Origin of the sequence: Mycobacterium sp. D16R24, from assembly GCF_002013385.1 — a bacterium.
GTDB lineage: Bacteria > Actinomycetota > Actinomycetes > Mycobacteriales > Mycobacteriaceae > Mycobacterium.
In genome coordinates this window covers 1-56,079 of the sequence record NZ_MAEV01000018.1, presented here as the reverse complement: position 1 = coordinate 56,079, position 56,079 = coordinate 1, and the positions used below count along the sequence as shown (strand labels likewise).

The window sequence follows — 56,079 nt, the reverse complement described above, 5'->3', positions numbered from 1 at the left end:
CGGGGCGCCGCGTCGAGACTCAGTGCACCTGGGCCCAGGCGGTCCGGCGCACCGAATCCGGGTCCTCGATGGTGACATCGGAGCGAGACCGGATGATCCGCGTACGCCGGCCGTCCGCCCCATAGGTCGGCCAGTCGTTCGGCCCTTCGCCCGTGGCGAAGTCCAGCCAGGCCCGCTGCATGCGGCGCCCGACCGAGGGCATCATCCGCGCACCGAGCGGGCTCAGCAGCATCCCCACAAATGACCCATAACTGTGCTGGACATGCACGATCTCACTGCCGTGGGTGGCGCCCAGGCCGAGGAGCTTAAGCCCCCACGCGGTGTGGTCGAACCGGTACATGTAGGTGTCGACGAAGGCGCTATAGGCGTCGGCGAACGCCCACATGGGTGCGGCGAACATGGCATCTGAGCCCACCGCCACCAGCGCCGAACGGCTCGGGTATCGCGGGTACACGGCGATGATCGCGTCTTGGTACTCCGGACCCACCCGATTGAAGTAGCCGTTGACGGTCGGCTCGGTGGTGGGCAGCATCGGCGGTTTCACGCGCGCGAACATCGAGGCCTCGTGGCTGTTGGACCCGATGATGAGCGGCACCTGGTGCACCTCGCCGCGCCGTGCCGCCTCGATGGGGTGATGCGGCAGCAGCTCGGTACCGTGCGTCAGGCCATATCCGAGGATCGGCGTATCGGTGGCGCTTTCGATCTGCAATTTGGCGGCACCGCGGCGCAGTTCCCGCTGCGGCAAGACCTTGAGCCGGCTGGGATCGGTGACGTCGAGCAGCTCCATGTAACGGTGAGCACGCCGATCACGCAGCGCCTTGTCGGCGATCAGCGGCAGCGCGGGGCTCTGTGCGATGGCACGCCCGAATAGTCCTGCCGCCGCCGGGCTCGCCAGCAGTGCCAGCACCGATGTCGCCCCCGCCGACTCACCGAAGATGGTGACGCGGTCGGGATCGCCGCCGAAGGCCGCGATGTTCTCGCGCACCCATTTCAGCGCCGCGATCTGATCCCGCAGCGCCAGGTTGTCGTCGAAACCCTCTCCCAGGGCGCTGAGCTCCAGTCCGCCCAGGGCACCGATCCGGTAGGTCACGTTGACGACGACGACATTGCCGTTGGCGGCGAGGCGCGCTCCGCTGTACAACTCCAGCTGCCCGGCACCGAAGACAAAAGCCCCACCCGGGATCCAGACCATGACAGGCAGGTTGGCGTGGATGTCCGGCGACCAGACGCTGACGGTCAGGCAGTCTTCGCCACGAATCTTGGGGTCATCGCGGCCTGCCCCCACGAACGATTTACCTTGCGGCGGCAACGGCGCGTGGTCGATGGCGTCGCGCACTCCGTCCCAGGGTTCCAGCGGGACGGGCGCCAGGAATCGAAGCTGTTCGAGCGGCTGTCGCGCATAGGGCACCCCGCGCCAGACCGAAACACCGCCTTCGGTGGTTCCACGCAGGTCCCCCAACGGCGTGCGGACGACGGTCGGCAGGGCGACGTCAACGGCCACGTATCGAATCGTAATGCGGATCAGCGCCACAGAGGCGAAGGCCCCGCCGGAAAGTCCTGGGCCGGACATGAACTCTTCGCCATGTAGCGATACGCCCGTTCGTGGAGTATGCAAAGGTATCGGCAGCCGACAGCAGCCGATAGCTGAGTGGCAGAGACACGACATGGGAGTGACGGACCAATGACCTTCAACGAAGGCATGCAGATCGACACCAGCACCACCTCGGGCGGCGGCATGGGCCGCGGCCCCAAGATGGCCATCGGCGGTGGCGTCGGCGGGTTGCTGATCGCGGTGGTGGTCATGCTGCTCGGCGGCGACCCCAGCCAGGTCCTGCAACAACAACCGAGCCAGCAGGGATCCGGCGTGACCCAGCGGCCGACAGAGGACTTCAGCCACTGCAAGACCGGTGCTGACGCGAATAAGTCACTGGACTGCCGCATCATCGCCACCGGGAACTCGGTGGACGCCGTCTGGACGGAGATCCTCGGACCGAAGTACCCGCGGCCGGGAGTCAAACTGTTCAGTGGTCAGGTGAACACCGGATGCGGCGCCGCCTCCACCGAGGTCGGCCCCTTCTACTGCCCCGCCGACCGGACCGCGTACTTCGATACCAGCTTCTTCCAGGTGCTGGTCGACCAGTTCGGATCCAGCGGTGGCCCCTTGGCGCAGGAGTATGTGGTGGCCCATGAATTCGGCCATCACATACAGAACCTGTTCGGCGTACTTGGCAAGAATCACCGCTGCGCCGAGGGCCAGGCGGGCGGCGGCGTGTGCACCGAACTGCAGGCCGACTGCTATGCCGGCGTCTGGGCAAAGCACGCATCGACCACCGTTCAGGAAGGCACCGGCGTCCCGTTCCTGAAACCGTTGACGGACCAGGACATTCGAGACGCATTGTCGGCCGCGTCCTCGGTGGGCGATGACCGAATCCAGAAGCGGGCCACCGGGCGCGTCAACCCCGAGGCGTGGTCACATGGCTCATCCGAGCAGCGCCAGCGATGGTTCACCCAGGGATACAACACCGGCGACTTCCGCACCTGCGACACCTTCAACGCCGACAGCCTGAACTAGATAGAGGCAGCGGCGAGGGCGGACGCTAGAACAGCGTCATCTCTGGCGTGCGCGCCAATTTTGTTGGCCTCGATGGGGTTTCCTCACGGCGGGAGGCCAGCCCATACTTGCTCACCAGCGGTCCCACTCGTTCTCGCAACCAGGCCCGATACTCGGCGGGCGCGTAGGCGCCCTTGCGATACAGCTCCCGGTATCGACCGACGAGCTCGGGGTGCGACTGGGATACCCAGGACATGAACCAGCCACGTGTCGTCCCGCGCAAATGCAACGGAAAGACCGTCACGCCGGCCGCGCCTGCCTCTGCGATCCGGCCCAATAGGTCATCGAGATGCTCCACCGTGTCGGTCAGGAACGGAAGCACCGGCGCCACCATCACCTGCGGTTCAAAACCGGCCTCGCGTGCCGCGGTGATCAGCGATAGTCGCGCCTGGGGCGAAGGCACCGCCGCTTCAACCTCATGGTGTAGCGCCTCATCCCCTATGGCCAGCGAGATCCCCAAGCTCACCGGCACGTGCTGGGCCGCCTCGGCAAGCAGAGGCAGATCCCTGCGCAGCAGAGTGCCTTTGGTGAGGATCGATATCGGAGTACCAGAATCAGCCAGCGCCGCAATGATTCCCGGCATCAGCTGATAGCGTCCCTCGGCCCGTTGATAGGGGTCGGTATTGGTGCCGAGTGCGACCGTCTCCCGGTTCCACGACTTGCGCCCCAGTTCCTTCCGAAGCACCGGCACCAGATTGGTTTTCACCACGATCTGGTTGTCGAAATCCGCACCGCTGTCGAACTCCAGGTATTCATGCGTCGGGCGCGCGAAACAATAACGGCAGGCATGTGCGCAGCCGCGAAACGCGTTGACCGTAAACCGAAACGGCAACATGGACACCGCCGGAACCTTGTTGAGCGCCGACTTGCACAACACTTCGTGAAAGGTGATGCCCTCAAATTCGGGCGTGCGCACACTGCGCACCAGGCCGATCCGCTCCAAACCCGGAAGCGCGCCATCGTCGGCGTCCAACGTCTGACCGTCCCACCGCATAGGTCTATGCGAACATATGTTCGATCGCGTGTCAATCCCCCTCGTGGGTGTCTGAGCGTGAATCTAGGCTTGGCCCCATGAAGCAGCAGCTGCACTTTGTCACTGTCGCCGCAACGGATCTCGATGCCACTCGGCGTTTCTATGGAGCGCTGGGCTGGGCTCCCCTGCTGGACGTCGAAGGCGAGATCATCTTCTACCAGAGCGCACCGGGACAGCTGCTGGGGTTTTTCCTCGCAGACAAGTTCAACGAGGACCTCGCCGCGCTAGGCGATCATTCGCAGGTTTCCGGCATCACCCTGGCGCACAACGTGGATTCTCCCGAGGATGTGACCGCACTCGCCGGCACCATGTCGGCCGCCGGAGGCGCAGTTCTCAAGCCGCCGCAGCCGGGCCAGTTCGGCGGGGTGTTCCACGCCCACATTCAGGACCCCAACGGACTCATCTGGGAAATCGCCTACAACCCCGGTTGGCGGATCGCCTCCGACGGCACCGTCCACCTCGGCGACTGACACACCGCGCGCCCGTACCGGCCGGCCTGATTGACTTACCGCGTGACGAATACCGCGACCGAGCTCCTGTTCTCCTACGGCACCCTGCAACAGGCCGACGTGCAGCGCGCCACCTTCGGACACGAACTAGATGGTCATACCGACGCCATCGTGGGATTCGATCTGGACTACGTGATCATCACCGACCCGCATGTCATCGCGACCAGTGGCAGCGACCGTCATCCCATCCTGCGCCCGTCGGCCGACACCTCCGCGGAAGTACCCGGCACGGTGTTCTCGATCACGCCCGAACAGCTGGCTGCCGCCGATGAGTACGAAGTGGATGACTACCAACGCATTTCGGTGCCGCTGCGCTCAGGCACAACAGCCTGGGTCTATGTGTTCGCGAGCTAGCGGGTTACCACTTGCGCAGTGAACAGGTGACGGCGGTCTCGCCATCAGCCTGGGTGGCGAGGGCACCGTCCACGTACACCTCGCAGTGGAACACAGGCGCACCGGTGACGGCCTTGGCCGCCGCGCTGGCACTCACGTATGCCCACTGAGTGGGATCGTTCAGCGTGGTCTCGACGACGAATGGAGCATCGGGAGCGATACGGGTCGAGTTGCGCACCAAGTACTTGCTCGACTCCGAGTCGTATGCCGCCGCGCTCGGCGGCTCGTTCTGCAGCACGAGGGTCTGCGAAAGGAAGTCACGGTCGGAGCTGATCACGTACTTCACCTGGTGCGGTGCCGCCTCCGCGACGGGCGTCAGCACCATCGTCAAGGTTGCGGCACTGGCCGTGGCGAGCAGAGCTGCTGTGATACGTCCCATACGTGTCATATCCGCGATGCTAGCCGCGCCGTTACTTCATCGACAATCGAACCAATCGGCACGGGCTGCTGGACGCCATCGGCCAGCGTCTTGAGCTCGATGTTTCCCTCACCGATTTCACGATCCCCGGCGACCAGCGCAATCGAGGCTCCCGAGCGGTCGGCGCCGCGCATCGCACCCTTGAGTCCGCGGTCGCCGTAGGCGATATCGGTGCGAATCCCCGCGATCCGCAGCTGCGCCGCCACCTTCACCAGCACTGATTTAGCGTCCTGCCCAAGGGGCACACAGAACACGTCGCAGCGCCCACTGTCCCCCACCGTGACACCCTCGGCCTGCAGCGCGAGCAGGGTTCTATCCACGCCGAGCCCAAACCCGATACCCGACAACGACTGTCCACCGAGCTGCGCCATCAGTCCGTCATAGCGCCCACCGCCACCAATCCCGGATTGCGCGCCGAGACCGTCATGCACGAACTCGAATGTGGTCTTGGTGTAGTAGTCAAGGCCACGCACCAGCCTGGGGTTCACCACGTACTGCACACCCAGCGCGTCCAGATGGCTCAGCACCTGATCGAAATGCGCCTTGGACTCCGCGGAGAGATGGTCGAGCATGAGCGGCGCATCGGCCGTCATCTCTCGCACCTCGGGCCGCTTGTCATCGAGCACTCGAATCGGATTGATACGAGCCCGTTCTCGCGTCGCCTCATCCAGGTCCAACCCGAAGAGGAATTCCTGCAACAACTCTCGATACTGCGGACGGCAGGAGGCATCGCCCAACGAGCTGATCTCCAACCGGAAGCCGGTCAGGCCCAGGGAGCGGTACCCGGTATCGGCGATCGCGATCACCTCGGCGTCTAGAGCCGGGTCGTCGACGCCGATGGCCTCCACACCCACCTGCTGCAGCTGGCGATAGCGGCCGGCCTGCGGTCGCTCATACCGGAAAAAGGGCCCTGCGTAACGAAGTTTCATCGGCAGCTGGCCACGATCTAAGCCGTGCTCGATAACTGCACGCATCACCGATGCCGTGCCCTCCGGGCGCAACGTCACCGACCGATCGCCGCGGTCGGCGAAGGTGTACATCTCCTTGCTGACCACATCGGTGGACTCGCCCACCCCGCGGGCGAACAGTGCCGTGTCCTCGAACACGGGCAGCTCGATGTAGCCGTATCCGGCCAGCCGCGCCTGCTCCAGTAACCCATCGCGAACGGCCAAAAACTGCGCCGAGTCCGGTGGCACATAATCCGGTATGCCCTTGGGCGCGCTAAAAGTCTTCTCGCTCACTGGATTTCCTCGAGGAATGGGTTGGCGCGTCGCTCATCGCCGATGCTTGTGGCATTGCCGTGACCCGGCAGCACCACCGTCGAATCGTCTCGGGTGAGCAGTTTGGCCGCAATCGAATTAAGCAGCTGTTGGTGGTTACCGCCGGGTAGATCGGTGCGCCCGATCGACATCTGGAAGAGCGTGTCGCCGCTGAACACCACATCGATGGGCCCATTATCGCTGTCGACCTCGATGCCGAACACGACAGAACCTCGGGTATGCCCAGGCGTGTGGTCGACGGTAAGTGTGATTCCGGCGAGCTCCAGCTTGTCGCCGTCACCGATCTCCACGAGCTCCTTGGGCTCGGCGAATTCCATGCCCTGGATGAACTGAGCCAGACCCGGCCCGATCCCGGCAAGCGGATCGGCGAGCATCACGCGGTCATCGGGGTGGATGTACACGGGGATCCCGTATTCATCGGCGAGCGGCTGTGCCGTCCAGGTGTGGTCCAGATGCCCGTGTGTGAGCAGCACCGCCTCAGGGGTGAGGTCGCGTTCGGCGAGGATCTCCTTGACGCCGGCGGTCGCCTCCTGTCCGGGGTCGACGATGACGGCGGGGCCGCCCTCGTGGGGCGCCACGATGTAGCAGTTCGTGGCGAACATGCCCGCGGGAAATCCGGTGATCAGCACCCGACCAGCTTAGGCGGCGGGTCCTGCACCATCTCTCAGGTGTGGCTGGCACACTCTCTGGCGACCTAGATTCTTTGATGGACGCCCTAGGAGGAGAACCCGGTGCCGACCAACGAGCAGCGACGTCAGACGGCCAAGCGCAAGCTGGAGCGACAGCTGGAGAACCGTGCTGAGCGCGCCCGTAAGCAGCGGATCTGGGCGATCAGCGGCGTCGCGGTCGTCGCCGTCGTCGTCGCTGTGGCCATCACCGCGTGGCTGGCCATCAGTAAGAGCGACAAGACCGATGCGGCACTGGACACCTCCACCACCCCGGTCTCCACGGTCGACGCGCCGCCAACGTCCTCGTTGCCGACACCCGATGAGCCGCCCGTTCAGGGCGCTCCGTTGCCACCTTTTGTGGCGCCTGCCGGGCTGGGTCACTGCGCCTACGTCGCTGACGGCGATCCCGCCAAGAAGCTCGCCGACGGGCGTCCACAGCTACCCCGATCCGATACCCCTATCCCCTCCAGTCCTGCCACTGTGACGGCCAGCATGAAGACGAGCCAGGGCAATATCGGCCTCGTTCTGGACAACGCGAAGGCACCGTGCACGGTGAACAGCTTCGCCAATCTGGTGCAAGGAACCTTCTTCGACGGCACCGTCTGTCACCGGATGACCGGAGGCGGCGCCTTGTCGGTGCTGCAGTGCGGTGACCCGACCGCTACCGGTACTGGTGGCCCGGGTTACCGGTTCGCCAACGAGTACCCGTCCGGTCAGTACAAACCGGGTGACCCCGCCGAGCAGCAGCCAGTCGTCTATCCCGCAGGCACGCTCGCCATGGCGCACTCCAAGCTGCCGGATTCCAATGGCAGCCAGTTCTTCATGGTCTACAAGGACTCATTGCTGCCGCCGCAGTACACGGTGTTCGGCAAGGTTGACAAGACAGGCATGGAGACCCTCGCCAAGATCGCTAAGAACGGCGTCGCCGGTGGCGCCACGGACGGCAAGCCGGCGCAGGAAGTCAAAATCCTCGACCTGCAGATGGACTGATGTCCTATTTCCCGGGTCCACTGGACCCGATCACGTCGAACTACCCGCCCAAGGATCACGGTCGAGCAGTCGCGCTCATCGTGGTCGCCTGTGCCGTAGGCGCCGCTGTCCTTGCATTGGCGGTGATCCCCGTCGTCAAGGCTCTGCGAACGCCCAACAATGCCGCTTTGAATATCTCTGTCTCACAATCGATTCAGCGTGAGTCCACCTCTACTACGATCCGCCCGACACCGACCCCAGGCCTGACCGACGGGCTGCCGAAATTCACCGCGCCGGCCAACCTCGGTCACTGCCAGTACAGCCCCAAGGGGGAGCCCGCGAAGAAGCTGACAGCGGGGCGGGCACAGCTGCCACGATCCGATCGCCCAGTTCCCATCCGTCCCGCCAAGGTGAGGGCCAGCATGAAAACCAACCAGGGCGATATCGGCCTTGTTCTGGACAACGGCAAGGCGCCGTGCACAGTGAACAGTTTCGCCAGCCTGGCTCAGGGCGGATACTTCGACGACACCCTCTGTCATCGGATCACCAGCGGCGAGCTGTCGGTACTGCAGTGCGGGGATCCGACGGGCACGGGTACGGGCGGTCCGGGATACGAGTTCGACAACGAGTATCCGACCACCCAGTACCCGGCGGGTGACCCGGCCGCACAGCAGGCCGTGGTCTATCCCGCAGGCACCTTGGCAATGGCCAACGCAGGTCCCGGAACGAATGGCAGCCAGTTCTTCATGGTCTACAAGGACTCATTGCTGCCGCCGCAGTACACGGTGTTCGGCACCATCGACAAGACCGGTATGGAGACCCTCGCCAAGATCGCGACCAACGGAATCAGATCCGGTCAGCGCGGCACGAGCGACGGCGCACCCGCGCAAGAGGTCAAGATTATCGACGTTAGGCTCGACTGACATGATCTCGCGTCGCACAGTGCTCGTCGGTGGATTGTCGGCAGTTGCTCTGGCGGCTGTCGGTTGTTCACGAAGCACCGACAGCCAACCCTCGCCGTCCGAAATCGCCTCCCTGGAAAAGGATTTCGGGGGCCGTATCGGGGTGTACGCCTTGGACACCGGATCGGGTGCCACACTGGGCCACCGGCCAAATGAACGCTTCCTCATGTGCTCCACGGTGAAGACCTTCATCGTCTCGGCCATCCTGCACCGGAGCCTGAGTGAACCGGGGCTGCTGGACAAGCGGATTCACTACACGCAGTCCGACATCATGGAATGGGCTCCGGTTGCGTCCCAGCATCTAGCCGAGGGCATGACCGTCTCGGAGCTGTGCGATGCGACGATCCGCTACAGCGACAACACCGGCGCCAACCTGTTGATCGCGCAGCTCGGCGGTCCTAAACAGACGGAGAAATTCGTTCGAAGCCTGGGCGACAATGTCTCTCGCATGGATCGCACCGAAGAAGAGCTGAACGTCCCCGACGGCGATTTGGACACCTCGTCCCCGCTGCAGCTGGTGACCAATCTGCGCAGGCTGGTCCTCGACGAAGGGCTGGATTCGCAGGGGCGCGATCTGCTCACCGACTGGTTGAAGCGCAACACCACCGGCGACCAGTCGATTCGGGCCGGCGTCCCGGCCGGCTGGACGGTGGCGGACAAGACCGGCAGCGGATTCAAGGGCGAAACCAATGACATTGCGGTGATCTGGCCGCCGGGGCGCGCGCCCATTGTGGTGGCGGTGCTCACCGTCCCCGACGACCCGAAGTCCACCCAGGGCAAGCCGACCATCGCCGCGGCCACCCGCATCGCGCTCAAAGCATTCAACGCGTAGTCGCCCGGCGGAGCGGATCAGGCGGCGCTGGTCACCCGGTAGACGTCGTAGACACCCTCGACGTTGCGCACCACGTTGAGAACGTGTCCCAGATGCTTCGGGTCGCCCATCTCAAAGGTGAAGCGGCTGATGGCCACTCGATCATTCGACGTGGTTACCGAGGCAGACAGGATGTTCACCCGCTCATCGGCGAGGGCGCGAGTCACATCGGAGAGCAGGCGGTGCCGGTCCAGCGCCTCGACCTGGATGGCGACCAGGAAAACCGAGGACGCCGACGGCGCCCAATGCACTTCGATGATCCGTTCCGATTGCTGCTGAAGAGATTCGGCGTTGGTGCAGTCGGTGCGGTGCACGCTCACTCCGCCGCCACGGGTGACAAACCCGAGGATCTGATCACCCGGCACCGGCGTACAACATTTCGCAAGCTTGGTCAGCACGCCCGGCGCTCCCGGTACCGCCACGCCGACATCATCGGAGCGTCGCTGCCGGATGGGCATCGTCGATGGGGTGGAGCGCTCGGCCAGTTCTTCCTCGGCGCTGTCCACACCACCAAGTTGGGCAACCAACCGCTGCACCACGTGCCGTGCCGAGACATGCCCCTCGCCCACCGCGGTGTACAGCTGTGAGGTGTCCTGATAGCGCAGCTCGCGGGCCAGGGAGGCCATACCTTCGCCGTTGACCAACCGCTGCAACGGAAGTCCACCACGGCGCACCTCGCGCGCAATGGCGTCTTTACCGGCTTCGAGCGCCTCCTCGCGGCGCTCCTTGGCGAACCACTGCCGGATCTTCGCCTTCGCGCGCGGAGACACAACAAAGGTCTGCCAGTCACGCGAGGGACCCGCGGTGGCCGCCTTGGAGGTGAAAACCTCGACCACTTCGCCGTTTTCGAGCTTGCGCTCCAGGGCCACCAACCGGCCGTTGACGCGCGCGCCGATACAGCGGTGACCTACCTCGGTGTGCACGGCATACGCGAAGTCGACAGGGGTCGACCCGGCGGGCAACGTGATGACGTCGCCCTTGGGTGTGAAAACGAAGATCTCCTGCACCGCAAGGTCGTAGCGCAGCGCCTCCAGGAACTCTCCGGGGTCTGCGGCCTCCCGCTGCCAGTCGAGCAGCTGGCGCATCCACGCCATATCGTCGATTTCGGCAGCGGCATGGTTGGGCGGAACGCTATTGCGGCCCTTGGCTTCCTTGTACCGCCAGTGCGCGGCAATACCGTACTCGGCGGTGCGGTGCATGTCGCGGGTGCGGATCTGCACCTCCAGCGGCTTGCCCTCGGGGCCGACCACGGTGGTGTGCAAGGACTGATAGACACCGAACCGCGGTTGGGCGATGTAGTCCTTGAACCGGCCGGCCATCGGCTGCCAGAGCGAGTGCACCACGCCCACAGCGGCGTAACAGTCACGAATCTCATCACACAGGATCCGGACGCCCACCAGGTCGTGGATGTCGTCAAAGTCGCGGCCTTTGACGATCATCTTCTGATAGATCGACCAGTAGTGCTTGGGGCGACCCTCTACGGTGGCACCGATACGCGAACCGTTCAGGGTGGCAACAATTTCCGCGCGCACCTTGGCCAAGTAGGTATCTCGTGAGGGCGCCCGGTCGGCGACCAGTCGCACGATCTCCTCGTATTTCTTGGGGTGCAAGATCGCGAAGGACAGGTCTTCGAGCTCCCACTTGACCGTGGCCATACCCAGACGGTGTGCCAGCGGCGCAATCACTTCGAGCGTCTCGCGGGCCTTACGCGCCTGCTTCTCCGGCGGCAGGAAGCGCATGGTGCGCATGTTGTGCAGTCGGTCGGCGACCTTGATCACCAGCACCCGAGGGTCGCGCGCCATAGCGATGATCATCTTGCGGATGGTCTCGCCCTCGGCGGCGTTGCCCAACACCACCTTGTCGAGCTTGGTCACGCCGTCGACCAGGTGGGCCACCTCGGTACCGAATTCGGTGGTCAGCTGCTCCAGGCTGTAGCCGGTGTCCTCGACTGTGTCGTGCAGGATCGCGGCCACCAGAGTGGTGGTGTCCATACCGAGCTCGGCCAGAATGTTCGCCACGGCGATCGGATGGGTGATGTAGGGATCACCCGACTTACGAAACTGCTCGGCATGCCGGCTCTCGGCTACCTCGTATGCGCGCTGCAGCACCACGCGGTCGGCCTTGGGATAGAACTCGCGATGGACGGCCATCAGCGGCTCGAGCACGGGGCTGACGGCGCCGCGCTGGGCGGTCATCCGGCGGGCCAGCCGGGCCCGCACGCGGCGCGACGCACTCATGGTGCCGCTGATCCGCAGGGAGTCCACGCTCGGCGCCGTCTGATCGCTCACGGCAGGCAGGGATTCGACCGCGACCTGATTCTCGCTCGGTACCTGCTCGTCAGCCACGGTTCACCTCCTGCCGCCTAGATTATCCCTCAGATCACACGCAGCGCAGTTAATGGCAGTGGCGCCACGGCCGCACGGCCGCCCAGACCCGACAGTTCAAGAACTACACCGGCGCTGATCACGTCCGCACCCGCGGCGCGCAAGAGTTTGATGGTTGCCGCCAGTGTTCCTCCGGTGGCCAGCACATCGTCGATGACCGCCACCCGATGACCGGTCAGATCCACTCCATCGGCAGGAATCTCCAACGCCGCGGTGCCGTACTCGAGTTGATAGGTCTGAGCATGCACGGGTGGTGGCAGCTTTCCCGCCTTGCGCACGGCCAGCACACCTACGCCGAGACGGATCGCCACAGCGGCCCCCAACAGGAAGCCACGCGCATCGATCCCCGCGATCAGCGTGGCCCCTGCTGCCGCCTCCCCCAACGCATCGGTGACCCGTGACAAGCCCTCGGCGTCCGCGAATAGCGGCGTCAAGTCCTTGAACTGCACCCCGGGCTCGGGAAAGTCGGGGACCTTACGAGTCAGCCTGTCGATGAGCGCTGTGACAGCGTCCGCAGATGTCACGCCGGCAACACCCAACGATCCATATTCCAGCCGGCACCCCACCGGGTAACCGTCGGCGTGGCGGCATACATCGACTTCGGTGCGATCAGCACGCGTGGCTGCCGATACAGCGGCAGCGTCGGCAGGTCGTTCCACAGGATTGCTGACGCGTCGCCGAGCAGCCGGCTCTGGTCCCTAGCGTTGGTGGTCACCGCCAGCGCCGCGATAATCCCGTCGATCTGACCGTTGGCGTAGTTCGCCGGATTCTTGCCTTCACGTGATCGCAGGGCGTACGCATCCATGAGCCACGAACCGGTTGACCCGCTTCCGGGGGCTCCGCCGATCGAGCTGAGGAGCGCATCAATCTGATTGTCCCGCAACGAGTGTGGCCCAACCTCGGGCGAACTGACGTCCTGCACGGTGATCCCGGCGGCTTCGCATGCCTGCGCCATGGCGGACACAATGGCCGCACGGCGCGGGTTGGGCGCCTGATACCCCACCCGGACAGTCAGCGGACGGTTAGCGACTGCGGCACGGGCCGCGACGGGATCCGAACGCATGAACCGTCCCGCCTCAGCGGCGGCCTCCACCGAGGCGAACGAGTCTCCGATGCTGGTATCCAGCCGGGCGTTCATCACCGGCACGCCGGCGATTCCCGCAATGGCATCGCGCGGCGTGCACAGGGCGACGGCACGGCGCACATCGGGAGCCCCAACCGAACCTCCGGCACCGAAGATGAGTTGCTCCACCCCCGAACCGGGTTCCTCGGTGCGTGCGAATCCGTCAGGGGCGGTGAGAGTCCCGGCCGATCCGGCGGCGACATCGACAACCTCCAGATCGCCATCGGACAGCCGTTTTTGCACATCAATCCCGCTGGGCCACACCGTGACCCGCTTGGTCACCGGCGGGCTCCCCCACCACTTGTCATTGGCGACCAGCACGACCGATCCGTCGTCGTTGTACCCGTCGAGCTTGTACGGCCCCGAGGACGGGAACTTCGAGAGATCCAGATCGGAGCCGAGGTTCCACTTGTCGTTCCAAAAATCGGCGATCTTCTGCAGCGCCGGAACGTCGTTGGCGGCGATGGCACCGATCAGGTCGATACCGCCACCGACCTTGTCGGCGACCACATGCCACGGCAACATCGTGGTGGCGGCGAACAACTGGGTCCAGTCGGTGAAGGCGCGATCCGGTGCGAAGGTGACCCGCGCGGTCTTCTGCCCCGACTTGCAATCGATGGTGGAGATATCGGCGTATCCCGCCGTGCTGGCTGCGTCAAAATCGGGCAGCCTGCCGGATTGCGCAAACCAGGCCAGCACCATGTCTTCACAGGTCACCGGCTTGCCGTCGGAGTAGACGGCCTTCTCATTGATGGTGTAGTCGAGCACCAGCGGAATACGGCCGACGACCTCGACGGTGCCGAAGTCGTGGTCCGCGATGACCTGGCCGTCAGGTCCGTGGAAGCCGAACCCAGTGAGCACCCGATTGAATGCCTGCGCCCCGGCCGAGGCGTTCCCCGCGACACTGTTGACGTTGTACGTCGTCAAGCGGCCATCGACGGCATAGTCGAGCGTTTTCGCCGCCGAGGTCCAACACGAGGTCAGCAACCCCGCCGCGAGCAGCATCGTGGTCACGGCGGCGCCGATTCGCGCGATCCGTCTTCCCCCGGTCCATGCTGGGCCTCGTGAAACCATCAGCGCCGCCGAACGTTTCGCTTACCTTGAGGGCGGGCGCCGGGCTTGGGTTTCGCGGGACGTACCCCGGTTGTGGTGGCATCGGATGCTTCCGATGTCGCCGCCTTGACGGCCTTGGCTCCCGAACCGGTGTCTGCCAGGGGTGCGGCGTCGGGCTTGCGGCGACTCAGCACCTTCTTGGTATGGCTCGCCACCAGCTCCGTGCGCTCACGCAATGCCACCAGCAGCGGGGTCGCGAAGAAGATCGACGAGTACGTGCCCACCAGAATGCCGACAAGCTGAACCAGCGCAAGGTCCTTCAGCGTGCCTACACCCAGCAGCCAGATCGCCACCACGATGAGCGAGAGCACCGGGATCACCGAGATGAGGCTGGTGTTGATCGAGCGCATGAAGGTCTGGTTCACGGCCAGGTTGGCATGTTCGGCGAAGGTGCGTCGCGAGGTGTGCTGGAACCCGTGCGTGTTCTCCTCGACCTTGTCGAACACGATTACGGTGTCGTACAAGGAGAATCCGAGGATGGTGAGCAGACCAATCACAGTCGCCGGGGTGACCTCGAAGCCCACCAGTGAGTACACACCCGCGGTAATCACCAGGTCGAAGACCAGCGCGGCCAATGCGGCCAGCGCCATGTACCGCTCATAGCGCACAGCGATGTAGATGCCGGCCAGCACCAGGAACACGATGAGCGCGAGAATCGCCTTGTGGGTGATCTGTCCGCCCCAGGTCTCGGATACGTCCGAGTCGCTGATGGCATTGATAGAGGGCTTGCCGTCAGCCCCCTTGGGTCCAAACCTGTCGAAGAGCGCCTTGTGAAGCTTCGCGGACTGATCGCTGTCGAGCTTCTCGGTACGAATCTGAATCGAGGCCGAGTCGCCGGTTCCGGTGACCACGATCGATTCCGCGTCGTGGCCGAGCGTCTGACTGAAGACGTCCTCGGTCTGCTGAACGGTCGCCTCACCCTTCGGGAACCACACCTTGGTGCCGCCCTCGAAGTCGATACCGAAGACGAATCCCTTGATCGCGATCGAGAGGATCGCGACGACCATGAAGGCGCCACTGATCCCGAACCACAACGTGCGCTTGCCGACGACGTCGACGGCGCCGGTTCCGGTGTACAGGCGATAGAGGAATCCGTGTTCCGGTGCCGCACTGGTGGTCTCGACCGCCGTGGACGTGACTTCCTTCGCGGCGCTCTTGTCGGTGCCGTTGTCGTTGCTCACCGTGTCGTTACTGGTGCTCATGCGTGTGCTGCCGCCTTACGTTCGCGGGCAATCTGCTGAACCGCGCCGAGCCCGTTGTACACGGGCTTGGAGAGGGTGGCGGACTTCGAGGACAGGTAGACAAGCGGCCACGTCACCAAGAACACCACCACGACGTCGAGGACGGTGGTCAGTCCGAGGGTGAACGCGAAGCCCTTCACCTGCCCGATGGCCAGGATGTAGAGCACCACGGCGGCCAGCAGAGTGACCGCGTTGCCGGAAAGGATCGTCTTACGGGCGCGTGCCCAACCGCGCGGCACCGCCGAACGGTACGAACGACCTTCTCGTATCTCATCTTTGATGCGTTCGAAGAACACCACGAAGGAGTCCGCGGTGGTGCCGATACCGATGATCAGACCGGCGATACCCGCCAGGTCCAGCGTGTACGAGATGTATCTGCCCAGCAGCACCAGGATCGCGAAGACCATGGCTCCAGAGGCCACCAGAGACAGCGCGGTGAGCACACCGAGTACGCGGTAGTAGAGCAGCGAGTAGAGCAGCACGATCGCCAAACCGATGGCGCCCGCAATCAAGCCGGCCTTCAAAGATGTCAATCCGAGTGTCGCCGAAACAGTTTGGGCATCCGAGGACTCGAAGGACAGCGGCAGCGAGCCGTACTTGAGCGCCGCCGCGAGCTGCTTGGCCGAGTCGGAGGTGAACTGTCCGCTGATCTCGGTCTTACCGCCGGGAATCGGTTCACGGATGGCCGGTGCACTGATCACCTTGGAGTCCAGTGTGAACGCGGTTTGGGTGCCCTGCTGCCAATGCGCAGAGGTGTATTCCGCCCAGACCTTGGCGCCAGTCGGCTTGAATTCCATGCTGACCACATAGATGCCGCGCTGCTGGTCGAGTCCCGAGCTGGCGTCCTTGATCTCCTCGCCGCTGATGATCGCCTTGTCCAGCAGGTAAGCGGCTTTGCCGCCTTGGCTGTCATCACCACAGGTGACCAACGGCAGGTTCGGGTCGTCGTTACCGGCGAGCGGGTCATCGGCGTCATAGCAGCGGGATGCCTGAACCTGAAGGGCCAGCATCTGAATCCGCGGGTCGTCGCTCTGCCTGATCTGCTTCTCGAAGTCGATCAGCTGCTTACGTTCCTCACCGCTGCCCGGCTTCGGCGGCAGATCGGTGGCAGGAGCGGCAGGCGGCGTCGCGGGCTGCGTCGCCGGAGTAGGTGGTGGTGGCGGCGGTGGCGTGGTGGTTTGCGCCGGATAGGGCCGCGGCTGCGGTTTCGGCGAGGGTGCGGCCGGTGCCGGCTTTCCTGCGCCGGGCTCCGGGGGCGTCGCCTCTTGCCCAGCGCCGGGCTGGCCGCCCTGAGGTGCCCCGGCCTGGGGATTCTCCTTGGGCTGCGCAGGCACCATCTGGACGACGGGCCGGATGTAGAGCTTGGCGGTCTGGCCGAGGTTTCGGGCCTCGCTGCCGTCGTTGCCGGGCACGGTGATGACGAGGTTGTCACCGTCGATGATGACCTCGGATCCGGAGACACCGAGTCCGTTGACGCGAGCGTTGATGATCTCCTGCGCCTGCGTCAACGCTTCCTTCGTCGGCTTGGAACCGTCAGGGGTGCGTGCTGTCAGGGTGACGCGGGTTCCGCCCTGCAGGTCGATACCGAGCTTGGGCTTGGCGTGCTTGTCGCCGGTCAGAAACACCAGCAGATAGGCGCCGATCAGCAACACCAGGAAGGCAGCTAGATAACGCGCGGGATGCACAGGGGCCGATGGCGAGGCCACGTGTCCGGTCTCCTTGCTTGTCGAGGGCGGGTCGGGAGGAGTTCAGGGTTGAGCAAAGGCGAAAGCCGCTACTCCTTGGTCAGCTCGACCCCGGTGCTCTCGACGTCGCGCGACGCCTCCTCAGCGGTGTCATCGGTGTCCTCGGCCTCATCAACGATCTTGTCGCGGACTGCGAGCTTCATCCAGCGAGTCACAACACCCGGCGCGATCTCGAGGTCCACGGTGTCGTCGGTTACTGCGGCGATGGTGGCCTGCAGACCAGAGGTGGTGTGCACCCGGTCGCCGATCGCCAGGGAGTCGTGCAGCTCGATGGTGGCGTCGAGGGCCTTGCGCTGCCGCCGGTTCGCGAAGAAGAGGAACGCACCCATAACGAGGATGAGCGGCAAAAAGACGATGATCGATTCCATGGCGGCTTTCGGGATTCTTTCCGTTGGGTCTTCACGAGTTCAAGCACGGTCTGCGTGAAACGAGCACGCGACAAGTCACCAGTGTGCCATCCGACTCTGTGGAATCGACGCGAACCCCGGACCTGCGCGTCCTGGACTCAAGCGTGCTGTCAGTCGAATAGCCCGCCCTGCCCCAGCACTTGCGGCGGCGGGGTAAGACCCAGATGCGTCCACGCCAGCGATGTCGCCACACGTCCGCGCGGCGTGCGGGCCAGCATCCCGGCGCGCACCAGGAACGGCTCGCATACCTCTTCCACCGTGGTCGATTCCTCCGCGACCGCCACTGCCAGCGTCGACAAGCCCACCGGGCCGCCGCCGAAACTGCGTGTCAGCGCCGTGAGCACCGCCCGGTCCAGGCGATCCAGCCCCAGCTCGTCCACGTCGTAGACGGCCAGGGCGGACTTGGCGACGTCCACGGTGATCACGCCGTCCGCACGTACTTCCGCGTAGTCACGGACCCGGCGCAACAATCGGTTGGCGATGCGCGGGGTGCCGCGCGAGCGCCGGGCGATCTCCGCCCCCGCGTCGACTCCCAGCTCGATACCGAGGATTCCCGCCGATCGGGCCAGCACGAGCTCGAGTTCGTCGGGCTCGTAGAAGTCCATGTGTGCGGTGAACCCGAACCGGTCGCGCAGCGGCCCGGTCAGCGACCCCGAACGGGTGGTCGCGCCGACCAGCGTGAACGGCGCCACTTCCAGAGGGATCGAGGTGGCGCCGGGCCCCTTGCCGACGACGATGTCGACGCGAAAGTCCTCCATCGCCAGATACAGCATTTCCTCGGCGGGCCGGGCGATGCGATGAATCTCATCGATGAAGAGCACATCGTGTTCCACGAGGTTGCTCAGCATCGCCGCCAGGTCACCCGCTCGTTCCAGGGCCGGACCCGAGGTCACCCGCAGTGAGGAGCCCAACTCGGTGGCGATGATCATCGCCAGGGAGGTCTTGCCGAGCCCGGGCGGTCCGGACAACAGGATGTGATCCGGGGTGCTGCCGCGATTCTTCGCGCCGGACAACACGAGCTCCAGCTGCTCACGCACCCGTGGCTGGCCGATGAACTCCCGCAGCGACTTGGGTCTGAGCCCGGCGTCGATGTCGTTTTCGCCGACCGTGAGCGCGCCGGACATCCCGGGGCCGGCATCGAAATCGTCCTCTTCGCCGTCGAACTCGTCGAAGCTGGTCATCGTGTCTTGCCCAGTAGCGTCAGCGCCGACCGCAACACAGTCGAGGTGTCTCCGTCGGAATCATCTTGAGCCAGCACGGTATCTGTGGTCTGTTCGGCTTGCTTCGCGGCAAACCCGAGGCCGATGAGCGCCTCGACGACCTGTGTGCGCACCAGCGACGCGGTGCCGCGACCCAGCTCGGTGGTTCCGCCCTGCACCCCTGCTGCCGCCACCTTTTCGCGCAGTTCCAGCACCAACCGCTCGGCGCCACGCTTACCGATCCCGGGAACCCGGGTCAGCGCGTTGACATCGCCATCTGCCAACGCCTGGCGCAAGGTCGGCGCGTCGTAGACCGCGAGCGTGGCCATCGCGATCTTGGGTCCTACACCGGAGACACCGAGCAGCGTCAGGAACAGATCGCGGGCATCGGTGTCGGTGAAGCCGTACAACGTCATCGAGTCTTCGCGGACGATCATCGCGGTGATCAGCCGCACCTGAGCACCGCGCCGTAGCGTCGACAGTGTGGCCGGGGTGGCGTTGACGCGATATCCGACCCCGGCGGCCTCGATCACCACATGATCGAGCGCGATGTCGATGACCTCGCCATTGACCGAAGCAATCATCGGGCTACCGCTTTCATCCGGGCCGCAAAGGCCTTCCGCTGTTTCTCCGCCGCGGCTTCCGCCTTCGCCATTCTCGCCAGCATGGGCGCACGCCAGCAGTGACAGATTGCCAGGGCCAAGGCATCGGCGGCGTCCGCGGGCTTCGGCGCCGTCTGCAGGTTCAGGATGCGGGTGACCATTGCGGTCACCTGGGATTTATCTGCCCGGCCGTTGCCGGTGACGGCGGCCTTGACCTCCGAGGGGGTGTGGAAATAGACCTCGATCCCCCGTTTTGCCGCCGAGAGGGCGATCACTCCGCCGGCCTGGGCGGTACCCATCACGGTGGACACATTCTGCTGGGCGAAGACGCGCTCTACGGCGACCACATCGGGACGATGGGTGTCCATCCAGTGTTCGACGACCTCGCTGATCGCTAGAAGTCGTTGCGGCAGAGGCTGGTTGGCTGGAGTGCGCACGACATCGACATCCAGGGCCACCACCTTGCGACCCGAGGATGCCTCTACCATGGACAGGCCGCACCGGGTAAGCCCCGGATCGACTCCCATTACTCGCACGTGCCAGCCCCTTGCCGTAGAACAGTTGTTCGATCAGCATATCGAGGGGTCTCGCCCATTGGGCATAGCAACACGCGAGGGCTCTGCAAATGTCAACACCCGTTGGCTTAAGCTCAGCGCATGTCTACCGAACCTCGGCGATCGGACGCCACCCGTGCGGCGATCCTCGAGGCCGCCCAGGAGCACTTCGCCGGTGTCGGGTACGAGAAGGCAACCATACGAGCCATCGCAGCGACCGCAGGCATCGACCCATCCCTGGTCATGCGGTACTACGGCAACAAAGCCAAGCTGTTCACCGCCGCGGCCAACTTCGACATACATTTCCCCGAGGAATTGGCCGAGATTCCGCGGGATCAGCTCGGAGCGACCTTGGTCCAGCACTTCCTCACCCAATGGGAAGCCGACGACACCATGGTCGCGTTGCTGCGGGCTGCCGTGTCCCACGAGTCCGCGCGGGCACGCATGGAGGAGATTTTCAGCTGCCAGATGGTTCCGGTCATCGAATCATTGACCGCGGATCGCGCCATGGAACGCGCGGCACTCATCGGTACCCAAATGATCGGTTTGGCGATGTGCCGTTACGTCATTCGCCTCGGGAACGTTCCCGCGATGGCACACGAACAGATCATCGAGCTGATAGCGCCGACGATCCAGGCCTACCTGGACTGCGACTGTGACTGCGAGGCGCCTTAACGCGCGCCCTCTGGCTGCGTCCACGGACGCAGCCGCGGCACCCACCGAGGCACATGCTGCGAGTACTCGGCGTAGTCGCGGCCGAATCGCTTCAACAAGCCGCGCTCCTCGACCAGCGGAAAGTACACGGCGTTGATGGTCACGAAAACGGCCGCATAGACCAGCAAGGCGACAGAGTTCAGCGCGAATGCCTCACCCAACAGAAGCCCGACGACACCGGTGATCATCGGGTTACGTACATACCGGTACGGGCCGCGCACCACAAGATGAACCGGAGGGTCGAAGGGCGCCAGGGACCCCTTGCCCATCTGGTGAAAGAGCATGACGGTCCGGGTCACGAGGAACAGGCCAGCAGCGACCAGCAAGGTCCCGACCACCGTCGCCGTCATCGACAGCTCATCGGATAACCATGAAGGCACCTGAATGCCCGATCCGTAAAGAATCACCAGCGGAATCAGGACCGTCATGGTGAACGGCAGCGCGAGAACGGCGCGCGCTGTGCGCCACAGGCTTGTCGATTCAGGCGCCGGGACGACTGTTTGTGTGGCCATGACCGGCCTCCCATCACTCGTGGATGTCTTAGATGTACGCCCACTTGACATTGGTGTCAACACTTGTTGACCAACAGTCGTTGACATCACAGTAACGCCGCTCAGTGACGTTTGATTCCCGACATCCAGCACGATTCGGGGTCGACGTCCTCCGCCGATTACTGTCGTCGGCGTGTCTGTCGGAAAACTGCCCAGCGAAAAGACGATTCAGTGGTGGCCGCCCCTCGGCGTCATCGCGATGCTGGTGCTCGGATTCTCCGTCGGTAAGGGTTCAACGCCGTTCGACGCCTGGTTTTTCGACAGGACGCAGCTCGTACTGGGAGTGCAGCCACGCTGGCTGCTGTTCTTCACCGACTGGGTCTTTCTCGTCCCGGTGCTCGTGGTGTGCGTCGGGTTCGAGCTGTATCGGCGCCGTTGGCGGGTCGCAGCGGTGGTGCTCGTCTGCCCCTTCGTGGCGAATTGGACCACCCAGGGCACCAAGATGCTCGTTGGTCGCGAGAAGGGCGGCTACCTCGCCTACCCCAGCGGCCACACCACTTTCGTGGTGGCCGTCATGGGGATGCTGGTGCTGGTCGCCGGTGGAGCCCTATGGGCATACATCGTGGCCGGGATCGTCAGCACGCTCGGGCTGCTAGGCCAAGTCGCCTGTGGATATCACTATCTCACCGACACCATCGGTGCGGTGCTGGTCACCACCGCGGTGGTGACGTTGGCCTTCTGGGCCGCCGGTCAGTCCTCGGCGAGCTCGGCCAGCACCTCATCGGACAGGTCCACATTGGTGTAGACGTTCTGCACGTCGTCACTGTCCTCGAGCGCGTCGACCAGCTTGAACACCTTGCGAGCCGTTTCGACGTCGGCCGGAACGGTCACCGAGGGCTGAAAGCTCGCTTCCGCCGAGTCGTAGTCGATACCGGCGGCCTGCAGCGCCTGACGCACGGCGACCAGGTCGGTGGGCTCGGAGACGACTTCGAAGCTCTCGCCGAGGTCGTTGACCTCCTCGGCACCCGCCTCCAGCACGGCCGTCAGCACGTCGTCCTCCGCCAGGTTCCCCTTCTCGAGGGTGACCATGCCCTTGCGGGAGAACAGGTAGGACACCGAACCCGGGTCGGCCATGTTGCCACCGTTACGGGTCATCGCAACCCGGACCTCACCGGCGGCGCGGTTGCGGTTATCGGTCAAGCATTCGACAAGCACAGCAACACCATTGGGGCCGTAGCCCTCGTACATGATGGTCTGCCAATCGGCACCGCCAGCCTCTTCGCCGGCGCCGCGCTTGCGGGCCCGCTCGATGTTGTCGTTGGGCACCGACGTCTTCTTGGCCTTCTGGATGGCGTCGTAGAGCGTCGGGTTGCCCGCCGGATCTCCGCCACCGGTACGTGCGGCGACCTCGATGTTCTTGATCAGCTTGGCGAACTCTTTGCCACGGCGCGCGTCTTTCACGGCCTTCTGGTGCTTGGTGGTGGCCCACTTGGAATGGCCGCTCATGTACCCCTGTACCGCTTTCTCTTGACGTTCCGTCTTATCTTTGCGCTGCCCGAGTGTACTCGCGCAGCGCAGGTGGCCACTGGATAGCGGGGCCAGTGCCAGGAACATAGGGTGAACCGCATGACTGTCCTGGTAGAAGATCCGATAGTCGATGCGATTCTGGACCGGTACGCGTCGACCATCGGCGACAGCCTCACCGATTACCGCAATCACCTGTATCGAGGCATGAACTACCAGCTGCGTCTTCTCGGCATGACGACGGCACCACCCGAGATCGCGTTGGCGTGGGCGACGCACGATATCGGCATCTGGACGGCCGGCACCTGGGACTACCTCGATCCGTCGGTGGCCCTCGCCGAGCAGCTGGCACCGGAGTTTGGAATCGACGACCCCGGTCGCACCACGACGATGGTGGCCGATCATCACAAGCTCAGGTCAGCGGACGATCTATGGGTCGAGACATTCCGATTGGGTGACCGGATCGACGCCTTCCATGGGCTCTACGCCTGGACCGGCCTGGAACGCGCCGATGTGCGCGAGGTCGTAGAGGCATTGCCGTACGGCGGTTTTCACGGATTCTTGGTGCGAACAGCCGGAAAGTGGACGCTCAAGCACCCGCTGCGGCCGATGCCCATGCTGCGCTGGTGAGCGCCGCGTGCGTCCTCAGGACGCGCGCACCATGTCGACGAACAGCTGATGGACCCGCCGGTCACCGGTGACTTCGGGGTGAAACGACGTCGCCAACGCACTCCCCTGCCGCACCGCGACCGGATGCCCCTGCGCAACGGCCAGCACCTCGACGTCGGCGCCCACCCGTTCCACCCACGGTGCCCTGATGAACACCGCATGCAGTGCACCGTCAAGCCCGGCGAAATCCAGATCACCCTCGAATGAGTCCACCTGGCGCCCGAAAGCATTGCGCCGCACTGTCATATCGATGGCACCGAGCACCACCGCATCAGGACGGGTGTCGAGTATCTCGCCGGCGAGCAGGATCATGCCGGCGCACGAGCCGTAGACCGGCAGCCCGTCCCGCAGGCGTTCGGAGAGTGGATCCAGCAGCTCGAACACGCGCAGCAAGTTGCTCATCGTCGTGGACTCCCCGCCAGGGATGACCAACCCGTCCACCTTGGAGAGTTCCTCGGGACGACGCACACCGAGCGCGTCGGCACCCGAATCTTTCAGGGCGACAATATGTTCCCTGACATCACCCTGCAATGCCAGCACGCCTACCAGCGGGCTCACGCCATGTTCCCCTTGGCGATCGACGCCTCGTCTGGGTTGCGCTCGTACCGGGTCAGACCTTCTTGCACCACCGCCGCGACCATCCGGCCCTCGCGATCGAAGATCCGGCCCTGAGTCAGCGCCCGTCCGTATCCGGCCGACGGCGATGTCTCGTCGTACAGCAGCCATTCATCGGCACGGAATGGCCGCAGGAACCACAGCGCGTGATCCAGGGATGCTGTCTGCAGCACGGCGTCCCGGTGCGGCACCTTGGAAGAACTCAAGAGCGTCAGGTCGCTCATGTAGGCCAGCGCACAGATGTGCAGCACCGGGTCGTCGGGAAGGTGCTTGCGGCAGCGGAACCACACCCGCTGCTGTGCGGCCAGCCGAGGATTCCGATCCATCAACTCGTCGGGAACGATCCGGATGTCCCATTCGGCGAACTGCCGGAACAGATCGTGGCTGAACGACCCCTCCTCGTCCTGCACATCCGGCAGGTCTTCGGGTGCGGGCACCGGTGGCATCAGATCCTGATGTTCGATGCCGGTATCCAGGGTCTGAAATGACGCCGACATGGTGAAGATTGCCTGCCCACCCTGGATCGCGGTCACGCGACGGGTCGCGAACGAGCGGCCGTCACGCACCCGGTCGACGAGAAACACCGTGGGCTCGTTGGGATTTCCGGGTCGCAGGAAGTACCCGTGCAGGGAGTGGACCAGGTAGTGCGGCTCCACGGTGCGTACCGCCGAGACCAACGACTGCCCGGCAACCTGTCCGCCGAAGGTACGGCGCAGGCTGCTGGGGGTCACGTTGCCTCGGAAGATGTCCTTTTCGAGCTGTTCGAGCGTCAGGATCTCTTCGATATCGGCCATCAGATGGTTTTACCAGCCGCGCTCGGCGAGCCGATGCGGCTGCGCGATGTCCTCCACGTTGATGCCGACCATTGCCTCACCCAGACCGCGCGACACCTTGGCGAGCACGTCCGGGTCGTCGTAGAAGGTGGTGGCCTTCACGATCGCCGCGGCCCGCTGCTCGGGGTTGCCCGACTTGAAGATTCCGGAGCCGACGAACACGCCCTCGGCACCCAGTTGCATCATCATCGCGGCGTCGGCCGGAGTGGCGATACCGCCTGCGGTGAACAGCGTGACCGGGAGCTTGCCGGCGCGAGCGACCTCGACTACGAGCTCGTAGGGCGCCTGCAGTTCCTTTGCGGCGACGTACAACTCGTCCTCGGACAGCGACGTGAGCCGACGGATCTCGCCACCAATCTTGCGCATGTGCGTGGTCGCGTTGGACACATCGCCGGTGCCGGCCTCGCCTTTGGAGCGGATCATCGCCGCACCCTCGGTGATGCGGCGCAGCGCCTCGCCCAGGTTGGTAGCACCGCACACGAACGGCACGGTGAACTTCCACTTGTCGATGTGGTTGGCGTAGTCGGCGGGGGTCAGCACCTCCGACTCGTCGATGTAGTCCACGCCGAGGCTCTGCAGGATCTGCGCCTCGACGAAATGTCCGATGCGGGCCTTGGCCATCACGGGAACGCTGACGGCGTTGATGATGCCGTCGATCATGTCCGGATCACTCATGCGGGACACGCCACCCTGGGCACGGATGTCGGCGGGGACGCGCTCCAGCGCCATCACGGCGACGGCGCCGGCATCTTCTGCGATCTTCGCCTGATCGGCGGTGACAACGTCCATGATGACGCCGCCCTTGAGCATCTCGGCCATACCGCGCTTGACGCGAGCGGTACCGGTTCCGGTCTCGGGTGACGTTCCATTGGTCGTGCTAGTCAACTGGGGGCTCCTGAATGTTCGGGTTCTCAGACCAGTCTAATGCCGCCGCACCAGCGATTTTGTGCGGGAGGTTCGTGACCGGGCTCACCCGATCTGGATTGGCTCGCGACGCCCACCGGTAGTAACGGCGTCCGCGGCCGCGGCGGCCTCCCCGAGCAGCTCTCCCAGCTGATTCGGGAACACCTGCTCCCCCGAGGCCGTGAGTGCGGCGATCTCTTCGGCATCGCACCACCGGTGTCCGGTGATGTAGCGCTGCTCCAGATTGGTGCGGCCGTCGGTCGCCGGTTCGAACCTCTTGGTGCGGTGCACGAAGAACAATTCCTCGGAGCGGATGGTGGTGCCGTTGAAGTCGAAGACGGCAACCCGACGCCACAGCGGGCCCACGATCCGCCCAGAGGGAACCGATAATCCGGTCTCCTCGACCAGCTCACGTACCGCGCCGTCGCACAGCTTCTCCCCCGGCAAGGTCTGGCCGCCGACGGTGAACCACCAGTGCACCGCGGGGCTCGGCGCAGCGGGATCGAAGCCGCGCAGCAGCAGTACCCGCCCATCCTCGTCCAGCAGGATGATCCGTGCCGAGGTGCGGAAGTTGGCCAGTGCCGGATCCTCGGTGCCTGCACCCTGGCGGTCGATGATTTCGAAATACGTTGGCATCGGGGCAGTTCCGCCCAGCCGCAGCCAACGCACCGGACGACGCACCCGCAGGGCCAGGGTGTCGCGCACGGCGTCGTTGTGGAAGCGCCGCGCGATCAGCACCCGCGTCTCCGCATCAGCGAGCTCGGCCACCAGCGCGGGGCGCAACCGCTCCGCGTCGACGGTGGACAACGCCGAGGCCAGCTGGTTCTCCGCGTACTCGCGGCGGTCACGATCGGCACGCTCGGCTTTCGCGGCGAGTTTGATGAGTTGATCGTCCTTGAGCGCATCGCCCACCGCCCGCGCGACGACGGCGCGGCGAGCCAGCGCGGCATCAAGGGACTGCCAGGACAGGTCGCTACGCACATGCAGCCGGTCCAACCGGTTAGCCACCAGGTAAGCCCACAGCAGGCCCAGCGCGACCAGCGTGCCGATGAGGGCGATGACGATGACGGTCAACGCCGAGAAGGTCACCAACTGTCGACCTTCACCCGGGCGCCGGAGGCGGTGACGGTCTCGTAGACAAGCATGATCTGCTGCGCGACCACTGACCAGTCGTATCGCTGGACCGCGTCGGTGCCCGCCGCGACCAGCTCTGCCCGGCCCTCATCGTCGCCGAGCACGTCGATGATGGCGGCCGCCAAGGCATCCGAGTCGCCGGTGGGCGTCAACCGGCCCGCCTTGCCATCCAGGAGCACGCGCCGGAAGGCGTCCAGCGAGCTCGCGACCACTGCGGTCCCGGCCGCCATCGCCTCCACCAACACGATGCCGAAGCTCTCGCCGCCGATATTGGGCGCGCAGTAGACGTCGGCGCTGTGCATCGCCGAGGCCTTGGTGGCGTCGTCCACCTGACCGAGGAACCGCAGATGTTTCGCCAATGGTCCTGCCTGCGAACGTAGTTCGGTCTCGTCTCCACGACCGACGATCAGGATCTCCACATCGGAGAAGCTGGCCGCGATCTTCGGTAGGGCGCCCATCAACACGTCCATGCCCTTGCGCGACTCGTCGTAGCGCCCCAGGAACAGCACCGTCTTACCCGCGCGCGGGTAGCCCTCCAGCATGGGTGCCCCGGAAAACGATCGGACGTCGACGCCGTTGGGAATCTCGACTGCATCAGATCCAAGCGCCTCCATCTGCCAGCGCCGGGCCAGCTCGGAGACTGCGATCCGGCCGACGATCTTCTCGTGCCAAGGGCGCAGCACCGCCTGGAAGACGCTCAGCGTCAACGACTTCGTCGTGGAGGTGTGAAAGGTAGCGACGATCGGACCCTCGGCAACCATGAGCGCCAACATGGACAGGCTCGGCGCGTTCGGCTCATGCAGGTGCAGCACATCGAAGTCGCCGTCAACCAGCCAGCGTCTGGTCTTGGCGTAGGTGGCCGGACCGAATCGCAGCCGTGCCACCGAGCCGTTGTACGGAATCGGAACCGCCTTGCCGCCGGAGACCACGAACTCGGGCAGCTCCAGGTCCGAGGAGGACGGCGCGAGCAGACTGACGTGGTGGCCGCGATCTCTCATGACTTCCGCCAACTGCACCACATGGGACTGGACGCCGCCCGGTACATCAAAGGAGTACGGGCAGACCATCCCGATGCGCATTACGCCTGCCCGCCAACGGGGTCCGTCTCCCGGGGGGCTACCCGATCATCAACATCCGCTTCCCGGCCGGCCGCCGGCGTCTCGGCGGCAGCCGATTGTGCCCGCGTCGTCCGCAGCCTGGTACGACGTTCTTCGGACAGGTCGTCAAGCCATAAGGGTTGCAACATATGCCAGTCCGCCGGGCGCGCGGCGATGTTGGTGGCGAATTCATTGGCGAGGGCCTGCGTGGCCACTGCGACATCGCCCGCTGACGTGTCGATGGGCTCCTGGATGCGTACTCCCCATTGACCATGTGGATCGAACCAACAGTGCGCCGGTAGCAGGCGCGCTCCGGTGTCGATCGCCAGGCGCGCTGGCCCAGCCGGCATCCGCGCCTCCGAGCCAAAGAAATCGACGGGTACACCGTTGCGGCTCAGGTCGCGGTCGGCCATCAGGCAGACGACACGATTTTCCCGCAACCGCGCCGCCAGGGTCTCGTAGGGCCCGGTGGAGTCACCGCTGGAGGCAAGCACTTCGAAGCCAAGGGTTTCCCGGTAGTCCAGAAACCGGCGGTACAGCGACTCGGGTTTCAGACGCTCCGCGACGGTGGTGAAGGTGCCGTAGGTCTGGGCCAGCCAGACACCGGCCATGTCCCAGTTACCGCTGTGCGGCAGGGCGATCACTGTGCCCTTGCCCTGCTCCTGGGAAGCGTCGATATTCCGACGTCCGAATGCGCAGCTGTCCAGGCGGCCGGCAAGACGCTCCATGTTCTGAGAGGGCAGACGGAACGCTTCGCGCCAGTACCGGGCGTAGGAACGCATCGAGTCGATCATCAGCCGGTCGGGCACCTCACGGGGATGCACGCCGAGCACCCGGGCGAGGTTCTTGCGCAGTTGCTCGGGCCCGCCGTTGCGAGCACCGACCATGGCACCGACGTCGAATATGGCTCGAGCAAGTAGATCCGGTGTCACCTGCGTCAAGTTCCAGCCGGCGGCATAGCCCCAATCGGCGGCGCGATCGCCCCACACACTCATGACTGATTCTTCTCCGCAGTGTCCTGTCCGGCATCGGAATTGGGCAACAGATCAGCAGCACCCGGAGACGTGCGCACCGCATGTATCCGTTGGGCCACCGTCACCAGGCTCGCGATCGCCAGTACCCACATCGCCGTATTTAGCGGCCACTGCACTCCGAAACCGCCGCTGAAAACCGCTCCGGCGAGCACGATGATGAGCCGTTCGGGGCGTTCGATCAGCCCACCGTCGGCACGCAATCCGGAGGCCTCGGCCCGCGCCTTCACATACGAGATCACCTGTGAGGTGATCATGCAGATCAGGGTGGCGACAACCAAAGATGTTGATCCCCAACCGAACGCGACCCACCAGAGTAATCCTGCGAACACCGCGCCATCGGCCACGCGATCACATGTGGCGTCGAGCACCGCGCCGAATCGGGTGCCACCACCGCGGGCCCGTGCCATCGCCCCGTCGAGCATGTCGAACATTGTGAACAGCGCGACCGCAATGCCGCCCCAGAACAGGTGGCCCGTCGGAAACAAGGTGAGCGCCGCGACAACTGTCGCCGCGGTCCCGAAGATGGTGACCGTGTCGGGGGTGAATCCCGCACGCAACACCGCGTTGGCCAACGGATTGAGGATCTTCGCGAACGTCTCACGGGACAGGATGGCGCTCATCGTGATTGCTCCATGCCGGTCATGGCAGTTGCTCCCAGGCACTGGCGAGTAGTTCGCGGGTGTCCCGCAGCAGCTGCGGTAACACCTTGGAGTCACCGATGATGGTGATGAAGTTGGCGTCGCCACCCCAGCGCGGCACCACATGCTGGTGCAAGTGCTCGGCCAGCGATCCGCCTGCGGCGGTGCCCAGGTTCAGCCCCACGTTGAAACCGTGCGGACGGGATACCTTCTTGATCACCCGAATCGCCTTCTGGGTGAACGCCATCAGCTCGCGGCTCTCATCCTCGGTGAGGTCTTCGAGCTCGGCGACCTGCCGGTAGGGCACCACCATGAGGTGTCCCGGGTTGTACGGGTACAGATTGAGCACCGCGTACACATGATCCCCGCGGGCAACCACCAACCCGTCTTCATCGGCCATTTCGGGGATGTCGGTGAACGGAGCGGACTCCGCCCCAGTTGATTTCACCGCCTCGACGAGATACGTCATCCGGTGCGGCGTCCACAGCCGCTGCAGATGGTCGGGGTCACCCACTCCCCGATCGGTGATGGTCGAGTCCTCGTCAGTCACGGGTTCCCAACTTCATGAGTTCGGCGGTGGGAGAGATGTTCTCGCGTCTGTTCACCCAGTCAATGATGGCGGCGACGGCCTCATCGCGGGGCACTCCGTTGACCTGAGTGCGGTCCCGGAAACGGAAGCTCACGGCGCCCGCCTCCACATCACGGTCACCCGCCAGCAGCAGGAACGGCACCCGCTGGTTGGTGTGGTTGACGATCTTCTTGTTCATCCGGTCATCGCTGGTATCGACCTCCGCCCGAATACCCTGCGATCTGAGCTGCGCGACAATGTCACTCAGGTACGGCGCGTGGGCATCGGCGATCGGGATGCCGACGGCCTGCACCGGGGACAGCCAGACCGGGAAGGCGCCCGCATAGTGCTCGGTGAGCACGCCGAAGAATCGCTCGATGGACCCGAACAGCGCGCGGTGGATGAGTACCGGGCGCTGGCGCGTTCCGTCGGCGGCCGTGTACTCCAGCTCGAAGCGCTCGGGCATGTTGAAGTCGAGCTGAATGGTCGACATCTGCCAGGACCTGCCCAGCGCATCCTTGGCCTGCACCGAGATCTTGGGGCCGTAGAAGGCCGCGCCACCCGGGTCGGGGACGAGCTGCAGGCCGGAATCGCGCGCCACCTGCTCCAAGGTCTTGGTGGACTCGTCCCAGACCTCGTCAGAACCAACGAACTTCGTATCGTCCTTGGTGGACAGTTCCAGGTAGAAGTCGTCGAGCCCGTAGTCGGACAGCAGGTCCAGCACGAACCGCAGCAGGGAGGTCAGCTCCTCGTGCATCTGCTCGCGGGTGGTGTAGATATGCGCGTCGTCCTGCGTCATACCGCGCACGCGGGTCAGGCCATGCACCACGCCGGATTTCTCGTACCGGTACACCGATCCGAATTCGAAGAGCCGCAACGGCAGTTCACGGTATGAACGGCCCCGGGCCCGGTAGATCAGATGGTGCATCGGGCAGTTCATGGGCTTGAGGTAGTAGTTCTGGCCGGGCTTGCGCACGGTGCCGTCGTCGTTGAGCTCGGCGTCGATCTGCATCGGGGGGAACATGCCGTCGGAGTACCAGTCCAGGTGCCCGGAGGTCTGGTACAGGTTCTCCTTGGTGATGTGCGGGGTGTTGACGAATTCATACCCGGCGGCCGAGTGCTTGGCGCGCGAGTAGTCCTCCAGCTCCTTGCGGATGATGCCACCCTTGGGGTGGAAAACCGGAAGGCCGGAACCGATTTCGTCGGGGAAGCTGAACAGGTCGAGCTCCACACCGAGCTTGCGGTGGTCGCGTCGCAGTGCCTCTTCCAGCAGTTCGAGATGTTTGTCGAGGGCTTCCTGGGACTCCCAGGCGGTGCCATAGACGCGCTGCATGCTGGCATTGGCCTGATTGCCACGCCAGTAGGCCGCCGAGCTTCGGGTCAGCCGGAACGCCGGGATGTGCTTGGTGGTGGGAATGTGCGGGCCCCGACACAGGTCGAACCATTCCCGTTCCCCGGTACGAGGATTCAGGTTGTCGTAGGCGGATAGTTCGTCGCCACCGACCTCCATGACTTCGGGGTCGTCGGCACCCGATTTATCGGAGACCAGCTCAAGCTTGAACGGCTCATTGGCCAACTCGGCCTGAGCCTCTTCCACCGAGCCGTAGACCCGGCGTGAAAAGCGTTGCCCCTCCTTGATGATCTGCTTCATCTTCTTCTCGAGGGCAGCCAGATCCTCGGGAGTGAAGGCGTGATCGATCCCGAAGTCGTAGTAGAAGCCATCGGTGATCGGCGGGCCGATACCGAGTTTGGCCTTCGGGAAGAGGTCTTGCACAGCCTGGGCCAATACGTGCGCGGCCGAGTGGCGGATGACGCTGCGACCGTCCTCGGTGTTGGCCGCGACGGGCTCCACGTCGGTATCGGTCTCCGGGGTCCAAGACAAATCCTTCAAGGCACCGTCCACGCGCACGACAACAATGGCCTCGTCGCCCTTGCCCGGCAGACCGGCCTCGCGTACCGCGGTCCCCGCCGTCGTCCCGGCCGGCACCCGGATTGGGGCCACAAGGGAAGACGGGTTGGGCGCAGTCATCAGCAGTTCTCCAATTCAGAGACGGGGGGTTTGCGAACTCATGCTATCGGTCCGCACCAGCGCCTTCCCAGCCTGATGGGCGCCGCGAGCGCTCAGGCCGATCGAGCCCGGAACGTATTCCGGTAAGCGAGCGGTGAGACCCCGGTGAGCCGGCGGAACTGCTCCCGGAAATTCGCAGGTGAACCGAACCCCACCTCGCGCCCGATCCACTCCACCGAGTCCGCGGAACCTTCCAACAACTGCTGGGCATGACGGACCCGCGCACCGGTCAGCCATTGCATGGGCGTCTGCCCGGTTTCGGCACGAAACCGCCGGTTGAGGCTGCGCACGCTGGTGGAAGCCTGGTCCGCGAGGTCCTCCAGGGACAGCTCGCGGTGCGCGTTCTGCTCGATCCACGCCAGGACCTCCCCGAGGCCGGCCTCGGTGCGCTGACGGTTCCTGATCACGTACTGCGCTTGGCCACCGTCGCGGTGCAGCGGGGTAACCGCCACCCGTGCGGCCTCGGCTGCGACCGCTGCCCCATGGTCGCGCGCCACGATGTACAGACACAGGTCCAATCCCGCCGCCGCGCCCGCCGACGTGAGCACCTGTCCCTCGTCGATGTAGAGGACATCGGCGTCCAGGCGCACCGCCGGGAACATCTGCCGGAACAGGTCAGCGGCCATCCAGTGAGTCGTGGCGCGCTTGCCGTCGAGGATCCCGGCGGCAGCGAGGGTGAAGGCGCCCGCACAGATGGAGGCGATGCGCACACCGCGGCTGTGGGCGTCCTGCAGTGCCTCGACGACACCGTCTGGCATGGGAGCCGTCACGTCGTTGCGTGCCGGGACCACGATCGTGTCAGCCTCCGAAAAAGCTTCCAGGCCAATATCTGTCGCGATGCCAAACGGTCCGGCGGAGACGATCGGCGCGGTCCCGCACACCCGCACCCGGTAAGGCCGGGTGCCGTCGGCGAGGTGCACACGCCGGAACACCTCCACCGCGGTGGCCAGGTCGAACCCGATGGTGTCTGGAAGCGCAAGAACGACGACGGAGTGAGGCTTGTCCGAGCGACACGAAGGTGCGGAGTGAGGCTGGCCCGAACGACCCGACGGCACGGAGTGCATGCCGTCAGCCTAACTCTCATTGGCAATATCTCGTCGAATGGTGTCTATCTGGCCACTTCTGCTCCCGGAACGACACCACAACCATGGCAGTCATGCAGATAGCGATCCTGGCGTACCCGGGCATGACGGCACTCGACGCGATAGGTCCGTACGAAATGCTCCGGGGGCTACCCGACGCCGAGCTTCGATTCGTGTGGCACGAGCCTGGCCCGATAGTGACCGACAGCGGTGTACTGGCGCTCGGCGCGACGCATTCCTTCGAGGAAACAGCGGCACCCGACGTCGTCCTGGTCGGGGGTTCGATACCGGCCACCATGAGCACCGCCGCCGACGAGGGCGTACTGAACTGGCTCCGGCGGGCACATCAGACCACGACGTGGACCGCGTCGGTGTGCAGTGGGTCGCTCATTCTCGGCGCCGCCGGAATCCTGCGGGGTAAGGACGCCACCTGCCACTGGGCCGGACAGCGGGTGCTCTCCACCTTCGGTGCGAATCCTCAGCGGGACAAGCGCATCGTCCGCGACGGCAAGGTGATCACCGCCGCGGGAGTATCGGCGGGACTCGATCTTGGGCTATGGCTCGTCGGTGAGATCGCCGGACGGCCACGCGCCGAGGCCACGCAACTGTGCATCGAGTACGACCCGCAGCCGCCCTTCGATACGGGCCACATGAGCAAGGCCTCCGCCCGCAACAAGGCAGACGCGGCACGGATGATGAAGGGCATGATCTCAGCGCGCGATGCCGGCGCGGAGCTCGTGGCGGGCTCAAAAGTGATGTGGGCGAACGTTATCGACCGGGTACGGAGTAGGTCAGCTGCCAAGCCCTAGCGGGCTCTTCAGCCAGGGCGCCTCAATCCCGAGCAGCGCGGCGACCCAGCCGAGCGCGCCCAGTACCCACAGCGTCGCCACCACTAAGGCCGCGGTGAACAGCACCCCGATCCACCGCACCCATTGCGGCTGGGTGGAGAACCAGGCCATGAATCTGTCGTATCGGCCCCGCACTGCGTGGAGAAGTTTTGCGGCCCAAGAGAATTCGGTGGCAAGAATGGCCAGACCGAGGAACACGATCGCCCAGCCGGGTCCTGGATACGGGATGGCGATGATGCCCACACCAAGCACCACTAGACCGATGACGGCGACCACCACGCGGTAGACGATGTCGAGCGCCGGCCGATCCCGCACGGTGTCACGCCACCGGGCCCATCTGCGGGTGGCCCTGTTCACGGCTGGCCGGGATTGAGCTTCACGAAAAGCGCGTCGGCTTCGGCGAGCACATTGTCGCCGTCGAGCAATCTGCTGGTCAGGAACACCTTGCGCCCCTCGACTCGATCCAGAGTGCAGTCGTACTGCAGCTCCTTCTCGATCGGCGTGACCTTGCGGTAGTTGATGTTCAGGTATGCGGTGCGCAACTTACGCAGGTCGGTCAGCAGCATCGTGCCGGTTCCGATAATGGTGTCGAAGAGCAGCCCAAGGCATCCGCCGTGCACGGCACCGTTTCGCCCCAGGTGATAGCGACCGAAAGTAGCTGTGCCCCTAAGCACTCCGCCATCAAAGCTGTCGATCGTCATCGGGACCAGCAGGATGTTTCCGCGCAGCGGGAGATCGGTGCGCCTTCCCGACGGCGAGTCCCATTCCGAAACCTCGTACGGAGCCAGCAGCTCGTTCATCACGTCGAGCTGGTCGGCCAGCGTGGTGACCATCTCATCGGGCGGCAGGGCAGCGCGGGCGCGGTCCTGCAGGGTTCGCAACGCGTCGATGAAACGGCCGTAGTCCGGGCCGCCCTTGAGGGTGGGATCGGGCGGGTTGAATCCGCCTCCCTCGTGCGCGGTTACTGCTTCCTCGGTGGTCATGCTCACCTACGTTATTGGGGTGGATATTGCACAGCTGAGCCAGCTCCCGTTCACCTACCCCGAGATCGGCGCGACGGCCGGTGAGCTGCCCGCCGGATATCACCACGTACGCGAATCACGGCAGCTCGGGACGGGTAGAGCACGGTTCGAGGAGGCTGCCGCGAGCCTGATGCGGTTCGGTATCCAACGCGGGATCGGGCTGCCGGTGCAGACGTCTGCACCACAGGCCGCCGAGGGCGTCAACGTGGCAACACACCTGTGGCCGTTCTGGGCGTTGTGCCGCATCGTGTACGTGGTGGACGAGCCGAATCGGCGCGGTTTCGCTTACGGCACTCTTCGCGGCCACCCCGAAACCGGCGAAGAGGTCTTCATCGTGCGCCTTGATCCGTCCAATGATGTTGTATCCGTGGAGATCACAGCCTTCTCGAAGCCTTCGTACTGGTGGGTCCGGATGGGCAACCTGGTAGTCAAACAGCTACAGCGAGTGGTAACTCAGCGATATCTGCGCGCACTCTGAGCGCCGCGCGGTCAACCGTTCGCGATATAACCCTCCCCCGGTAACCTACGGGTTAGCTGGATAGTTTCAGTAGCTACCCCTTCGCGTGTCGAACCATCCGCGTGTCAACTGGTATTTGCGTGCAATCAAAACTCATTGCGCGGCATCTAGCAAACATTCGGAGCGTTAGAATCGTTATGATAGGTAACCTGTGGTTCAACTCAGATTCATGCTTTGTTAGGAGCTCTGAACCCCATGTTTTCACTGCCCAGTCGCATCGCGTTGTTCGCCGGGGCCCTGGGCGCCTCGGCCGCGATGTACCTCGCCCCGGTGGCGGCCGCGGATCTCCCGGTGTGTGCCTCAGGAGAGACGCCGTACAACCACAGTTGCCGCACCGCCTGCGCCGGCGGCGCACCGCGCGTCGGCGGAGCCTGCACACAGCCCGGTACCAATCTGTATGACCGCGGATTCCACGAGCCCACCCATGAGGGCGCCAACCCGCGCACTCCGCTGGGCACAAACCCACAGGTTCCCTTCGGCACCAACACCACAACTGTTCTGCAGTAATACATTTCGACACGGCGCCCGGTTGACAACGTTGTCGGCCGGGCACCGCCGTCTCAGGACGTATCGCGCCTCCACGCCAGTGCGTCCCGCCATTGCGGGAATGAAACCGGCCGCAACGGCGTAGACATCACACATGGAACTCCACGACACCGCGCGCGCACTCATCGGAGCGGGTGCTGACGCCACGCTCGTCACCATTAACCCCGACGGCACCCCTCAGGTATCCGTCGTCTGGGTTGCCCTGCAATCCACGCCCGAGGGCGATGAGCTGGTGGCGGCCCATCTGTCGGGCAATTACAAGAAGCTGCGCAACATTCGGCGCGATCCCCACGTCGCCCTGACCATCCTGACCCCCAGCCAACCCGGGCAGCAGCGCCAATACCTGTCCGTCACCGGTTCCGCGCGGGTGGTCGAAGGCGGCGCACCGGAGCTCCTCAAGCAGTTGGCCACCGCGCTGCTGGGATCCAACGAGCACTTCCCGCCACCCAACTCACCGGAGGGATTTCTGACCCGCGTCCGCATCGAGTCGGTTGGCGGCCAAGGACCCTGGGCACCACAACCCTGACCTCAGTCCCGAACGACGCCCTTGGTGCGCATCAGGAAGTCGGCGAGGAAGCCGTCGTGCGGAATGTCTGGTGCTGAGTACGAGGTGAGGTGAGCGCCGCTGTACACGTTCGCCACCGTCGGATCGTTGAGCAGATCGTCGATCAGCCCCTCGTCGTCGGTGATCGCGTTGATGACCAGTGAATGCCGCAGCGGGGCAAGGCCGTCAGCACGTGACCACGGAGCGATCCACACGCATGGAAAGGCCAGCTCGATATTGAGCGTGTCGATATCGGCTCGCTCGAGCAGATGCACGGCCGGTCTCAGTGCGGCCGAGCCGTCGCCCAGGTCCGCCACCACCTGAGCGGCACCCAACAGCGGCGTGGCGCCCCCAGATTTCGCCGCCAGATACCCGGCAAGGCGCCTGGCGGCGTCGAGGGGCTGGACCGGCAGCGCGGCACGTTCGTCGGCGATCGGCAGCGGCACGATCGTCGCGAGCTTGGCAGCGATCGCCTCCGCCAACGGGCGCGGATCACCCTCGTAGAGAAGGGCCGTGGCGTTGGTGCAGGCCATGCCGCCCTGCCCGCTGATCGACTCGACGATGACGTCGAGGTAAGCACGCCAGTCCCGTTCGGCCGTGATGAGGATCTTGGTGCGGCCCGGCCCGTTCACCATCACCGTCGGGTCGTGGGCGTACGCGTCGACGACGTCTTGCCCGCCGTAGACGACGGCGAGATCGGCGGCGGTGATGATTTCGGCGGCGCCCGCATGGTCGGTCGGCAGGTACAGCGCGTCTTCGGGCCGAAGTCCGGCCTGGCGCATTGCGTTAACGAGTCGGTGTCCGGTGAAGGGTTCGCGGCGCGACGGACGGATGGCCACCCGATATCCCAATGCCAGGGCTTGCGCCCACGCACCGTGAACACCGGGACTGTTCCCCGATGCGTGCACAGCAAGCACCTCGCCGCGACGTATCCACACCGCGCTCCCCTCCCTGGTGCGCTCGTCACGCCAGTCCAGTGTCGCGCCCACCGGCCGGGCCGGTGCCACCGAGTCGACCGCTCGATGGACCGCTTCGGCGACACCACGGGCGCTGGACCGTGCAATCGCGATCGGCAGCCCCGATACCCGGCTGACCACATCGACGTACCGCCCAAAACCCATCCCGCCGATTTCCGCGGTGCCAAAGATCTTGGCGGCCTCGGTCAGCCCGGCGTGCAAACGATCGGGCTGGAGCGGCCTGACATGGCGCTGCGCCCGGATACTGCGGCTCACGTAGAGCGGGGGCACGATGCTCAACTCGGCGACCGGCGCCCCGGTCACGTCGGTGATCACCTCATGGGCGCGGGTGCGGTACTCGCCGCTGGGGCCGAGTGCATCAAGGGAAATCACGATCAGTAAACGCCCTCGATCACCGGCTCGCCCTCGAAGGTGGCGACGGGCACCACCTCGCTGACGGAATCCCCGATCTGGCCCTCGGCGCCGCGCAATCGGATCGCGCTGTCACGTTCGAGGTTGTTCGGGATGAACATGCCCTTGCTGATGTGGTTCATCACCACCTGACCACGCTCTCCGTAGGGCACGCGCTCCCCGGTTGCGGGATCGATCACCCAGAACACGACGTAGGGCGTCCGTGGGTCGAAGACGAAAGTATCGCCGTCGACTCGAGTCTTGGCCTGGGACAGGATCATTGTGCTGCCGAAGGCCATCGCGATCGTGGCTGCCGGGAAGATCTCGCGGAGAAGATCGAGGGTGTCCAGGTCGACGTGGGCACCGCTGATCAGTATGTAGCGGATCTTCTGGTTGACCAGGTCCACCATGGTCTCGTCGCGGGCGATGGCGCCGAGCAGCGGCGGGCTGGTGTGCAGATTGGCCACGTGCTGGGTCTGCAGGACGAACCGCGCCTGCTCCAGGACGTGCTGCACGTAACCCGATACCTCGGCGGCGGCCTGGCGTGCGGCGAGCTTCTTGACCCACCGCGGATCCAGGTCCACCGGGTAGAACACCGACCCGAGGCGCTCACTGACCGCGCGGGAGAAGTGGCCGACGCCGTGCGGGCCGCTGGGCATGAGGAACAGCAGGCCCTGCCCCGCGACGAATCCACCGGCAGTGAAGTCTTCGATCTGCCACTGGATGACCTGCTCCACCCAGTCGGGCAGCTGCGCTGTGCGTTTGGGTGCGCCGGTGGTACCGCCCGATTCGAAGATCCTGGGCACGGGTGCTGGTGATCCGTAGCCGCGCGGAACGAGGTCTTCGACGGGTGCATGGCGCAGCTCGTTGACCAGGTTCGGGAACAGCCGTAGGTCATCGAAGCTCTTGATGTCCGCGAGCGGCTGAAAGTCCAGGGTCTGCACGGTGCGCAACCAGAATGGCGAGCCGGTGTCCTCGCCAAAATGCCAGGCGATCGCGGCACGCAGATAGCCCTCGGGATCGACCACCGGCGTGATTCTTGGTACGTCCAACAGCGAGAAATCGACCTCGACCATGCCGCAATCCAAGCCCTACAGACTGTGAGAAAGAGCTGCTCGACTCGCTAGTTCATATGTGTTGCAGTGGAATTAATCGTGCGGCCACGACGTGTTCGTACGCAAGTCACTCGCTCGAACCTTACGTGGCGTGACTCCCGGCACTGCGATGATCGATCTCGCGGCGCAGTTCTGAGCCCGACCACTCCTTCGCACCCGGCGAGGTGGCTTCGCGGATGAGGCTGACGAGTGCGGCGTTGACGGGCGCCTTCATACCGAGCTTCGTGGCAAGTTCGACGACTTCGCCATTGATGTAATCGATTTCGGTCGGCCTGCCCCGGGTGATGTCGTCCAGCATGGACGAACGCGCCTGCGGGTCGATTTCGACCATCTGTCGCGCCAACAGGGTAAACAGTGAGTTGGGCATCCTGAGCACCCAGGGCATGAGCGCCAGCGGCGCCGCAAGAGGGGTGACCACCGGCTGGTTGTTCCGGCGCAGCAGGCTCAGGGCCTCGCGCTGGGCCGCGGCCAGCACGAGGCGGTAGTCCCGCTCTCCCAGTTCGGATTTCAGCGGCAGGCCCGATAGTGCATTGACCGCATTGTTGAGGTTCACCACGAGCTTTCCCCACTGCACCGCTGGCATGTCGTCACGCTCGGCCGTGGGCAACCCGCTGTCCGTGAGTGCCTCCGCGAGGGATCCCGCCCCAGCGGAGATCGAGAGCTTTCCCTGCGTGCCCTGATGAAAGTGTGCTGGGCCCACCTGCGCGACGTTGAAGCCGACCATGCCGGTAATCACGTTGTGCTGCTTTATGTAACGAGATATCTGGGCCGGGTTGCCTATCCCATTCTGCAGACTCACCACCACGGCACCGGGGCGGAGCCTGCCGACCAGTGATTCCGCCATTTTCGCGGTCGCAGCCGACTTCACCGTCACGAGCACGACGTCGACCGCGCGCACCGCACCGATGTCCTCGGAGAACACGCAATCGCGTCCCGGGATGGTCCCCGACCATCCCTGATAGTCCGACAGGGCAAGACCGTGCTCCGCGATCGACTGACCAAGGGCCGCCCGCCCGACGTACACCAGGTCGTGGCCCGCGATCTGCAGCCGCCCGCCCACATAACAGCCGATGCTCCCGGCGCCGGCGACGGCGATTCTCATTGGGCTCCAACCTGCATGCTCTGCGCGGCCGTAGATGCCCGGTCCCAGTAGTACGGATTGTGCGAGTTGATGATTTCCACGTCGTCGCGCGCACCCAGTTCACGTAGTTGTTGGGCGTTGTACAGCCGTGAAGCAGCATCGGCCTGCACGAGGTTTTGAAACACCTTGAACACCAGTGGGCATCGCGGATCGGCGCGCATCTCGTCGGGGTGCATGAAGGCGTCGCCGGCATGTACGAGCCAGCGCGGGCGACCGATGCCACCGGTGTCGATCACCACGCCGACGTGTCCACGGCTGTGCCCCGGTAACGGGATGATCGCGATCTCCTCGGGGAGACCGTCGAGTTGCCGCGCAGCGCGGAACCCGAACCACTGATCGCCACCGATCGAGTACTCGGCCCAGCGGTCACCCACTCTGCGCCCCATGAGCTCGTGCTGCCCGCTGTACCGCGCCTTGTCGTGAAGAGTGAGCTGTGAGCGTATGGATTCGGCCTCGATCGCGTGTACATGCAGACGTGCGTTCGGAAAGTCGTCGACGCCCCCGACATGATCGTGGTCGTGATGGGTCAGGACGATGTCGGTGACATCGGCGGGGTCGTATCCCAGCGCCTGCACCTGGCGCACCGCTGCCTCCGACTCGGCGAACAACGGGTTCAACAGCAGCTTGAGAGGACGGCCGATTCGTCCCATCGGATCGGCGATGTCACGAAGGCCGAATCCGGTGTCGACAAGGAGCAGCCGCGTACCCGTGTCGACGAGGAGGCAATGGCAGATCAGTCGGCCACGCTGCCAGGGCGCTCCCGCGCCCTCCATGAGCCGCTTTCCGATCGGGGCCATCGTGCCGCAGTTCAGGTGATGAATGCGCATGATCAATCCTCTGTCTCGGACAGTTTCGCGAGCGCGTCTATCTCCACCAACAGTCCCGGCGGGAGTCCACCGAATAGGGTCGTGCGCGCCGGGTAGGGCTTGCTGATGGTGTCCTCGAACGCCTGGTTCAGTTCGGCGAATCCCTCTGGGGCATGAAGGAATACCCGCAGCATCAGCACATCGCCCAGGTCGGCGCCCGCGGCGTGCAGGATCGCCTCAATGTTGCGCAGCGTCTGGATAGTCTGCGCATAGACCGTCTCGCCTGCCAGGGAACGGGTCTCGGCGTTGATCCCCACTTGGCCGGACACCTGCAGGGTGTCGCCAATGCGCACAGCTTGCGAATAGGCGCCGACGGGATTGGGCGCCACGTTGGTTTCTATCTGGACCTTGGCCATCCAAACTCCTTTACTACCGAGTGAATTGGTCGGTTACGGGGTACGTCCGCCCCCGGATGGACCCGGAAGGGTCTGCTTCAGAACGCGCAGGGCATTGCCTCCGAGAATCCCGGTGGCCTCGGAAGCATCGAAGCCTGTGCGCAACAGTGCGTCGATCAACGATGGGAATCCGGTGGGTCCGTCGAAGCCCGGGACATACCTGGGTATGCCGTTCATATCCGTTCCGATGCATAGATGGTCGGGACCGACCAGCCCTGCCAGATGCGAGGCGTGGCGAGCGAACTCATCCAGGTCACGCATGCCCACACCGCGAAACCCCATCGGCCACAATCCGATCAGGCCGCCGGTGGCGGCTATCGCGCGCGCCTCCTCGTCGCTGATGTAGCGCGCAAACTCATGGACCGCTGACGCCCCGGTGTGTGAGCTGACCACCGGAGCGGAAGTCTGATCGCACACGGCCAAGGTGGTCGCCGCGTCGGCGTGTGCAAGATCTATCAGCATTCCCAGCCGGTTTGCCTCTGCGACAACATCTTTGCCGAGAGCGGTCAGACCCGAGGAGTAGCGCCCGGCCCGCACGGCCCTGCTGCCCCTGCTCCCGGACACCGACGTACCGATCGTTCCGAGGGCGTTGTCCGCGTAGTGCACCAGACCCAGCACCCGCACTCCCATGCGATGAAGGTCGATCAGTCGATCCGGTTGCGCACCCACCACATCGGCGCCTTCGACACCGAGCATCACCGTCGCGACATTGCCGCCTTCGATCTGCTCGACGGTGTCCACCACCGCGATACCCGCCGCGGAGGCCTCGGCACGAGCCAGCTCCAGCTGGGCCTTGACGCCGTTCCATGGCGAGCGCAGTCGCCATGCGGTGCCCAGCAATGCATCCCCGACGGCGGTGACGATCGCAAGGTTTACCTTGCCCTTCGGCAGCTCCGACAACGGCTCGGACTGCATGTCTATTGTCTTGGCGCCCAATGCACGCAGCCAACGCGGCACGATACTCAGACCGTGGGTGTGCATGTCGATGGTCAGCGCGGTGTCGTTGAGCTTCCTGGATTGCTCGGCAGTGGTAGTCATCTGCGGTGACCCTCGATTCTGAGTGGCAACGAGATCAACGAAGTGCCTCCGGGGAAGTCCTGAGCACGTCGTCCCACAGCGGCTGGAACTGGAACCATCCGGCGACCGGAGTGCCGATCTGGTTGTAGACCGAGACGGCCGTGTCATGCTCGATTGTTCGGGGCTCTCCGGCAGCCATGGCGAGCAGCTGAGCTTGGCAGGAGCGCTCCATCGTGATGAACCACCAGGCGGCCTCCGCCACCGAGTGGCCCACGGTAAGCAGCCCGTGATTCTGCAGGATCACCGCCTTGGCCGGCCCGAGCGCAGCGCCGATCGCCTTGCCCTCCTCAAGGTCAGTGACCACACCGCGATAGTCGGTATACACCGCATGGTCCTGATAGAAGGCACACGCATCCTGCGTGATGGGCAACAACGGCTGCCCTAGCGAGGAGAACGCCTTGCCATGTATCGAGTGTGCATGCGCTGCGGCGATCACATCGGGCCTGGCCTTGTGAACCTCGGAGTGAATGCAGAACGCCGCCCTGTTCACCGGCCGGCTGCCGGTAATCACATTGCCGTCGTGATCGACCTGGATCAGATCGGACACCGTGATGTGCCGGAAGTTCATGCCGAAGGGGTTCACCCAAAACGTGTCGGGGAACTCCGGATCGCGCACCGTGATGTGCCCGGCCACTCCTTCGGAGAAGCCGAATGCCCCGAAGATCCGGAACGCTGCCGCCAACTCGCGCAGTCGGCGATCACGCTCCTCCTCGACCGTCGCCGCGGGCGCCGGGCTCATCGGATCGACGTCGGCAGAACCGACCATGTACTCAGACAGCTCTTCGCTCGCCACAACGTCTACGGAGGTCATGTATCCACCTTTCAATACATATATGTATCTACAGATCACAAGCTACTCCCGCCATGGAAATCCCGTCAAGAGGAGCCACTTAAGAAGATGCCATAGTGAATAGCGCCTTATTGCAGGTGAATAGGATGACAGTCGGCCTGAACGTTTCCATCAGCGGTTCGGTGATTCACCAGCCATTTTCCTATGACGAACTGTAGGATACGTATTTGTATCGACACTAGATCTCCAGTCCGCACCACCGGAAGGCTGTCCCATGCCGACTGCTTCGACTCGCAGGCGCGAACACACCCGTGCGCGCCTGATGGAGGCCGCGCTCGATGTGTTCGCCGATCGCGGATTCCATGGCGCGAGCATCGAGAACATCTGCGAGAAGGCGGGTTTCACGCGAGGCGCGTTCTACTCGAACTTCGCGGGCAAGGATGAACTCTTCTTTACGCTGTTCGACGCCAGCAGCGACCAACTGATCGCTGCGCTGCGGGCGGCACTGGATGAATGCCGCAAGAGCCCCGATCCCATCAGCACCTTCATCTCCACCATTGACGACAAGGGCCCTGCACAACGCCGCTGGTACCTCATCAGCATGGAGTTCACGCTGTACGCGATTCGCGAGCCAAGCGCCGCGGTGGTGCTGGCCGAGCACGACGCACGACTACGGCGCGAGGCAGCAGGCATCATCAACGAACTGATGACAATCGCGAACCGGGAACTGATCATCGATGTCGAGCTCATCGCCCGGCTGGCCACCGCCCTGCGCGAAGGTGTGGCAGCACAGTTCTACGTCGAGCCCCAGCTGGCCGAGACGCAGATGCTGGAACGACTCGCCTTCCCCGCCATGTTGCGCGCATTTTCACACCCGGTACGCGCGACGGTGGGCGACGCATAGCGGCAACCGCTGCTGCCGTCCCGCTTTACCCGCTGAGGTCCCATGCCTCGAGCCGGTTGCCGCCCTGCCGCTTGGCGGAGTACATAGCGTGATCAGCATCGGCGGCCAATTGCCCAATGACGTTGTCCGGAGCGGTACTCGACGTTGACGGCCGGCTTGTGGCGAGCCCCACGCTGACGGTGACCGTCACCATCGCGTCCAGCGATTCCAAACCTGCCCGGATCTGTTCTGCGACCTCCCGCGCCTGCGCGGCGGGTCCGCGTAACGCGACGCAAAACTCCTCTCCACCAACGCGTCCAACTACGGCCTCGTCGCCCGAGATTGCCTTGATTTGGGAACCCACATCGGCGATCACCTGATCACCAACGCCGTGTCCGAAGCGATCGTTGATCTGTTTGAACCGGTCGATGTCGATCATGATGATGCTCAGCTCGGACCGATCCGTTCGTGCCGCGTGGGCCAGAATCGTCGACTGATCGTCGAATCCTCTGCGGTTGTGCAGGCCGGTGAGCGGGTCAATCGCGGCCGCCCTGGCATCGCTGGTGAGCGCCAATTGCGCAAAGTGGATGAACGGCGGTACCCCAACCAGCAGCGTCGCGGTGACGACTGAATCTGCCACGGCGACGGCCCAACCGTGCTGCAGATCGATGGCAACCGCAAGGAAGGCGAGCGTCGCTAACGATACGAACAGGTATAGGGCGATGAGCCGTGCCCCGTGGAAGGAACATATGTAAATCGCCATCAACGACAAGGCGATGAGGCCGTGCATGCCGGTGCCCCTGTCGCTGTCCGCGAAGCAGGCGATGCACACGGAGGCGACCGCGGACACCGAGAAGACCGCGGATTCCGATTCCTTTGGCAGTGGTCCAAACCACCATCGCAGCATCCAGAAAAATGCGAGCAAGCTGGAGACGATGTCGAGTGAACGCCATACGCCAGTACGCGGCCCCATCGGCGAAAACTCCATTGCCAACGGGATGATGGCCAATGCGCCAGCACTGCCGCCCACGGCCCCACGCAGCGCCAAACGCATGGAGCGCGTTGAAAAGTAGGACATCATCAGGTCATAGCGGGACGGCGAGCTCCACCACCGTGACATGTCACCGAGAGGCAGTGCGCGCGCGACGCCTCCGGCGCCGGAGAACGCAGCCATGTGTCCCCTATCGTGCTTCAGTTTCAACCCGACCGAAGCCAGTATGGCAACACACGATCCCCAGACTGGCAAGACTGCCCTCACGCGAAGACGACCTGGCGTGGTCGCGCAATAGGCCGCAATCCCGCGGGGTGCGCTCCGTCCGGCCCTGCGGCAGGCGCATCCACGTGTCGTGCATCCCACAAACCGTTGTGTATCCGACCGGTCTACTGAAAGCCTTTTCGAGAGCTAATCGATAAGCCGGGCAGTGCCGGCAAGAAGGAGCACACGAACTCACCATGGTCTCGATTCCGGTCTCCGCGAAGAACCTGTTCGCCCTCACTCTTGGCGACGGGGTGCGCCCACCCACACCGACCAGCCATGTTGCACTGTTCGACGAGCCACATCGCCAGTTGCGCCGTTACGGCGCCGAAGATCCGCGTGAGTCCAGCGCCGTCCCAGTCCTCTTGGTTCCGCCTCTGGCGGCGTCGGCGACATGCTACGACCTTGCACCGGGTCAGTCACTGGTGGCGCACCTGCTCGAGGAGGGCCGTACGCCCTACGTCGTCGACTACGGTGAGATCGGCTGGGCAGATAGACATCTGGGTCTGGAGGCCTTTTTCGCCGACATCATTCCGCAGGCTATCGAGCGGGTACTCATCGATTCCGGTAAGACGCAGCTCGACCTGATTGGGTGGAGCCTGGGCGGCACCCTGAGCCTTTTGACCGCCGCGGCTGACCGCGGATTGCCAATCCGCTCGATCACGGCTATCGGTACTCCGCTGGACTACGGACAAATCCCGGGATATCCCGAGGCACGCCGAATCACCAAACGCACCAACGGCTATGCCGTCACCACGGTGTTGCGAGCACTCGGCGGCATTCCTGCACCGGTGGTACAGGCCGCCTACCGCGCCACCTCATGGGACCGAGAAATCAAGCGTCCTTGGTTCCTCCTGAACAACCTGGACAACACCGAAGCTCTGGCCAAGGCTGAAGTTATCGACCGGTTTCAGGACGCTTTCCCGGGTTATCCAGGACGGGCGGTGTCGCAGATGTGGGGCCGATTTATCTACCACGATGAGATCGCCGCGGGCGTGGTCAATGTCGCCGGTTACACCCTCGATTTGACGGCTCTGACGTTGCCGATCCAGCTGTTCGGCAGCCACCGCGATGCCATCGCGCCGTGGCAGTGTGTGCATAACGGCGTCGCAATGCTCAAGTCGGCGGACGTTCGGTTCACCACGGTGGAGGCGAGTCATCTCGGGCTCGTGGCATTGTCGGCCGGTGTCAACGAGACGTGGCCGGCCATCGATGACTTCTTGGCCGAGTTGGACCAGCGCTAGCTACGCGGCAGTCGATGCTCTGGCGCCTCACGTGCAGAGCGTGGCGCTCGGCGTCCTGGGCTCTCTCGAGTCCAAGGTGCCTGTACTTCTTCTGTGGTCCCGGCTGGGTTCGAACCAGCGACCCCTCGCGTGTGAGGCGAGTGCTCTTCCGCTGAGCTACGAGACCGCGCGTTGATCCGTGATGGCTGATCAATCGAGGTGAAAGGCTAGCACGAGAGGCCGGAAACACCCCAGCCCGGCCGCCTACGGGCCGCGCACGCAAGGGATTTGTGAATAAACCTCTCGTTCGACTACTGTTTCACTTCGCACCGGGTGACGATCTCATCCGTTGCGCGCGGATGTAGCGCAGTTGGTAGCGCACAACCTTGCCAAGGTTGGGGTCGCGGGTTCGAATCCCGTCATCCGCTCGAAGGTGGACTGGCATCCCTTGCGGTGGAGTGGCCGAGTGGTGAGGCAACGGCCTGCAAAGCCGTGCACACGGGTTCGATTCCCGTCTCCACCTCCATTTAGACAGGCGCGATTAGCTCAGCGGGAGAGCGCTTCCCTGACACGGAAGAGGTCACTGGTTCAATCCCAGTATCGCGCACCACAGTTTTACTGCAGGTCATGCACGTTTCACCGGCTCCGTGGGGCTAAAACGGGGTTATCCGATACAGAGTCTCACCCGTCGTCGGTTTCGTCGCGATCCTTCACCGCTCAGCGCGGGGAATCGGGCGGTCGGCTGATTGTCAGCTTTGAAACCGACGCCACCACGGCACCAGGCAACGTGACGCTTTTGAGTGCGGCGATCAATTGTGGCCCCGAAACGACTATCAGGGCACGCCCCAGCTCGCGCAGCATGTCCGGCGTCAAGTTGTCCCAATCTTCCGGCCTTAGAGGCCATTCGTGTGTCGACAACTGACTTGCGTCCCCAAGCCGCTCCGGCTCATCGACCCGGAACTCCAACTCGGCAGATAGGTGCAACCTCACGGCGTAGGACGGTGTATTCACGCCCGCTGACGTTATCGAAAAGCTGGTCTCCAACTCACAGTTTGCGGTCTGCGGCTGACTGTTAGGTGTCGGTGCCCGCTTCTACCGTTCCCCTGGTGATCGTCAAACGCGTGACACAGGTGGCGCTGACCCGGACCACCGAGCCCCCCGCAGCGATCACACGTCTCACCCCGGCACCATTTTTGTGGCGCGTGGAATGGACGGAACTGCGGAACGGGAAACCGGCCGGACTGCGGCAGTCCCACTACACCGAGGCAGCGGCTCGCAGGCATGTAGATGGGTTGCTGGCGATGTTGACAGAAGGCGCGAATACCGGCTGCCCGTTAAGGGGCGGCCGGTAACCTTCAACCCGCAAGCGCACGATCAGACGGGAGGCTTGCCGGTGCCTGCTACAACCGTTGTCGCTCCGCCTTGGATCGCCGACCTGCCGAAGGAGGACCGAGGCTTCCACCTCCCGGCTGAGGTCGGCTGGGTAGATGGAAAACCGCAGATCGACCAGAACGACCCTATGCGGTCGTTCTGTCTGATGATCGGAAAGGCCTGTGCCGTATGCGGGCATCCCCTGGAACCGGGCGGACTGGTCTACCGCGTTTGGGGTGACCATGACGCGAAACACATCAGAGACGCCGAGCGTGACCGATCGCACGACGATGCAGGTCCCGTGCACTGGTCATGCATCGTGTACTCGGCCATGGTCTGTCCGCATATGAGTAGCGATAGATCCAGGCTCAGTAAAGGCAACACCATGAACCCCGGTTTCGAGCGTGGACGCGAAGCAGTCATCATCGGCTTTCAACAGACCGGCATCCTCTTCCCAACAAGGCCGACAGCAGGGCCGGGCCCCCAACCCATGGGCATCTTCAACGGACTGGAGAAGTACTGGCCCTACAAGACCGGCCGCGAGTTGGAATACCTTTATGCGAAAGCAGTCGATCACGACACGGGTTTCATAGACGCGTCGCAGCCACGGCTGTTCTGGACGGACTCCGAGGAGGACGTAGCCGATCTCCAGCAGCGATTCGTCGAAGGGCAGCAGCAGCTATCGAAGCGGACACCCGACTACCGAATCAACGTTCAACGCACCGCGCCCGGTTCACCTAACGCGGGTCTGTACTCGGCGTACCTTCTGTAACTCAACCGTCAGCTATTCGCTTGGCAGCAGCTCGTCGTCTGCGGTGAGCACCAGCAGATCATTCAAATCGCCCACCCCATACTCGGGATGCCAGTCAGGCAGTTCCCAGCGGTGGAGCCGATACGCCTGCTCCTGGGCCAGCAGATCACCCGACCCGGCCCGCTTCACCCCGGCCTGCTTTCGGAACGACCGATACGCCTGCCCGGCTGGCGTCAATCCGCACTGCTCCCGACACCGGATCGCCGCATCGAGCAGGAATTGCCGCAGATCCGCCGCCAACCGGGGGATGTGTGGGGCGGGGAGGGGTTACCTCCCCGCCCCTGCGCGCTCGCCTGCGTCTATCTGTTCCGACCTGGTTCTGGTTCTGGATGCGCAGACTGCGAACTCCGTTGGCGCCACCGAAGTTACTGATACGAAGCCTCCCCAGGCGCCTCGACGGCGCATGCCCGGCGCTACGCACCCGCTGATCACCGTTACGGTGACGCACAGCGCCGGGTGCCCCAACCACTTTCATTAGGAGGGCTTACGACCCGTCACCGATCGCCAGCTTGATGATGGTCTGCGGGTGCGGGAAGGCGAATCCGGCTCTCATTTTTGCGCGCACCGCAACGCGGTCGGATGAGAAGAACGCCGACAAGTCCACGGCGAGTTCCGCGTCCGTGCGAACCACTGCGAACGTGGCGCTCGCGATTTGGCGCTTACGCGATTACAGGTTCCTATGTGCGGCTCTTCATGTTTCAGTAGCCCCTTTCGCCCCGATCAATACCGGCGCCGTAGTTGATTCCGGGTATCAGAATTCAACTATTCAGAGAATCTCTAGCTGTCACACCGAGAGCGGCGGGTGGCACCAAGTGTAAAGAGCCGCAGCCTGTTTGGCCGCATACGCCATACTGGGGCCGGAGCCTTGAGACAGAATCGTGTGCGCTTCTTCCAGCACCTCGCGCACGGGTTGCAGCAGCATGAAGTCGACGGTTTCGGATCGCTTTGGAAATGGCGGGTGCCCCGGGCGACTGATTGAGGCCTCGAACGCCGCAACCGTGTTGGGCGCGATCGACCTGCCGTCGAAGTACGCATCGACCATCTCAGCATCCGCACGAGTCTTCGCCGCGAACCGCCGGTACTCGTCGGAATGCCACCGGATCAAGTCAGCGAGCGCTTGAAGGCTCGCGCCGTCCCGCGGTGAAATGCCATATCCGGCAGCGTCATCGAGGAACACGTCGAGTTGCCACGCCGCCATGTCATACAGGCCTGCCGCCAGGTCTAGCCGCGGCGGATCAAGTTGCGGTTGTGGCCTATTCAATGCGCGATGTCATTCGAACTTGACGTCCCAGCCGAGGGACTTGTAGCGCCGAATCTCGGCCTCACGAGCTTTCTTCTCGGCCTCTTCGCTCTCGGTCCAGTCGCCGATCACACCGGGAGAAGCATTGATCGATTCGCCGAACAGCTCGTTGCCATTGTCGACGTTGATCAGATAACTCGGAATCGCCTTCTCGTCATCGTCTTCGCCCTTGCCGCCGCGACCATGCCCACCGGCGCCGCCCATCATCCCCATTGGACCACCACCGCGTACCCCGGCCGCACCCATAGCAGCGGGGTTCACGCCCAGCCCATTGCCGCCGGCTGCCCCGCCGGGTAAGCCCGCACCGCCACGTAATGCACTCAGCCCACCACCGGGACCACCAAGGGCTGAGCCCGCGCCACCCGCACCGGTCCCGGTCGCCGACGAGGGCGAGAACCCGGCAGCAGTCGTACTACCTACCGGCAACCCGGAATCCTTAGAGCCAGAACCCAACCCGGAACCCGCACCGCCACCCGAGCCCGAACCACCGCCCGGAGAACCACTTCCGGAACCGCCGCCTTGCCCGCCGCCCGAGCCCTGTCCGGCACCGCCCTGCTGACCATCACCAGAGGCAAGCTGCGGCTTGGTGTCCTTGCTGGCCGCGCCATCAGAGGGCGCCGGAGTCTGCGTCCCGCCGCCGGAACCACCCGAACCATTGCCGCCGCCGGTGACGTTGCCGCCACCCTGATCGCCGGGCATCGCCCCAAGCTGCTGCACGTCGGGATCGGTGACCTTGGGACGGTCCGTCGACATCGGATTGGTGTACATGCTCTGCGCCTCAGCACGAATCGCGTTGAGTGCCTGCTGCTTTTCGTCCTTAGAGGCGTTCTTGTCCGGAACCGGATAGTTCTGTGGCACCCGGCTAGCCGCGATTAACGTCTCGCCATCCTGGTCGGCGGCCTGACTGAGCTTCCCCGCCTCAGCTGCCAACCCCGTATCCGGGTTCGCGATCTTCTTGTACGTGCGATCCACGGCGTCATATGCCGAATTGGCTGCCTCGCCCGACCATGACTCGGTATCGAGAAGCTTGCTGCGCACCTTCATCGCCGTATCCACCGAATCAGACACGGCCCCATAAACGGAGGTCCAGCGGTCAGCCTCTGCACGCGCCGACTCGACACCCAATCCGGTCAGCTTGGAGACGATCTCCTGATGTGACATTCCCTGCCAGCCATCGTCAGCCATTACTCACACCCCATTTCACTTCGGAAGAGTTGGAGCCACCGCGGTGGCGACCTCAATTGCCTTCGCACACGGATCGGATACGTCCTTAGCGCGCTTCGGGTCGAATACCACGACAACGACGCCAACCGAAGCGCTCTGCACTGGCAGAGACACTGTGCACACGGGCGCCCCAGCGCTGCCACCTTGAAAAATGACCGCGTCGAGCCCGGCAACCTTGATCGATCGCGGGTTGTCGTACAAAGTGGAATCTAAGTAGGAAGAGACTTTGGTGTTGGCCACAGTCAAGCCCACCGACCAACCATCGGCGACCCAACGACACCCCCGAACCTGGCGGTCCTCGACACCCCGGTCCTCAACCTTTGCAGGGTCCGCGCCCCACGACCGGATCTGGTCAGCGGTGTAAGTCAGGCATGGGTCGTAGCTTGTCCCGTCGTTCCAGTGATTCGGCGGGGGGTGCGGTTCAGTCAGTGTGCTCGATACCTGCGGCTGTGAAGTCTCCGATTTCGAGGCCGAAGTCGATGCAGAACCGCTAATGTCCGCTGGCTTGGTGATGCCCGTCGATGTCGAGCAGCCGGCAGCCAACAGTGCCGCCACGCAAGCCAAGCTCTTTCGCATCATCAGTAGTTCACCGTCGCCGTTCCATCCTTGTATGGGTTGATCCGACCGGCATTGCGCTCCTCGGTATTGCGATACAACATCTCCGTGGCAATGAAGTGATCGGCATGGCCTTGATAGTGATCCCTGATCTTGGTCAAGGCGTTGACCGCTTCCTGCCGTTGTGCCTTGTAGTGCTCTGCTGCGGCGTGACCAGAGGGCAAATCGCCGAGCGATAGGTCATAGGAATCGCCGACAGTTCGTAACTGCTTATCGATCATGTCGCGTGCCCGCAGCATGTCCCCTGCAAGCTCGATGCCATAGCCATCCTTGAAACGCAGCGTGGTCCGGGCAGCCTCGGCGGCGTCTTGCCGAGCGTCAGTGGACATCCCGTTGATATCGAACTTGTAGTCGCCCACTGCCCACCTCACGTTTCGTCGTCACAACTGCCATTCATCTAGGTACGACGATGCAGCGAAGCATCTGGTTCCACTCTTTCGGAAGTTTTTCCTGTGAAGTTTCCTTTGGGGATGGTTGCTTGCCAGAGCGTCGCCAGCGTCGTACCGTGACCTGCAGTTCAAGTCTTTGCGAGGGGGTTGAGGTGGGGAAACCGGCACTGCAGGCCGATACCGACAAGCTGCGCTTATTAGCCAGCGAGTTGTCATATCGCTCCAACAACATCAACAACATCGACGCTGCCGCCCCGGTACAGGACGCGAGCTCAGCGATGCCGGGATCGAAATTCGCCGCCGCCATCGCACGACTCGGTGACCCGAACGGGCGGGCATTCAAGGCGATGAGCGGACAAATCACCCGCATGCAACACGCAGCGTGGGACACCTCCCTCGATTACGACACGCAAGAACAGTCCTTCGCCGCTCAGTTGCGCGACTACGGGAACGGGCAGTAACCAACGATGGTGCTGATTTCCCAGCTGAGAGCGATGAAACCTGAGCTGGTTACCGAGACGGCGTACAAGCTCGCCGGTGTCAAAGAATCGTTCAAGGCTCAGCTGGACACCATGAAGTACAACGTGGAGACCGCCACTGCCGAGTGGAAGGGCGAAGCCGCTGCCGCCGCATCGGTCAAGACCCTGGCCGAACACCTAGCCGGGACACATATCGTTGATGCCATTGCCTCCCAAGAGCAGGCCATCAAGGACGGCGTGAACTCGCTGTCGAGCGCCCGCTCCAACGCACTCGGCGTTGCTGACGAGGCGATCAACACCGGGTGCACAGTCAGTGATGACGGGCATGTCAAGGCTCCAGATCTCAAGTACGTGGTGACCGACCCCGCCGCGTATCTGCTGGCACAGAATCAAGCCAACGAGAAGGCCAAAGCGTTTGAGGCACGCCTGATTCCCGCTTTACATCTGTTCGATGAACTCGACACCGCGGCCGAAGCGGCCATCAACGGCGAGATCCAGGAGATGGAATCGCTGATTCGTGACCCCGACGCGACTCCATCATCCTCATTGGCCGATGACATTTTGGCCGGCAAAGCTAGTCCTCCCCAAGACCCGAAAGCCTTTAAAGACTGGTGGAACTCGCTGTCCGAGGGCGAGAAGAACGAGATGTATCTCCACGACCAGTACATCGGTAACAACGACAACATGCCCACCGTCGATCGAGACCGTTTCAACCGCATGAAACTCGATGACGAACTCGGACGTGCCACTACCGCCGCAGCAGCAGTTGATCAATTGAAGGCTCAACACCCGGACTGGGCCGCAGGCAAGAACATTCCCGAAACCATGGTTGGCGGAATCACCAAAGACCGCATGGACTACGAAGCCTGGCAACGACAACTCGATGATGCCAACAAACGCTCCAAGTACCTGCCCGATTTGCAGGCTACCGATAAGTCAGTGCGCGACAACCCCAATCGTTACCTTATGGTCATGGACACCCAAACGGGGCGGCAAGCACACACGGCCGTGTCCAATGGCAACCCCGACACCGCTGATCACGTATCGGTCACTACCCCCGGCATCAACACCACCGTTCGCGAATCCATTGGCCCTATGGCAGACGAAGCATCAGCCCTTCAACACGAGGCCAGGAAGCAACTCATAGCGGCCGGTCGGGGCGACGAGTCCGTAGCGACAATTGCGTGGATTGGGTATGACCCGCCACAAATCAACGACAAACAAGGACTCGGCGACAACCTCACCGGCGTGAATGACGTCATTCACGACGATCAAGCCAAAGACGGAGCACGCAGCCTCGCTCGCTTCTATGACGGGATTCAAGTCACCCACCAAGGTGGACCGGCAGACGTCACCGCCATCGGGCACTCGTATGGCTCGCTCACCACCGGACTCGCACTACAAGAGCCCGGCGATCACGGAATCAACAATGCAATCTTCTACGGTTCCCCAGGCATCGAAGCAACCACGCCAGGAGAGCTGGGCGTCCAGCCCGGCCACGTGTTCACTATGGAAACCCCAGATGACCCGATCCAATGGGTCTACGACGGGCCGCCGATCCTGGAAGGCGCCGGTGCAGCTCTATCGACCCTGCCAGTTGTCGGACCGCTGGTCGCCCCACTTGCCGGACCACTAATCTTCGGACGAGAAGTCCTCGGCTGGGGAGACTTCGGCCCCAACCCCGCGATCAACCCCAACTTCACTCACCTGGAAACTGGCGCCATCACCACTCCCGACGGACGTAGCCTTGAGGCGGCCTCCGGGCATAGTGACTACCCACGTACCGCGAGCAACGGACTCCCCTACACCCCTGGATACAACATCGCCGCAGTTATCTCCGGGCTCGCCGACCGAAACGCGATAGTTGAAACACCGCCCATGCGAGGCGGAGGCGGGAATTTCTAGATACACATGACAAGAAACTGGTTCAGGCACAACATAATCGGATGTCTAGCCGCGATCATTCTCACAACAATCACAGGATGTCACGTGAACAACCCACACGCCCCGACTCCAACGACAGAGGCCACCAAAGCCCTCGAAGAACTTAAGTCCCTGCCCACTCTCGAGGACACGAACGAGAGGCTGACTTCTTCGGTCCAACAACTCGGCGCAAAGATTTCCACGATAATTCCGTCAGCGACGTGGCGGTGGCAGGATGAGCCCCAAAGGATCGGATGCAGCAAGCCGTACGAACAGTCTGACGGCAAGGTAATCCTCATGCCGTTCTATGTCTCTGATGTTGCCATACCCGAATCAAGTTGGAACGAAGTGCTTGCCGCGGTGAAGGAAGTAGCAGCGTCAGTCGATGCACGAAAACTAGATGTCGTCCATGACGCCCCGAACAATCATGACGTTCGATTCTCGAACGAGACTGGCACTGCGATCGGGCTTACCTCGCAAGCAAACACCGTCATATCGGGATACACGGGATGCCGCCTCCCTGCCGCGAAGAAGTAGCGTCAAGATGAATATCGATGCAGGACTTGATGATTTGATGCGAACTGCCGCTCAAGTCAACCATGCCGTCTCCCAGGTCCGCGGCTACGGCGAGTCAGCGAGTGGCCGAGTGAAAATCGAGGTTTCCGGCGACGGGGAGATAAGCAACATGTACCTCGATGATCAGACCCGCGCCATGCCCGCTCATGAACTAGGTGTAACTCCCAGACAGGTTGTGAACGGCGTGGTGAGCGGAAGTAGGTGAGGACCTCCGGTATCGGTGTGGTTACCAAACACGCACATCCGATTACCGAGAGGTCCTCATGGTCCACGCTAATGCTTCGTTGACTCCTCGTGGGCGGTTGCGGCTTGCGCAGGCGGTTGTTGATCAGGGCTGGAGTTTGCGGCCC

General features: G+C 63.8%; 61 protein-coding genes, 4 tRNA genes and 1 pseudogene. 23 read left to right on the top strand and 43 right to left on the bottom strand.

All coding sequences use genetic code 11. The annotated features are described in order from the left end of the window. Positions 1–19: 19 nt before the first annotated feature. Entirely contained in the window at positions 20–1,570 is a 1,551-nt protein-coding gene (locus B4383_RS16455; protein ID WP_233146613.1) for a carboxylesterase family protein, read from the bottom strand. Between the two features lie 111 nt (positions 1,571–1,681). Between B4383_RS16455 and B4383_RS16450 the strand changes: the two genes are divergently transcribed. Further along, on the top strand, positions 1,682–2,572 hold the full coding sequence (locus B4383_RS16450) for a neutral zinc metallopeptidase (protein WP_078287921.1): 891 nt from the start codon (positions 1,682–1,684) through the stop codon (positions 2,570–2,572). A gap of 25 nt (positions 2,573–2,597) precedes the next feature. On the opposite strand, the gene B4383_RS16445 is transcribed toward B4383_RS16450, so the two are convergent. Then, on the bottom strand, positions 2,598–3,605 hold the full coding sequence (locus B4383_RS16445) for an Rv2578c family radical SAM protein (RefSeq protein WP_078287920.1): 1,008 nt from the start codon (positions 3,603–3,605) through the stop codon (positions 2,598–2,600). Positions 3,606–3,682: 77 nt separating this feature from the next. Here B4383_RS16445 and B4383_RS16440 point away from each other — a divergent pair, with 77 nt between their 5' ends. Then, positions 3,683–4,114, top strand: a complete 432-nt coding sequence (locus B4383_RS16440; RefSeq protein ID WP_078287919.1) for a VOC family protein — start codon at positions 3,683–3,685, stop codon at positions 4,112–4,114. Positions 4,115–4,156: 42 nt separating this feature from the next. After that, positions 4,157–4,507, top strand: coding sequence for a gamma-glutamylcyclotransferase family protein (locus tag B4383_RS16435; RefSeq protein WP_078287918.1), 351 nt, complete (start codon positions 4,157–4,159; stop codon positions 4,505–4,507). A gap of 4 nt (positions 4,508–4,511) precedes the next feature. On the opposite strand, the gene B4383_RS16430 is transcribed toward B4383_RS16435, so the two are convergent. The 3 genes from B4383_RS16430 to B4383_RS16420 are packed head-to-tail and all read right to left on the bottom strand — an operon-like array spanning position 4,512 to position 6,873. Further along, positions 4,512–4,925 carry a hypothetical protein gene (locus tag B4383_RS16430; protein ID WP_078288208.1) on the bottom strand — a complete coding sequence of 138 codons (414 nt, stop codon included), beginning with the start codon at positions 4,923–4,925 and terminating at the stop codon, positions 4,512–4,514. Between the two features lie 5 nt (positions 4,926–4,930). Continuing rightward, positions 4,931–6,205 (bottom strand): histidine--tRNA ligase, encoded by a 1,275-nt coding sequence (gene hisS / locus B4383_RS16425; RefSeq protein ID WP_078287917.1) that lies wholly within the window; start codon positions 6,203–6,205, stop codon positions 4,931–4,933. Beyond that, positions 6,202–6,873: an MBL fold metallo-hydrolase gene (locus B4383_RS16420; RefSeq protein WP_078287916.1), complete on the bottom strand. Its 672-nt coding sequence runs from the start codon at positions 6,871–6,873 to the stop codon at positions 6,202–6,204. The genes hisS and B4383_RS16420 overlap by 4 nt, the downstream gene beginning before the upstream one ends. Before the next feature lie 102 nt (positions 6,874–6,975). On the opposite strand from B4383_RS16420, the gene B4383_RS16415 reads away from it, so the two are divergent. The 3 genes from B4383_RS16415 to blaMAB are packed head-to-tail and all read left to right on the top strand — an operon-like array spanning position 6,976 to position 9,675. Continuing rightward, positions 6,976–7,902 (top strand): peptidylprolyl isomerase, encoded by a 927-nt coding sequence (locus B4383_RS16415; RefSeq protein ID WP_078287915.1) that lies wholly within the window; start codon positions 6,976–6,978, stop codon positions 7,900–7,902. Continuing rightward, positions 7,902–8,804 carry a peptidylprolyl isomerase gene (locus B4383_RS16410; protein WP_078287914.1) on the top strand — a complete coding sequence of 301 codons (903 nt, stop codon included), beginning with the start codon at positions 7,902–7,904 and terminating at the stop codon, positions 8,802–8,804. Before B4383_RS16415 ends, B4383_RS16410 begins: the two co-directional genes overlap by 1 nt. 1 nt (position 8,805) lies before the next feature. Continuing rightward, positions 8,806–9,675, top strand: coding sequence for an MAB family class A beta-lactamase (gene blaMAB, locus B4383_RS16405; RefSeq protein WP_078287913.1), 870 nt, complete (start codon positions 8,806–8,808; stop codon positions 9,673–9,675). Between the two features lie 17 nt (positions 9,676–9,692). Here the strand turns inward: blaMAB and B4383_RS16400 are convergent, their stop codons facing one another. From B4383_RS16400 to ruvC, 9 genes are all read right to left on the bottom strand, one after another. Further along, a complete protein-coding gene (locus B4383_RS16400) occupies positions 9,693–12,059 on the bottom strand; it encodes a RelA/SpoT family protein (protein WP_078287912.1) in 2,367 nt (788 codons plus the stop codon). A gap of 29 nt (positions 12,060–12,088) precedes the next feature. After that, the gene (locus B4383_RS16395; protein ID WP_078287911.1) at positions 12,089–12,622 is read right to left on the bottom strand and encodes an adenine phosphoribosyltransferase; all 534 of its coding nucleotides are present in this window, start codon (positions 12,620–12,622) and stop codon (positions 12,089–12,091) included. Continuing rightward, positions 12,619–14,295 carry an ABC transporter substrate-binding protein gene (locus B4383_RS16390; RefSeq protein WP_078287910.1) on the bottom strand — a complete coding sequence of 559 codons (1,677 nt, stop codon included), beginning with the start codon at positions 14,293–14,295 and terminating at the stop codon, positions 12,619–12,621. The genes B4383_RS16395 and B4383_RS16390 overlap by 4 nt, the downstream gene beginning before the upstream one ends. After that, complete coding sequence (gene secF, locus B4383_RS16385) at positions 14,295–15,515, bottom strand: protein translocase subunit SecF (protein ID WP_217697788.1); 1,221 nt, start codon at positions 15,513–15,515, stop codon at positions 14,295–14,297. The genes B4383_RS16390 and secF overlap by 1 nt, the downstream gene beginning before the upstream one ends. A 17-nt stretch (positions 15,516–15,532) precedes the next feature. Beyond that, complete coding sequence (secD, locus tag B4383_RS16380; RefSeq protein ID WP_078287908.1) at positions 15,533–17,281, bottom strand: protein translocase subunit SecD; 1,749 nt, start codon at positions 17,279–17,281, stop codon at positions 15,533–15,535. A gap of 68 nt (positions 17,282–17,349) precedes the next feature. After that, a complete protein-coding gene (yajC, locus tag B4383_RS16375; protein ID WP_078287907.1) occupies positions 17,350–17,688 on the bottom strand; it encodes a preprotein translocase subunit YajC in 339 nt (112 codons plus the stop codon). Positions 17,689–17,837: 149 nt separating this feature from the next. Then, on the bottom strand, positions 17,838–18,851 hold the full coding sequence (gene ruvB / locus B4383_RS16370; protein WP_078288207.1) for a Holliday junction branch migration DNA helicase RuvB: 1,014 nt from the start codon (positions 18,849–18,851) through the stop codon (positions 17,838–17,840). Between the two features lie 53 nt (positions 18,852–18,904). Further along, on the bottom strand, positions 18,905–19,510 hold the full coding sequence (gene ruvA, locus B4383_RS16365) for a Holliday junction branch migration protein RuvA (protein ID WP_078287906.1): 606 nt from the start codon (positions 19,508–19,510) through the stop codon (positions 18,905–18,907). Next, on the bottom strand, positions 19,507–20,064 hold the full coding sequence (ruvC, locus tag B4383_RS16360; protein ID WP_078287905.1) for a crossover junction endodeoxyribonuclease RuvC: 558 nt from the start codon (positions 20,062–20,064) through the stop codon (positions 19,507–19,509). The genes ruvA and ruvC overlap by 4 nt, the downstream gene beginning before the upstream one ends. A gap of 120 nt (positions 20,065–20,184) precedes the next feature. Here ruvC and B4383_RS16355 point away from each other — a divergent pair, with 120 nt between their 5' ends. Next, positions 20,185–20,757, top strand: coding sequence for a TetR family transcriptional regulator (locus tag B4383_RS16355; RefSeq protein ID WP_078287904.1), 573 nt, complete (start codon positions 20,185–20,187; stop codon positions 20,755–20,757). Positions 20,758–20,846: 89 nt separating this feature from the next. Here the strand turns inward: B4383_RS16355 and B4383_RS16350 are convergent. Then, positions 20,847–21,308 (bottom strand): annotated as a pseudogene (locus B4383_RS16350) (methyltransferase); the annotation flags it as partial. A 172-nt stretch (positions 21,309–21,480) separates the two neighbouring features. On the opposite strand from B4383_RS16350, the gene B4383_RS16345 reads away from it, so the two are divergent. Further along, entirely contained in the window at positions 21,481–22,092 is a 612-nt protein-coding gene (locus B4383_RS16345) for a phosphatase PAP2 family protein (protein WP_139360824.1), read from the top strand. Here the strand turns inward: B4383_RS16345 and B4383_RS16340 are convergent. Next, positions 22,038–22,793: a YebC/PmpR family DNA-binding transcriptional regulator gene (locus tag B4383_RS16340; protein ID WP_078288205.1), complete on the bottom strand. Its 756-nt coding sequence runs from the start codon at positions 22,791–22,793 to the stop codon at positions 22,038–22,040. The two genes, B4383_RS16345 and B4383_RS16340, sit on opposite strands and share 55 nt — an antisense overlap. A gap of 120 nt (positions 22,794–22,913) precedes the next feature. Between B4383_RS16340 and B4383_RS16335 the strand changes: the two genes are divergently transcribed. After that, the gene (locus tag B4383_RS16335) at positions 22,914–23,441 is read left to right on the top strand and encodes a hypothetical protein (RefSeq protein WP_078288204.1); all 528 of its coding nucleotides are present in this window, start codon (positions 22,914–22,916) and stop codon (positions 23,439–23,441) included. Positions 23,442–23,456: 15 nt separating this feature from the next. Here B4383_RS16335 and pdxT read toward each other — a convergent pair whose 3' ends face one another. From pdxT to B4383_RS16285, 10 genes are all read right to left on the bottom strand, one after another. After that, positions 23,457–24,038 (bottom strand): pyridoxal 5'-phosphate synthase glutaminase subunit PdxT, encoded by a 582-nt coding sequence (gene pdxT, locus B4383_RS16330; protein WP_078287902.1) that lies wholly within the window; start codon positions 24,036–24,038, stop codon positions 23,457–23,459. After that, positions 24,035–24,889: an acyl-CoA thioesterase II gene (locus B4383_RS16325; protein ID WP_078287901.1), complete on the bottom strand. Its 855-nt coding sequence runs from the start codon at positions 24,887–24,889 to the stop codon at positions 24,035–24,037. Before B4383_RS16325 ends, pdxT begins: the two co-directional genes overlap by 4 nt. Positions 24,890–24,898: 9 nt before the next feature. Next, positions 24,899–25,813, bottom strand: a complete 915-nt coding sequence (pdxS, locus tag B4383_RS16320) for a pyridoxal 5'-phosphate synthase lyase subunit PdxS (protein WP_078287900.1) — start codon at positions 25,811–25,813, stop codon at positions 24,899–24,901. 84 nt (positions 25,814–25,897) lie between these two features. Continuing rightward, positions 25,898–26,920, bottom strand: a complete 1,023-nt coding sequence (locus B4383_RS16315; protein ID WP_078287899.1) for an NUDIX domain-containing protein — start codon at positions 26,918–26,920, stop codon at positions 25,898–25,900. Next, positions 26,917–28,044 carry a glycosyltransferase family 4 protein gene (locus tag B4383_RS16310; RefSeq protein WP_078287898.1) on the bottom strand — a complete coding sequence of 376 codons (1,128 nt, stop codon included), beginning with the start codon at positions 28,042–28,044 and terminating at the stop codon, positions 26,917–26,919. The genes B4383_RS16315 and B4383_RS16310 overlap by 4 nt, the downstream gene beginning before the upstream one ends. After that, positions 28,044–29,057, bottom strand: a complete 1,014-nt coding sequence (locus tag B4383_RS16305) for a phosphatidylinositol mannoside acyltransferase (protein ID WP_078287897.1) — start codon at positions 29,055–29,057, stop codon at positions 28,044–28,046. The genes B4383_RS16310 and B4383_RS16305 overlap by 1 nt, the downstream gene beginning before the upstream one ends. Beyond that, positions 29,054–29,716: a phosphatidylinositol phosphate synthase gene (pgsA, locus tag B4383_RS16300; RefSeq protein WP_078287896.1), complete on the bottom strand. Its 663-nt coding sequence runs from the start codon at positions 29,714–29,716 to the stop codon at positions 29,054–29,056. The genes B4383_RS16305 and pgsA overlap by 4 nt, the downstream gene beginning before the upstream one ends. 19 nt (positions 29,717–29,735) lie before the next feature. After that, positions 29,736–30,284, bottom strand: a complete 549-nt coding sequence (locus B4383_RS16295) for an HIT domain-containing protein (protein WP_078287895.1) — start codon at positions 30,282–30,284, stop codon at positions 29,736–29,738. After that, positions 30,277–32,331: a threonine--tRNA ligase gene (gene thrS / locus B4383_RS16290; RefSeq protein ID WP_078287894.1), complete on the bottom strand. Its 2,055-nt coding sequence runs from the start codon at positions 32,329–32,331 to the stop codon at positions 30,277–30,279. The genes B4383_RS16295 and thrS overlap by 8 nt, the downstream gene beginning before the upstream one ends. 92 nt (positions 32,332–32,423) lie before the next feature. Next, complete coding sequence (locus B4383_RS16285) at positions 32,424–33,434, bottom strand: helix-turn-helix domain-containing protein (RefSeq protein WP_078287893.1); 1,011 nt, start codon at positions 33,432–33,434, stop codon at positions 32,424–32,426. A gap of 92 nt (positions 33,435–33,526) precedes the next feature. Between B4383_RS16285 and B4383_RS16280 the strand changes: the two genes are divergently transcribed. Beyond that, positions 33,527–34,261 (top strand): DJ-1/PfpI family protein, encoded by a 735-nt coding sequence (locus tag B4383_RS16280; RefSeq protein ID WP_078288203.1) that lies wholly within the window; start codon positions 33,527–33,529, stop codon positions 34,259–34,261. Here the strand turns inward: B4383_RS16280 and B4383_RS16275 are convergent. Continuing rightward, on the bottom strand, positions 34,244–34,657 hold the full coding sequence (locus B4383_RS16275; protein ID WP_078287892.1) for a TIGR02611 family protein: 414 nt from the start codon (positions 34,655–34,657) through the stop codon (positions 34,244–34,246). The two genes, B4383_RS16280 and B4383_RS16275, sit on opposite strands and share 18 nt — an antisense overlap. Next, the gene (locus B4383_RS16270; RefSeq protein ID WP_078287891.1) at positions 34,654–35,283 is read right to left on the bottom strand and encodes a PaaI family thioesterase; all 630 of its coding nucleotides are present in this window, start codon (positions 35,281–35,283) and stop codon (positions 34,654–34,656) included. The genes B4383_RS16275 and B4383_RS16270 overlap by 4 nt, the downstream gene beginning before the upstream one ends. Positions 35,284–35,302: 19 nt before the next feature. Here B4383_RS16270 and B4383_RS16265 point away from each other — a divergent pair, with 19 nt between their 5' ends. The 3 genes from B4383_RS16265 to B4383_RS16255 all read left to right on the top strand — a co-directional run bounded on the left by B4383_RS16265 (position 35,303) and on the right by B4383_RS16255 (position 36,911). Beyond that, positions 35,303–35,800 (top strand): DUF1990 domain-containing protein, encoded by a 498-nt coding sequence (locus B4383_RS16265; protein ID WP_078288202.1) that lies wholly within the window; start codon positions 35,303–35,305, stop codon positions 35,798–35,800. A 234-nt stretch (positions 35,801–36,034) separates the two neighbouring features. Then, positions 36,035–36,346 carry a hypothetical protein gene (locus B4383_RS16260; RefSeq protein WP_078287890.1) on the top strand — a complete coding sequence of 104 codons (312 nt, stop codon included), beginning with the start codon at positions 36,035–36,037 and terminating at the stop codon, positions 36,344–36,346. 133 nt (positions 36,347–36,479) lie between these two features. Continuing rightward, positions 36,480–36,911 (top strand): PPOX class F420-dependent oxidoreductase, encoded by a 432-nt coding sequence (locus B4383_RS16255; protein ID WP_078287889.1) that lies wholly within the window; start codon positions 36,480–36,482, stop codon positions 36,909–36,911. A gap of 2 nt (positions 36,912–36,913) precedes the next feature. On the opposite strand, the gene B4383_RS16250 is transcribed toward B4383_RS16255, so the two are convergent. The 7 genes from B4383_RS16250 to B4383_RS16220 all read right to left on the bottom strand — a co-directional run bounded on the left by B4383_RS16250 (position 36,914) and on the right by B4383_RS16220 (position 43,701). After that, the gene (locus tag B4383_RS16250; RefSeq protein ID WP_078287888.1) at positions 36,914–38,278 is read right to left on the bottom strand and encodes an aldehyde dehydrogenase family protein; all 1,365 of its coding nucleotides are present in this window, start codon (positions 38,276–38,278) and stop codon (positions 36,914–36,916) included. A gap of 2 nt (positions 38,279–38,280) precedes the next feature. Continuing rightward, entirely contained in the window at positions 38,281–39,372 is a 1,092-nt protein-coding gene (locus B4383_RS16245; RefSeq protein ID WP_078287887.1) for a phenazine antibiotic biosynthesis protein, read from the bottom strand. A gap of 121 nt (positions 39,373–39,493) precedes the next feature. Then, complete coding sequence (locus tag B4383_RS16240; protein WP_078287886.1) at positions 39,494–40,513, bottom strand: 2-dehydropantoate 2-reductase; 1,020 nt, start codon at positions 40,511–40,513, stop codon at positions 39,494–39,496. After that, complete coding sequence (locus B4383_RS16235) at positions 40,510–41,379, bottom strand: MBL fold metallo-hydrolase (RefSeq protein ID WP_078287885.1); 870 nt, start codon at positions 41,377–41,379, stop codon at positions 40,510–40,512. The genes B4383_RS16240 and B4383_RS16235 overlap by 4 nt, the downstream gene beginning before the upstream one ends. Before the next feature lie 2 nt (positions 41,380–41,381). Then, positions 41,382–41,774 carry a RidA family protein gene (locus tag B4383_RS16230; RefSeq protein ID WP_078287884.1) on the bottom strand — a complete coding sequence of 131 codons (393 nt, stop codon included), beginning with the start codon at positions 41,772–41,774 and terminating at the stop codon, positions 41,382–41,384. A 33-nt stretch (positions 41,775–41,807) separates the two neighbouring features. Then, complete coding sequence (locus tag B4383_RS16225; protein ID WP_078287883.1) at positions 41,808–42,851, bottom strand: membrane dipeptidase; 1,044 nt, start codon at positions 42,849–42,851, stop codon at positions 41,808–41,810. 34 nt (positions 42,852–42,885) lie between these two features. Continuing rightward, complete coding sequence (locus B4383_RS16220) at positions 42,886–43,701, bottom strand: class II aldolase/adducin family protein (protein ID WP_078287882.1); 816 nt, start codon at positions 43,699–43,701, stop codon at positions 42,886–42,888. 253 nt (positions 43,702–43,954) lie between these two features. On the opposite strand from B4383_RS16220, the gene B4383_RS16215 reads away from it, so the two are divergent. After that, on the top strand, positions 43,955–44,584 hold the full coding sequence (locus B4383_RS16215) for a TetR/AcrR family transcriptional regulator (protein ID WP_078287881.1): 630 nt from the start codon (positions 43,955–43,957) through the stop codon (positions 44,582–44,584). 25 nt (positions 44,585–44,609) lie between these two features. Here the strand turns inward: B4383_RS16215 and B4383_RS16210 are convergent, their stop codons facing one another. Next, positions 44,610–45,737, bottom strand: a complete 1,128-nt coding sequence (locus tag B4383_RS16210) for a diguanylate cyclase (protein ID WP_078287880.1) — start codon at positions 45,735–45,737, stop codon at positions 44,610–44,612. Between the two features lie 278 nt (positions 45,738–46,015). Here B4383_RS16210 and B4383_RS16205 point away from each other — a divergent pair, with 278 nt between their 5' ends. Then, on the top strand, positions 46,016–47,062 hold the full coding sequence (locus tag B4383_RS16205; RefSeq protein WP_078287879.1) for an alpha/beta fold hydrolase: 1,047 nt from the start codon (positions 46,016–46,018) through the stop codon (positions 47,060–47,062). A gap of 94 nt (positions 47,063–47,156) precedes the next feature. On the opposite strand, the gene B4383_RS16200 is transcribed toward B4383_RS16205, so the two are convergent. Beyond that, positions 47,157–47,228 (bottom strand) — tRNA-Val (locus B4383_RS16200). Positions 47,229–47,396: 168 nt separating this feature from the next. Here B4383_RS16200 and B4383_RS16195 point away from each other — a divergent pair. The 4 genes from B4383_RS16195 to B4383_RS26915 all read left to right on the top strand — a co-directional run bounded on the left by B4383_RS16195 (position 47,397) and on the right by B4383_RS26915 (position 49,184). Continuing rightward, positions 47,397–47,469: transfer RNA gene (locus tag B4383_RS16195), tRNA-Gly, on the top strand. Between the two features lie 24 nt (positions 47,470–47,493). Beyond that, a tRNA-Cys gene (locus tag B4383_RS16190) sits at positions 47,494–47,567 on the top strand. Between the two features lie 9 nt (positions 47,568–47,576). Next, positions 47,577–47,651: transfer RNA gene (locus tag B4383_RS16185), tRNA-Val, on the top strand. A 1,146-nt stretch (positions 47,652–48,797) separates the two neighbouring features. Next, positions 48,798–49,184: a hypothetical protein gene (locus B4383_RS26915; protein ID WP_139363101.1), complete on the top strand. Its 387-nt coding sequence runs from the start codon at positions 48,798–48,800 to the stop codon at positions 49,182–49,184. A gap of 12 nt (positions 49,185–49,196) precedes the next feature. On the opposite strand, the gene B4383_RS26695 is transcribed toward B4383_RS26915, so the two are convergent. The 6 genes from B4383_RS26695 to B4383_RS16155 all read right to left on the bottom strand — a co-directional run bounded on the left by B4383_RS26695 (position 49,197) and on the right by B4383_RS16155 (position 52,721). Beyond that, entirely contained in the window at positions 49,197–49,463 is a 267-nt protein-coding gene (locus tag B4383_RS26695) for a hypothetical protein (protein ID WP_139363100.1), read from the bottom strand. 244 nt (positions 49,464–49,707) lie between these two features. Beyond that, positions 49,708–49,854: a hypothetical protein gene (locus tag B4383_RS26690; protein ID WP_176138386.1), complete on the bottom strand. Its 147-nt coding sequence runs from the start codon at positions 49,852–49,854 to the stop codon at positions 49,708–49,710. A 153-nt stretch (positions 49,855–50,007) separates the two neighbouring features. Beyond that, complete coding sequence (locus tag B4383_RS16170) at positions 50,008–50,421, bottom strand: hypothetical protein (RefSeq protein WP_078287876.1); 414 nt, start codon at positions 50,419–50,421, stop codon at positions 50,008–50,010. A 72-nt stretch (positions 50,422–50,493) separates the two neighbouring features. Further along, positions 50,494–51,708, bottom strand: a complete 1,215-nt coding sequence (locus B4383_RS16165; protein WP_078287875.1) for a hypothetical protein — start codon at positions 51,706–51,708, stop codon at positions 50,494–50,496. Between the two features lie 15 nt (positions 51,709–51,723). Beyond that, the gene (locus B4383_RS16160) at positions 51,724–52,323 is read right to left on the bottom strand and encodes a DUF3558 domain-containing protein (RefSeq protein ID WP_286150548.1); all 600 of its coding nucleotides are present in this window, start codon (positions 52,321–52,323) and stop codon (positions 51,724–51,726) included. A 2-nt stretch (positions 52,324–52,325) separates the two neighbouring features. Next, positions 52,326–52,721, bottom strand: a complete 396-nt coding sequence (locus B4383_RS16155; protein WP_078287873.1) for a hypothetical protein — start codon at positions 52,719–52,721, stop codon at positions 52,326–52,328. Positions 52,722–52,903: 182 nt separating this feature from the next. Here B4383_RS16155 and B4383_RS16150 point away from each other — a divergent pair, with 182 nt between their 5' ends. The 4 genes from B4383_RS16150 to B4383_RS16135 all read left to right on the top strand — a co-directional run bounded on the left by B4383_RS16150 (position 52,904) and on the right by B4383_RS16135 (position 55,934). Next, complete coding sequence (locus tag B4383_RS16150; RefSeq protein ID WP_078287872.1) at positions 52,904–53,212, top strand: hypothetical protein; 309 nt, start codon at positions 52,904–52,906, stop codon at positions 53,210–53,212. 6 nt (positions 53,213–53,218) lie between these two features. Then, positions 53,219–55,135: an alpha/beta hydrolase gene (locus B4383_RS16145; protein WP_078287871.1), complete on the top strand. Its 1,917-nt coding sequence runs from the start codon at positions 53,219–53,221 to the stop codon at positions 55,133–55,135. 84 nt (positions 55,136–55,219) lie between these two features. Beyond that, positions 55,220–55,690 carry an LppA family lipoprotein gene (locus B4383_RS16140; protein WP_078287870.1) on the top strand — a complete coding sequence of 157 codons (471 nt, stop codon included), beginning with the start codon at positions 55,220–55,222 and terminating at the stop codon, positions 55,688–55,690. A gap of 7 nt (positions 55,691–55,697) precedes the next feature. Beyond that, positions 55,698–55,934: a hypothetical protein gene (locus B4383_RS16135; protein WP_286154535.1), complete on the top strand. Its 237-nt coding sequence runs from the start codon at positions 55,698–55,700 to the stop codon at positions 55,932–55,934. Positions 55,935–56,079: the final 145 nt, after the last annotated feature.

Coding starts and splice junctions, on each gene's coding strand:
- B4383_RS26915 (WP_139363101.1), top strand. CDS start 48,798: ATGAACCCCGGTTTCGAGCGTGGACGCGAAGCAGTCATCATCGGCTTT.
- B4383_RS16160 (WP_286150548.1), bottom strand. CDS start 52,323: ATGCGAAAGAGCTTGGCTTGCGTGGCGGCACTGTTGGCTGCCGGCTGC.
- B4383_RS16325 (WP_078287901.1), bottom strand. CDS start 24,889: ATGGCCGATATCGAAGAGATCCTGACGCTCGAACAGCTCGAAAAGGAC.
- B4383_RS16235 (WP_078287885.1), bottom strand. CDS start 41,379: ATGCGCATTCATCACCTGAACTGCGGCACGATGGCCCCGATCGGAAAG.
- B4383_RS16170 (WP_078287876.1), bottom strand. CDS start 50,421: ATGGCGGCGTGGCAACTCGACGTGTTCCTCGATGACGCTGCCGGATAT.
- B4383_RS16145 (WP_078287871.1), top strand. CDS start 53,219: ATGGTGCTGATTTCCCAGCTGAGAGCGATGAAACCTGAGCTGGTTACC.
- B4383_RS16240 (WP_078287886.1), bottom strand. CDS start 40,513: ATGAGAATCGCCGTCGCCGGCGCCGGGAGCATCGGCTGTTATGTGGGC.
- B4383_RS16340 (WP_078288205.1), bottom strand. CDS start 22,793: ATGAGCGGCCATTCCAAGTGGGCCACCACCAAGCACCAGAAGGCCGTG.
- ruvB (WP_078288207.1), bottom strand. CDS start 18,851: ATGTCCGGCGCGCTCACGGTCGGCGAAAACGACATCGACGCCGGGCTC.
- blaMAB (WP_078287913.1), top strand. CDS start 8,806: ATGATCTCGCGTCGCACAGTGCTCGTCGGTGGATTGTCGGCAGTTGCT.
- B4383_RS16390 (WP_078287910.1), bottom strand. CDS start 14,295: ATGGTTTCACGAGGCCCAGCATGGACCGGGGGAAGACGGATCGCGCGA.
- B4383_RS16285 (WP_078287893.1), bottom strand. CDS start 33,434: ATGCACTCCGTGCCGTCGGGTCGTTCGGGCCAGCCTCACTCCGCACCT.
- B4383_RS16430 (WP_078288208.1), bottom strand. CDS start 4,925: ATGGGACGTATCACAGCAGCTCTGCTCGCCACGGCCAGTGCCGCAACC.
- B4383_RS16210 (WP_078287880.1), bottom strand. CDS start 45,737: ATGGCTGCGTTCTCCGGCGCCGGAGGCGTCGCGCGCGCACTGCCTCTC.
- B4383_RS16450 (WP_078287921.1), top strand. CDS start 1,682: ATGACCTTCAACGAAGGCATGCAGATCGACACCAGCACCACCTCGGGC.
- B4383_RS16220 (WP_078287882.1), bottom strand. CDS start 43,701: ATGACCTCCGTAGACGTTGTGGCGAGCGAAGAGCTGTCTGAGTACATG.
- B4383_RS16260 (WP_078287890.1), top strand. CDS start 36,035: ATGTTTTCACTGCCCAGTCGCATCGCGTTGTTCGCCGGGGCCCTGGGC.
- B4383_RS16165 (WP_078287875.1), bottom strand. CDS start 51,708: ATGGCTGACGATGGCTGGCAGGGAATGTCACATCAGGAGATCGTCTCC.
- B4383_RS16335 (WP_078288204.1), top strand. CDS start 22,914: ATGACTGTCCTGGTAGAAGATCCGATAGTCGATGCGATTCTGGACCGG.
- ruvA (WP_078287906.1), bottom strand. CDS start 19,510: ATGATTGCTTCGGTCAATGGCGAGGTCATCGACATCGCGCTCGATCAT.
- B4383_RS16255 (WP_078287889.1), top strand. CDS start 36,480: ATGGAACTCCACGACACCGCGCGCGCACTCATCGGAGCGGGTGCTGAC.
- B4383_RS16230 (WP_078287884.1), bottom strand. CDS start 41,774: ATGGCCAAGGTCCAGATAGAAACCAACGTGGCGCCCAATCCCGTCGGC.
- B4383_RS16135 (WP_286154535.1), top strand. CDS start 55,698: ATGAATATCGATGCAGGACTTGATGATTTGATGCGAACTGCCGCTCAA.
- B4383_RS16280 (WP_078288203.1), top strand. CDS start 33,527: ATGCAGATAGCGATCCTGGCGTACCCGGGCATGACGGCACTCGACGCG.
- B4383_RS16445 (WP_078287920.1), bottom strand. CDS start 3,605: ATGCGGTGGGACGGTCAGACGTTGGACGCCGACGATGGCGCGCTTCCG.
- B4383_RS16455 (WP_233146613.1), bottom strand. CDS start 1,570: ATGTCCGGCCCAGGACTTTCCGGCGGGGCCTTCGCCTCTGTGGCGCTG.
- thrS (WP_078287894.1), bottom strand. CDS start 32,331: ATGACTGCGCCCAACCCGTCTTCCCTTGTGGCCCCAATCCGGGTGCCG.
- B4383_RS16305 (WP_078287897.1), bottom strand. CDS start 29,057: ATGAGTGTGTGGGGCGATCGCGCCGCCGATTGGGGCTATGCCGCCGGC.
- B4383_RS16225 (WP_078287883.1), bottom strand. CDS start 42,851: ATGACTACCACTGCCGAGCAATCCAGGAAGCTCAACGACACCGCGCTG.
- B4383_RS16440 (WP_078287919.1), top strand. CDS start 3,683: ATGAAGCAGCAGCTGCACTTTGTCACTGTCGCCGCAACGGATCTCGAT.
- B4383_RS16355 (WP_078287904.1), top strand. CDS start 20,185: ATGTCTACCGAACCTCGGCGATCGGACGCCACCCGTGCGGCGATCCTC.
- B4383_RS16310 (WP_078287898.1), bottom strand. CDS start 28,044: ATGCGCATCGGGATGGTCTGCCCGTACTCCTTTGATGTACCGGGCGGC.
- pgsA (WP_078287896.1), bottom strand. CDS start 29,716: ATGAGCGCCATCCTGTCCCGTGAGACGTTCGCGAAGATCCTCAATCCG.
- B4383_RS16215 (WP_078287881.1), top strand. CDS start 43,955: ATGCCGACTGCTTCGACTCGCAGGCGCGAACACACCCGTGCGCGCCTG.
- B4383_RS16270 (WP_078287891.1), bottom strand. CDS start 35,283: ATGACCACCGAGGAAGCAGTAACCGCGCACGAGGGAGGCGGATTCAAC.
- B4383_RS16205 (WP_078287879.1), top strand. CDS start 46,016: ATGGTCTCGATTCCGGTCTCCGCGAAGAACCTGTTCGCCCTCACTCTT.
- B4383_RS16245 (WP_078287887.1), bottom strand. CDS start 39,372: ATGGTCGAGGTCGATTTCTCGCTGTTGGACGTACCAAGAATCACGCCG.
- B4383_RS16410 (WP_078287914.1), top strand. CDS start 7,902: ATGTCCTATTTCCCGGGTCCACTGGACCCGATCACGTCGAACTACCCG.
- yajC (WP_078287907.1), bottom strand. CDS start 17,688: ATGGAATCGATCATCGTCTTTTTGCCGCTCATCCTCGTTATGGGTGCG.